General features: G+C 57.2%; 56 protein-coding genes and 1 other RNA gene (2 of these 57 running past the window's edge). 15 read left to right on the forward strand and 42 right to left on the reverse strand.

From position 1 onward, the window contains the following. From ACWKXX_RS18160 to ACWKXX_RS18195, 8 genes are all read right to left on the reverse strand, one after another. Positions 1-229, reverse strand: the 5' end (the start) of a protein-coding gene (locus ACWKXX_RS18160; RefSeq protein ID WP_454540839.1) for an SDR family oxidoreductase. It extends 515 nt beyond the left edge of the window; the window shows 229 of its 744 coding nt (coding positions 1-229); its start codon is at positions 227-229; its stop codon lies beyond the left edge, outside the window. A 70-nt stretch (positions 230-299) separates the two neighbouring features. Beyond that, complete coding sequence (gcvP, locus tag ACWKXX_RS18165; RefSeq protein ID WP_040118069.1) at positions 300-3,173, reverse strand: aminomethyl-transferring glycine dehydrogenase; 2,874 nt, start codon at positions 3,171-3,173, stop codon at positions 300-302. A gap of 124 nt (positions 3,174-3,297) precedes the next feature. Further along, on the reverse strand, positions 3,298-3,687 hold the full coding sequence (gene gcvH / locus ACWKXX_RS18170; protein WP_006811885.1) for a glycine cleavage system protein GcvH: 390 nt from the start codon (positions 3,685-3,687) through the stop codon (positions 3,298-3,300). A gap of 23 nt (positions 3,688-3,710) precedes the next feature. After that, a complete protein-coding gene (gene gcvT, locus ACWKXX_RS18175) occupies positions 3,711-4,805 on the reverse strand; it encodes a glycine cleavage system aminomethyltransferase GcvT (RefSeq protein WP_003860107.1) in 1,095 nt (364 codons plus the stop codon). Between the two features lie 397 nt (positions 4,806-5,202). Further along, positions 5,203-6,405 (reverse strand): FAD-dependent 2-octaprenylphenol hydroxylase, encoded by a 1,203-nt coding sequence (gene ubiI, locus ACWKXX_RS18180; protein WP_023295388.1) that lies wholly within the window; start codon positions 6,403-6,405, stop codon positions 5,203-5,205. A 12-nt stretch (positions 6,406-6,417) separates the two neighbouring features. Next, positions 6,418-7,596, reverse strand: coding sequence for a 2-octaprenyl-6-methoxyphenyl hydroxylase (gene ubiH / locus ACWKXX_RS18185; protein WP_032669263.1), 1,179 nt, complete (start codon positions 7,594-7,596; stop codon positions 6,418-6,420). After that, a complete protein-coding gene (gene pepP, locus ACWKXX_RS18190) occupies positions 7,593-8,906 on the reverse strand; it encodes a Xaa-Pro aminopeptidase (RefSeq protein WP_100245288.1) in 1,314 nt (437 codons plus the stop codon). Before pepP ends, ubiH begins: the two co-directional genes overlap by 4 nt. Before the next feature lie 31 nt (positions 8,907-8,937). After that, positions 8,938-9,516, reverse strand: coding sequence for a YecA/YgfB family protein (locus ACWKXX_RS18195; protein WP_003860099.1), 579 nt, complete (start codon positions 9,514-9,516; stop codon positions 8,938-8,940). A gap of 167 nt (positions 9,517-9,683) precedes the next feature. Here ACWKXX_RS18195 and zapA point away from each other — a divergent pair, with 167 nt between their 5' ends. From zapA to ACWKXX_RS18210, 3 genes are all read left to right on the forward strand, one after another. Next, positions 9,684-10,013, forward strand: a complete 330-nt coding sequence (gene zapA / locus ACWKXX_RS18200) for a cell division protein ZapA (protein ID WP_003860096.1) — start codon at positions 9,684-9,686, stop codon at positions 10,011-10,013. Between the two features lie 41 nt (positions 10,014-10,054). Next, a non-coding RNA gene (gene ssrS, locus ACWKXX_RS18205) (6S RNA) lies at positions 10,055-10,238 on the forward strand. A 24-nt stretch (positions 10,239-10,262) separates the two neighbouring features. Then, positions 10,263-10,859, forward strand: coding sequence for a 5-formyltetrahydrofolate cyclo-ligase (locus tag ACWKXX_RS18210; protein WP_032102944.1), 597 nt, complete (start codon positions 10,263-10,265; stop codon positions 10,857-10,859). A 107-nt stretch (positions 10,860-10,966) separates the two neighbouring features. Here ACWKXX_RS18210 and serA read toward each other — a convergent pair whose 3' ends face one another. Further along, positions 10,967-12,199: a phosphoglycerate dehydrogenase gene (serA, locus tag ACWKXX_RS18215; RefSeq protein WP_015571805.1), complete on the reverse strand. Its 1,233-nt coding sequence runs from the start codon at positions 12,197-12,199 to the stop codon at positions 10,967-10,969. 266 nt (positions 12,200-12,465) lie between these two features. Further along, a complete protein-coding gene (gene rpiA, locus ACWKXX_RS18220; protein WP_003860091.1) occupies positions 12,466-13,125 on the reverse strand; it encodes a ribose-5-phosphate isomerase RpiA in 660 nt (219 codons plus the stop codon). Between the two features lie 127 nt (positions 13,126-13,252). Between rpiA and argP the strand changes: the two genes are divergently transcribed. Then, positions 13,253-14,146, forward strand: a complete 894-nt coding sequence (argP, locus tag ACWKXX_RS18225) for a DNA-binding transcriptional regulator ArgP (RefSeq protein WP_003860089.1) — start codon at positions 13,253-13,255, stop codon at positions 14,144-14,146. A 42-nt stretch (positions 14,147-14,188) separates the two neighbouring features. Here argP and ACWKXX_RS18230 read toward each other — a convergent pair whose 3' ends face one another. From ACWKXX_RS18230 to tkt, 13 genes are all read right to left on the reverse strand, one after another. Then, positions 14,189-14,911 (reverse strand): oxidative stress defense protein, encoded by a 723-nt coding sequence (locus tag ACWKXX_RS18230; protein WP_017382904.1) that lies wholly within the window; start codon positions 14,909-14,911, stop codon positions 14,189-14,191. Between the two features lie 92 nt (positions 14,912-15,003). Further along, positions 15,004-15,639: an arginine exporter ArgO gene (gene argO / locus ACWKXX_RS18235; protein ID WP_003860085.1), complete on the reverse strand. Its 636-nt coding sequence runs from the start codon at positions 15,637-15,639 to the stop codon at positions 15,004-15,006. 145 nt (positions 15,640-15,784) lie between these two features. Further along, positions 15,785-16,639, reverse strand: coding sequence for a small-conductance mechanosensitive channel MscS (gene mscS / locus ACWKXX_RS18240; protein ID WP_032102946.1), 855 nt, complete (start codon positions 16,637-16,639; stop codon positions 15,785-15,787). A gap of 187 nt (positions 16,640-16,826) precedes the next feature. Continuing rightward, on the reverse strand, positions 16,827-17,906 hold the full coding sequence (fbaA, locus tag ACWKXX_RS18245; RefSeq protein WP_261666019.1) for a class II fructose-bisphosphate aldolase: 1,080 nt from the start codon (positions 17,904-17,906) through the stop codon (positions 16,827-16,829). A 92-nt stretch (positions 17,907-17,998) separates the two neighbouring features. Then, on the reverse strand, positions 17,999-19,162 hold the full coding sequence (pgk, locus tag ACWKXX_RS18250) for a phosphoglycerate kinase (protein ID WP_015571809.1): 1,164 nt from the start codon (positions 19,160-19,162) through the stop codon (positions 17,999-18,001). Between the two features lie 49 nt (positions 19,163-19,211). After that, positions 19,212-20,231, reverse strand: a complete 1,020-nt coding sequence (gene epd, locus ACWKXX_RS18255; protein WP_015571810.1) for an erythrose-4-phosphate dehydrogenase — start codon at positions 20,229-20,231, stop codon at positions 19,212-19,214. A 293-nt stretch (positions 20,232-20,524) separates the two neighbouring features. Then, positions 20,525-21,235: a nucleoside/nucleotide kinase family protein gene (locus ACWKXX_RS18260; RefSeq protein ID WP_047733985.1), complete on the reverse strand. Its 711-nt coding sequence runs from the start codon at positions 21,233-21,235 to the stop codon at positions 20,525-20,527. Continuing rightward, positions 21,232-21,741 carry an MltR family transcriptional regulator gene (locus tag ACWKXX_RS18265; RefSeq protein ID WP_015571811.1) on the reverse strand — a complete coding sequence of 170 codons (510 nt, stop codon included), beginning with the start codon at positions 21,739-21,741 and terminating at the stop codon, positions 21,232-21,234. Before ACWKXX_RS18265 ends, ACWKXX_RS18260 begins: the two co-directional genes overlap by 4 nt. A gap of 15 nt (positions 21,742-21,756) precedes the next feature. After that, the gene (gene glpX, locus ACWKXX_RS18270; protein ID WP_096204736.1) at positions 21,757-22,728 is read right to left on the reverse strand and encodes a class II fructose-bisphosphatase; all 972 of its coding nucleotides are present in this window, start codon (positions 22,726-22,728) and stop codon (positions 21,757-21,759) included. Next, entirely contained in the window at positions 22,725-24,002 is a 1,278-nt protein-coding gene (locus ACWKXX_RS18275; RefSeq protein ID WP_047733982.1) for a zinc-binding dehydrogenase, read from the reverse strand. The genes glpX and ACWKXX_RS18275 overlap by 4 nt, the downstream gene beginning before the upstream one ends. Before the next feature lie 23 nt (positions 24,003-24,025). Further along, positions 24,026-25,405 (reverse strand): PTS mannitol transporter subunit IICB, encoded by a 1,380-nt coding sequence (locus ACWKXX_RS18280; RefSeq protein WP_261666018.1) that lies wholly within the window; start codon positions 25,403-25,405, stop codon positions 24,026-24,028. Positions 25,406-25,432: 27 nt separating this feature from the next. Further along, the gene (cmtB, locus tag ACWKXX_RS18285; protein WP_023295399.1) at positions 25,433-25,876 is read right to left on the reverse strand and encodes a PTS mannitol transporter subunit IIA; all 444 of its coding nucleotides are present in this window, start codon (positions 25,874-25,876) and stop codon (positions 25,433-25,435) included. Positions 25,877-26,188: 312 nt separating this feature from the next. Then, entirely contained in the window at positions 26,189-28,180 is a 1,992-nt protein-coding gene (gene tkt, locus ACWKXX_RS18290) for a transketolase (RefSeq protein WP_003860074.1), read from the reverse strand. 272 nt (positions 28,181-28,452) lie between these two features. Here tkt and loiP point away from each other — a divergent pair, with 272 nt between their 5' ends. Both loiP and ACWKXX_RS18300 read left to right on the forward strand, forming a co-directional pair. Next, positions 28,453-29,211 carry a metalloprotease LoiP gene (loiP, locus tag ACWKXX_RS18295; RefSeq protein ID WP_261666017.1) on the forward strand — a complete coding sequence of 253 codons (759 nt, stop codon included), beginning with the start codon at positions 28,453-28,455 and terminating at the stop codon, positions 29,209-29,211. Between the two features lie 210 nt (positions 29,212-29,421). Beyond that, positions 29,422-30,690: an OprD family outer membrane porin gene (locus ACWKXX_RS18300; protein WP_047734786.1), complete on the forward strand. Its 1,269-nt coding sequence runs from the start codon at positions 29,422-29,424 to the stop codon at positions 30,688-30,690. A gap of 82 nt (positions 30,691-30,772) precedes the next feature. On the opposite strand, the gene ACWKXX_RS18305 is transcribed toward ACWKXX_RS18300, so the two are convergent. The 14 genes from ACWKXX_RS18305 to ACWKXX_RS18370 form a co-directional block, all read right to left on the reverse strand. Then, positions 30,773-32,413, reverse strand: a complete 1,641-nt coding sequence (locus ACWKXX_RS18305; protein ID WP_261666016.1) for a thiamine pyrophosphate-binding protein — start codon at positions 32,411-32,413, stop codon at positions 30,773-30,775. Between the two features lie 13 nt (positions 32,414-32,426). After that, a complete protein-coding gene (locus ACWKXX_RS18310; protein ID WP_261666015.1) occupies positions 32,427-33,896 on the reverse strand; it encodes an aldehyde dehydrogenase in 1,470 nt (489 codons plus the stop codon). 9 nt (positions 33,897-33,905) lie between these two features. Further along, positions 33,906-34,676, reverse strand: coding sequence for an aspartate dehydrogenase (locus ACWKXX_RS18315; RefSeq protein WP_015571821.1), 771 nt, complete (start codon positions 34,674-34,676; stop codon positions 33,906-33,908). Between the two features lie 9 nt (positions 34,677-34,685). Then, entirely contained in the window at positions 34,686-35,480 is a 795-nt protein-coding gene (locus tag ACWKXX_RS18320) for an SDR family oxidoreductase (RefSeq protein ID WP_047734789.1), read from the reverse strand. Continuing rightward, a complete protein-coding gene (locus ACWKXX_RS18325) occupies positions 35,464-36,234 on the reverse strand; it encodes an alpha/beta fold hydrolase (protein WP_261666499.1) in 771 nt (256 codons plus the stop codon). Before ACWKXX_RS18325 ends, ACWKXX_RS18320 begins: the two co-directional genes overlap by 17 nt. Before the next feature lie 9 nt (positions 36,235-36,243). After that, a complete protein-coding gene (locus ACWKXX_RS18330; RefSeq protein WP_015571824.1) occupies positions 36,244-36,774 on the reverse strand; it encodes a cupin domain-containing protein in 531 nt (176 codons plus the stop codon). Between the two features lie 10 nt (positions 36,775-36,784). Next, the gene (locus ACWKXX_RS18335; protein WP_015571825.1) at positions 36,785-38,041 is read right to left on the reverse strand and encodes an MFS transporter; all 1,257 of its coding nucleotides are present in this window, start codon (positions 38,039-38,041) and stop codon (positions 36,785-36,787) included. 25 nt (positions 38,042-38,066) lie between these two features. Continuing rightward, complete coding sequence (locus ACWKXX_RS18340; protein ID WP_261666013.1) at positions 38,067-39,254, reverse strand: NAD(P)/FAD-dependent oxidoreductase; 1,188 nt, start codon at positions 39,252-39,254, stop codon at positions 38,067-38,069. Further along, entirely contained in the window at positions 39,251-40,177 is a 927-nt protein-coding gene (locus ACWKXX_RS18345) for a VOC family protein (RefSeq protein WP_015571827.1), read from the reverse strand. Before ACWKXX_RS18345 ends, ACWKXX_RS18340 begins: the two co-directional genes overlap by 4 nt. A gap of 78 nt (positions 40,178-40,255) precedes the next feature. Beyond that, on the reverse strand, positions 40,256-41,044 hold the full coding sequence (locus ACWKXX_RS18350) for an IclR family transcriptional regulator (protein WP_003860053.1): 789 nt from the start codon (positions 41,042-41,044) through the stop codon (positions 40,256-40,258). 12 nt (positions 41,045-41,056) lie between these two features. Further along, a complete protein-coding gene (locus ACWKXX_RS18355; protein ID WP_017382918.1) occupies positions 41,057-41,806 on the reverse strand; it encodes an SDR family oxidoreductase in 750 nt (249 codons plus the stop codon). Continuing rightward, positions 41,806-42,828 carry an aromatic ring-hydroxylating oxygenase subunit alpha gene (locus ACWKXX_RS18360; protein ID WP_006811913.1) on the reverse strand — a complete coding sequence of 341 codons (1,023 nt, stop codon included), beginning with the start codon at positions 42,826-42,828 and terminating at the stop codon, positions 41,806-41,808. The genes ACWKXX_RS18355 and ACWKXX_RS18360 overlap by 1 nt, the downstream gene beginning before the upstream one ends. 10 nt (positions 42,829-42,838) lie before the next feature. Beyond that, on the reverse strand, positions 42,839-43,147 hold the full coding sequence (locus ACWKXX_RS18365) for a recombinase-like helix-turn-helix domain-containing protein (RefSeq protein ID WP_003860045.1): 309 nt from the start codon (positions 43,145-43,147) through the stop codon (positions 42,839-42,841). Next, a complete protein-coding gene (locus ACWKXX_RS18370) occupies positions 43,144-43,467 on the reverse strand; it encodes a Rieske (2Fe-2S) protein (RefSeq protein ID WP_003860044.1) in 324 nt (107 codons plus the stop codon). The genes ACWKXX_RS18365 and ACWKXX_RS18370 overlap by 4 nt, the downstream gene beginning before the upstream one ends. 414 nt (positions 43,468-43,881) lie before the next feature. Here ACWKXX_RS18370 and ACWKXX_RS18375 point away from each other — a divergent pair, with 414 nt between their 5' ends. Beyond that, positions 43,882-45,093, forward strand: coding sequence for an MFS transporter (locus ACWKXX_RS18375; RefSeq protein WP_261666498.1), 1,212 nt, complete (start codon positions 43,882-43,884; stop codon positions 45,091-45,093). A 3-nt stretch (positions 45,094-45,096) separates the two neighbouring features. Here ACWKXX_RS18375 and speB read toward each other — a convergent pair whose 3' ends face one another. The 4 genes from speB to ACWKXX_RS18395 form a co-directional block, all read right to left on the reverse strand. After that, positions 45,097-46,017 carry an agmatinase gene (gene speB / locus ACWKXX_RS18380; RefSeq protein WP_017382921.1) on the reverse strand — a complete coding sequence of 307 codons (921 nt, stop codon included), beginning with the start codon at positions 46,015-46,017 and terminating at the stop codon, positions 45,097-45,099. A 286-nt stretch (positions 46,018-46,303) separates the two neighbouring features. Then, on the reverse strand, positions 46,304-48,280 hold the full coding sequence (gene speA / locus ACWKXX_RS18385; RefSeq protein WP_017382922.1) for a biosynthetic arginine decarboxylase: 1,977 nt from the start codon (positions 48,278-48,280) through the stop codon (positions 46,304-46,306). Positions 48,281-48,288: 8 nt separating this feature from the next. Next, a complete protein-coding gene (gene yqgB, locus ACWKXX_RS18390; RefSeq protein ID WP_057979949.1) occupies positions 48,289-48,420 on the reverse strand; it encodes an acid stress response protein YqgB in 132 nt (43 codons plus the stop codon). A 94-nt stretch (positions 48,421-48,514) separates the two neighbouring features. Then, entirely contained in the window at positions 48,515-48,655 is a 141-nt protein-coding gene (locus tag ACWKXX_RS18395) for a hypothetical protein (protein ID WP_418235904.1), read from the reverse strand. 425 nt (positions 48,656-49,080) lie between these two features. On the opposite strand from ACWKXX_RS18395, the gene metK reads away from it, so the two are divergent. The 8 genes from metK to ruvX all read left to right on the forward strand — a co-directional run bounded on the left by metK (position 49,081) and on the right by ruvX (position 56,220). Next, a complete protein-coding gene (gene metK, locus ACWKXX_RS18400; protein WP_003860037.1) occupies positions 49,081-50,235 on the forward strand; it encodes a methionine adenosyltransferase in 1,155 nt (384 codons plus the stop codon). A gap of 416 nt (positions 50,236-50,651) precedes the next feature. Next, on the forward strand, positions 50,652-52,049 hold the full coding sequence (gene galP / locus ACWKXX_RS18405; RefSeq protein ID WP_015571832.1) for a galactose/proton symporter: 1,398 nt from the start codon (positions 50,652-50,654) through the stop codon (positions 52,047-52,049). Positions 52,050-52,107: 58 nt separating this feature from the next. Beyond that, positions 52,108-52,605 carry a SprT family zinc-dependent metalloprotease gene (locus ACWKXX_RS18410; protein WP_015571833.1) on the forward strand — a complete coding sequence of 166 codons (498 nt, stop codon included), beginning with the start codon at positions 52,108-52,110 and terminating at the stop codon, positions 52,603-52,605. Positions 52,606-52,699: 94 nt separating this feature from the next. After that, positions 52,700-53,407, forward strand: a complete 708-nt coding sequence (gene endA, locus ACWKXX_RS18415; RefSeq protein WP_003860034.1) for a deoxyribonuclease I — start codon at positions 52,700-52,702, stop codon at positions 53,405-53,407. A gap of 51 nt (positions 53,408-53,458) precedes the next feature. Continuing rightward, complete coding sequence (gene rsmE / locus ACWKXX_RS18420) at positions 53,459-54,190, forward strand: 16S rRNA (uracil(1498)-N(3))-methyltransferase (RefSeq protein ID WP_017692692.1); 732 nt, start codon at positions 53,459-53,461, stop codon at positions 54,188-54,190. A 31-nt stretch (positions 54,191-54,221) separates the two neighbouring features. Further along, on the forward strand, positions 54,222-55,169 hold the full coding sequence (gene gshB, locus ACWKXX_RS18425) for a glutathione synthase (RefSeq protein ID WP_015571835.1): 948 nt from the start codon (positions 54,222-54,224) through the stop codon (positions 55,167-55,169). A 74-nt stretch (positions 55,170-55,243) separates the two neighbouring features. Continuing rightward, positions 55,244-55,804: a YqgE/AlgH family protein gene (locus tag ACWKXX_RS18430; protein WP_006811924.1), complete on the forward strand. Its 561-nt coding sequence runs from the start codon at positions 55,244-55,246 to the stop codon at positions 55,802-55,804. Then, complete coding sequence (gene ruvX / locus ACWKXX_RS18435) at positions 55,804-56,220, forward strand: Holliday junction resolvase RuvX (RefSeq protein WP_006811925.1); 417 nt, start codon at positions 55,804-55,806, stop codon at positions 56,218-56,220. Before ACWKXX_RS18430 ends, ruvX begins: the two co-directional genes overlap by 1 nt. A 9-nt stretch (positions 56,221-56,229) precedes the next feature. Here ruvX and ACWKXX_RS18440 read toward each other — a convergent pair whose 3' ends face one another. Beyond that, positions 56,230-56,781 carry the 3' portion of a type IV pilus twitching motility protein PilT gene (locus ACWKXX_RS18440; RefSeq protein ID WP_047738304.1) on the reverse strand. It continues 429 nt past the right edge of the window, so only the last 552 of its 981 coding nucleotides appear in the window; its start codon lies off the right edge, out of view; its stop codon occupies positions 56,230-56,232.

The raw sequence follows: 56,781 nt of genomic DNA on the forward strand, positions 1-56,781 counted from the left end.
CTTCGCGATCGATGCTGTCGAACATCGCCATCACCTGCGCTTCATCGCTGATGTCCGCGCGTACGGCAAAGGCTTTACCGCCCGCGTCCACGATCTGATTAATGACGTCCGTCGCGGCTTTGATGTTGTGATGAAAATTCACCGCAACGGTGTAGCCTTCGCTTGCCAGCTGTAGCGCGGTGGCTTTACCAATACCCCGGCTGGCGCCGGTGACCAGTGCAATTGCCATTCTTTTCTCCCAATAAAAAAGCCGGGTAGCGGCTTCGCCTTACCCGGCCTACGTTACTACAGGAACAACGTTACTGGTATTCGCTCATCGGTACGCAGGAGCAGAACAGGTTACGGTCGCCGTAAACATCATCAAGACGTTTCACGGTTGGCCAGTATTTGTTTGCCACACCTGCCGGGAAGACAGCCAGCTCGCGGGTATAACCGTGGTTCCACTCTGCCACCAGTTCGTTCTGTGTATGCGGCGCGTTCACCAGCGGGTTATCTTCCAGCGTCCACTCCCCGCCTTTCACGCGGTCGATTTCGCTGCGGATAGCCAGCATGGCGTCGATAAAGCGATCCAGCTCCACCTTGCTTTCAGATTCGGTCGGCTCAACCATCAGCGTACCCGCTACCGGGAACGACATGGTTGGCGCGTGGAAGCCGTAGTCGATCAGACGCTTGGCGATATCCAGCTCGCTGATGCCCGTCTCTTCTTTCAGAGGACGAATATCGAGGATGCATTCGTGCGCCACGCGACCGTCGCGACCGGTATAAAGCACCGGATAGGCGTCCTTCAGACGCGTTGCGATGTAGTTGGCGTTGAGGATCGCCACCTGGCTGGCCTGCTTCAGCCCTTCCGCGCCCATCATGCGGATGTACATCCAGCTGATTGGCAGGATAGAGGCGCTGCCGAACGGTGCCGCGGAGACCGCGCCCTGACGGGTCAGCATGCCTTCAATCTGCACCACGCTGTGGCCCGGCACAAACGGTGCCAGGTGCGCTTTCACGCCGATAGGACCCATCCCCGGGCCGCCACCGCCGTGCGGAATGCAGAACGTTTTATGCAGGTTCAGGTGCGACACATCCGCGCCAATAAAGCCCGGAGAGGTGATGCCCACCTGGGCGTTCATGTTTGCGCCGTCGAGGTAAACCTGGCCGCCGAACTTATGCACCACTTCACACACTTCACGGATAGTTTCTTCGTACACGCCGTGGGTGGACGGGTAGGTCACCATGATGCAGGAGAGTTTGTCGCCCGCCTGCTCGGCTTTGGCGCGCAGGTCGGCCAGATCGATGTTGCCGTTTTTGTCGCACGCCACAACCACCACTTCCATTCCTGCCATCTGGGCAGAAGCCGGGTTGGTACCGTGGGCAGAGCTTGGGATCAGGCAGATATCACGGTGGCCTTCGTTGCGGCTTTCGTGATAGTGACGGATCGCCAGCAGACCAGCGTATTCACCCTGCGCACCGGAGTTCGGCTGCATGCAGAGCGCGTCGTACCCGGTCAGCTTCACCAGCCAGTCGGAGAGCTGGTTGATCATCATGTGATACCCTTCCGCCTGCTCAGCCGGGCAGAACGGGTGCAGCTCAGAGAATTCAGGCCAGGTAATTGGGATCATCTCAGCCGCGGCGTTCAGCTTCATGGTGCAGGAGCCCAGCGGGATCATCGCCTGGTTTAGCGCCAGATCTTTACGTTCCAGAGAGTGCATGTAACGCATCATCTCGGTTTCGCTGTGATAGCGGTTGAACACCGGGTGAGTCAGGATCGCGTCGTCGCGCAGCATGCTTTCCTGAATGGAGCGGCTGTCGAGCGCAACCTCTTTGTCGAGCGTATCAACGTCCAGACCGTGTGCGTCACCCAGCAATACGTTGAACAGGGTCAGGATATCGTCACGGGTGGTGCTTTCGTCCAGCGTAATGCCGACCGCATTGTGAATGTCGCTGCGCAGGTTGATTTGCGCTGCCTCGGCGCGCGCCAGCACGGCCGCTTTGTCTGCCACCTCGACGCACAGGGTATCGAAATAGTGTTCATGACGCAGTCTGAGACCTTTCTGTTGCAGACCGCAGGCCAGGATATCGGCCAGACGGTGGATGCGGCTGGCAATACGTTTCAGGCCAGCCGGACCGTGGAACACCGCGTACAGGCTGGCAATGTTAGCCAGCAGCACCTGCGAGGTACAGATGTTGGAGTTCGCTTTCTCGCGGCGGATATGCTGCTCGCGGGTCTGCATCGCCATGCGCAGCGCGGTGTTACCGGCGGCATCTTTCGATACGCCGATAATACGGCCTGGCATGGAACGTTTAAATTCATCTTTCGCGCCAAAGAACGCCGCGTGCGGGCCGCCGTAGCCCATCGGCACGCCGAAACGCTGAGCTGAGCCGAAGACAATATCCGAGCCCTGTTTGCCTGGCGCCGTCAGCAGCACCAGCGCCATAAAATCAGCGGCGACGCTAACAATAACCTTACGGGATTTCAGCTCGGCGATCAGTGCGCCGTAGTCGTGCACTTCCCCGGTGGTGCCCACCTGCTGCAACAGCACGCCGAAGACGTCCTGGTGATCCAGCACTTTTTCAGCGTCGTCGACAATCACCTCAAAGCCGAAGGTTTCCGCACGGGTGCGCACCACGTCCAGCGTCTGGGGATGCACGTCCGCCGCCACGAAGAAGCGGTTGGCGTTTTTCAGCTTGCTCACGCGCTTCGCCATCGCCATCGCTTCGGCGGCGGCGGTCGCTTCATCCAGCAGCGAGGCAGAGGCGATATCCATACCGGTCAGATCCAGCGTCACCTGCTGGAAGTTCAGCAGCGCTTCCAGACGGCCCTGGGAGACTTCTGGCTGATACGGGGTGTAAGCGGTGTACCAGCCCGGGTTTTCCAGCATGTTACGCAGGATCACCGGCGGTAACTGCACGTTGGTGTAGCCCATGCCAATGTAAGACTTATAGCGCTTGTTAAGGCCGGCGATGGCCTTCAGCTCCGCCAGCGCGGCGAACTCCGTCGTGGACTCGCCTACCTGCGGCGGCGTAGCAAGCTGGATGTCTTTTGGCACGATCTGGCCGATCAGTGCGTTTAATGAATCCGCGCCAACTGTCTTCAGCATCTCCTGCTGTTGCTGAGCATCCGGCCCAATGTGACGTTCAATGAAGGCGCCACGGTTTTCAAGCTGGCTTAAAGTCTGTGTCATGAGCGATGGTTCCTGAAACGTGCAGTGAATTTAAGTTCCCTCTCCCTTTGGGAGAGGGTTAGGGTGAGGGGAAGATTGGCACCCTCACCCCTGCCCTCTCCCAAAGGGAGAGGGGGATTACTGATTACTCGTCTTCTAACAGTGCTTCGTACGCGGTCGCATCCAGCAGCGCGGCAACCTGCGCTTCGTCGCTGGCTTTGATCTTGAAGATCCAGCCGCCTTCATACGGTTCGCTGTTGACCAGCTCCGGGGAGTCGCTCAGCGCGTCGTTCACGGCAACAATTTCACCGCTCACCGGGGCGTAGATGTCAGAGGCCGCTTTAACGGATTCCGCCACCGCACAGTCGTCGCCTGCGCTCACGGTTGCGCCCACTTCCGGCAGATCAACAAACACCATGTCGCCCAGCAGCTCCTGCGCGTGCTCGGTGATCCCAACGGTGTAAGTGCCGTCCGCCTCTTTGCGCAGCCACTCGTGTTCTTTGCTGTATTTCAGTTCTGCTGGCACATTGCTCATTGAAGTTCTCCTGATAAAAATAGTTAGGCGACCGGCTTACCGGCGCGAACAAAAATCGGTTTGGTCACGTTGACCGGCATTTCGCGGTTGCGGATCTGCACCACCGCCGTTTCGCCAATCCCCGCCGGCACGCGTGCCAGGGCAATACTGTAGCCGAGCGTCGGGGAGAACGTTCCGCTGGTGATCACGCCTTCGCGATGATTGCCATCGGCATCGGTGAAGCGTACAGGCAGCTCGCCGCGCAGAACGCCTTTTTCTTTCATCACCAGGCCTACCAGCTGTTCAGTGCCCTTCTCGCGCTGCATCTCCAGCGCTTCACGGCCAATAAAATCACGGTCAGCCGGTTCCCACGCAATGGTCCAGCCCATGTTGGCCGCCAGCGGAGAGACGCCTTCGTCCATCTCCTGACCGTAGAGGTTCATCCCTGCTTCCAGACGCAGCGTATCGCGCGCGCCCAGGCCCGCAGGCTTCACGCCCGCCTCCACCAGCGCACGCCAGAAATCAGCGGCCTTCTCGTTTGGCATCGCAATTTCGTAGCCCGCTTCACCGGTGTAGCCGGTGGTGGCGATAAACAGATCGCCCGCCTGCACGCCGAAGAACGGCTTCATGCCTTCGGTGGCTTTGCGCTGCTCGTCGCTGAACAGAGAGGCGGCTTTCGCCTGGGCGTTTGGCCCCTGCACGGCAATCAGCGACAGATCGTCACGGACGGTGATGTCTATGGCGTAAGGTTCAGCGTGTTGGGAAATCCAGGAGAGATCTTTTTCGCGGGTGGCGGAGTTTACAACGAGGCGGAAGAAATCTTCGGTGAAGTAGTAGACGATGAGGTCGTCAATCACGCCGCCAGAGGCATTGAGCATGCCGGTATAGAGCGCTTTGCCCGGCGTTTTCAGTTTGGCGACGTCGTTTGCCAGCAGATAACGCAAAAACTCCCGGGTGCGGCTACCGCGCAGGTCGACAATCGTCATATGAGACACGTCGAACATACCGGCATCGGTGCGCACCGCGTGGTGCTCATCAATCTGCGAGCCGTAGTGCAGCGGCATCATCCAGCCGTGGAAGTCCACCATGCGGGCGCCGCACAACACGTGCTGTTCGTACAAAGGAGTCTGTTGAGCCATCTTTTCCTCGTTGAAAAATTCACCGTGAAACCCGGTGTCGGCCTCGCGATCGGGGGCCGACGCAAACGTTCTCTTTTACCTGAACTTACCACCGAAACCGGCGGTTAACCATAAGGTAAAACGGGTCATCACATTAGCTTATGACCAAAAATCGCTGAAAAGCCTACAGAGTTATTCACTGGGAAAATGCGATTAAACCCGCATAAAATTAACAATGATCTAACAGAATTTAGCAGATGGTGATATTTCGTGCGGAAAAACGGGCCGAATTTCCGTAACATAAAAATAGTAAGATTAGATTTTCTAATGCGAAAAATGACGTGAAATTAGATTATTTCAAACAAGGAAATTTCCCCGGCGCGGAGGCCGGGAAAATAAAGTGTGACGGGGATCGAGATTAACGTAACCAGTCGGGAAGATCGTTGAGGCCCATTGCCTGACGAAGAAGCTGCGGTTTTACGCCGGGAAGAGTGTCGGCCAGCTTGAGGCCAATATCGCGCAGCAGTTTTTTCGCCGGATTCGCTCCGGCAAACAGCTCGCGGAAACCCTGCATCCCCGCCAGCATCATCGCCGCACTGTGTTTGCGGCTGCGCTCGTAGCGACGCAGATACAGATGCTGGCCAATATCTTTGCCTTCCCGATGCAGGCGACGCAGCTCTTCAACCAGCTCAGCCGCGTCCATAAAGCCGAGGTTCACCCCCTGCCCGGCCAGCGGATGAATGGTATGCGCCGCATCCCCCACCAGCGCCAGACGGTGCGCGGCAAACTGACGCGCGTAGCGACCGGTTAACGGAAACGTCTGGCGTTCGCTTTCAAGCATGCACAGGCCCAGACGGTTATCAAACGCCACGCATAGCGCCTGACTGAAGGCATCCGGCGTCGCCTCCTGCATCTGCTGCGCTTTCTCCGGCTCTAAGGACCAGACGATGGAGCAGAGATGCGGATCGGCAAGCGGCAGGAAGGCCAGAATGCCGTCATTATGGAAAATCTGGCGCGCCACGCCGCCGTGCGGCTCTTCGGTGCGGATTGTGGCCACCAACGCGTGATGGCGGTAATCCCAGAAGGTCAGCGGAATATCCGCTTTGTTACGCAGCCAGGAATTGGCGCCGTCGGCACCCACCACCAGACGCGCGGTCAGCATGTCGCCACTTTCAAGAGTGATAAACGCGTCGTTTTCGCCCCACGCCACCTGCTGGAGTTTCGCCGGTGCGATCAGCGTGACGTCGCTGCACTGCTGTGCTTTCTGCCACAGCGCGTGGTGGATCACCGCGTTTTCAACGATGTGTCCAAGGTGGCTATAGCCCATGCTTTCATCGTCAAACGCGATATGGCCGAAGCTGTCTTTGTCCCACACTTCCATGCCATGGTAACAGCTGGCACGCAGCGCCACGATTTCAGACCAGACGCCAAGGTGCGTCAGTAGCTTTTCGCTGGCGGCATTGATCGCCGAGACGCGCAGCTCCGGCGGTGCATCCTGCGCCACAGGCTGCGGCGCTTTTTGCTCAAGCACGGCCACGCGCAGGCCGCTGCCCTGTAAACCACAGGCCAGCGCCAGTCCTACCATTCCGCCACCCACAATGGCGACATCAACATTTTGCACGGTCAATACTCCTTAACGCGCGACCCAACCCAGGGTCCGCTGCGCCAGCACGTCACGTGCCGGAATGAACAGTTCCATCGCCATCAGCCCAAGGTTGCGACCCGCAACCAGCGGTGCCCAGCGATTGGCAAACAGGTGGACTAAACCGTCGGTGACGCCAATGGTCGCCGCTTTGTCCGCCTGGCGTCGTTTCTGGTAATGGCTTAGCACCGAGTATGCGCCACAATCCTGTTGTTCGCTCCACGTCCGGGCCAGTAGCTCTGCCAGGCTTATCACGTCACGGAGGCCAAGGTTGAAGCCTTGCCCGGCGATGGGGTGCAGCGTCTGCGCGGCGTTGCCGACCAGGGCGACGCGATGGGAGACAGTCTGCGATGCGGTCGTCAGCGCGAGCGGATAGGCCACGCGTTTTCCGGCATGGGTGATGCGCCCAAGCCGCCAGCCGAAGGCTTTTTGCAGCTCGGAACAAAAACGTTCGTCGGACCAGGAGAGAACCTCATCGGCCCGATCCTGCGCATGGCACCATACCAGCGAGCAGCGCCCGTTCGACATCGGCAGCATGGCCAGCGGGCCGTGCTCCGTGAAGCGCTCAAATGCCCTGCCGTTATGCGCGCCAGCCGTAGAGACGTTAGCGATGACCGCCGCCTGCCCATAGGGTTCAGAGCGCCATTCGACGCCGCACTGCGTGGCGATCGCGGAGCGTGAACCATCTGCCGCCACCAGCAGTTGCCCCTCCAGCGTGGTGCCGTTGTCCAGCGTCACGCTGACGGCCTCGTCACGACGGCTAAAGCTGGCGACGCGCGCCGGACAGTGCAGCGTGACGCCAGGCGCGTCCTGTAACAGACGGAACAGCCGCAGCCCTACGTTATGCAGCTCGACAACCTGCCCCAGCGCCTCGATCCGGTAATCGTGGGCATCCAGCGTCACAAACCCGGCATGCCCGCGATCGCTGACGTGAACGGTGCCGATCGCCGTTGCGCAATCCGCTATCGCCTGCCAGATCCCAATACGCGCAAGCTGCTGACAGGTTCCCTGCGCCAGCGCGATAGCGCGGGCGTCGAAACCGGGATGATCGGCCGCCTGCGGCGCGACCGCCTCGACGAGATGCACCGGAAGCTGGCCCTGGGTTAACTGCGAAATAGCCAGCGCCAGAGTAGCGCCGGTCATGCCTCCGCCAACGATGATTACGCTCATCCGCGTGCCGCCGCCATCAGCGCCTCGATGTCGTCAGCTTTTTTCACCACGGTCGCGGTCAGGTTTTCGTTACCGGTTTCGGTGATGACGATATCATCTTCAATACGAATGCCGATCCCGCGGTACTGTTCCGGCACGTCGGCATCCGGCGCGATGTACAGCCCCGGCTCAACGGTCAGCACCATGCCAGGCTCCAGCACGCGCGAACGTTCCGGACCGTATGCCCCGACGTCATGCACATCCAGCCCCAGCCAGTGGCTCAGGCCGTGCATAAAGTACGGACGATGGGCGTTTTCGGTTATAAGGGTGTCCACATCGCCTTTCAGAATGCCGAGCTTCACCAGCCCGGTAATCATGATGCGCACCACCTCGCCCGTAACCTCCTGGATGGAGGTGCCAGGACGGAACAGCGTCAGCGCGGTCTCCAGAGACTCAAGCACGATGTCATAGATTTCACGCTGCGCGGTGGTGAATTTACCGTTCACCGGGAAGGTACGGGTGATGTCGCCCGCGTAACCCTGATATTCACAGCCGGCGTCAATCAGCACCAGATCGCCGTCGCGCAGTTCACTTTCGTTTTCGGTGTAGTGCAGAATGCAGCCATTTTCCCCGCCGCCTACGATGGTGTTATAGGACGGGAAGCGCGCGCCGTGACGGTTAAATTCATGGTGAATTTCGCCTTCAAGCTGGTACTCGAACATACCGGGACGGCACTTTTCCATGGCGCGGGTATGCGCCAGGGCGCTGATTTCGCCCGCGCGGCGCATCACGTTCAGCTCTTCGTCAGACTTAAACAGGCGCATCTCATGCACCATCGGTCGCCAGTCCGTCAGGGTGGCGGGTGCAGACAAATTCTGACGTGAGCCTTTACGCAGCTTATCCAGCGCGGTGAAAACAATGTCATCCGCATACGCGTATTCGCCCTGCGCGTGATAGAGCACGTCCAGACCGTTCAGCAGTTGGTAGAGCTGCTGGTTGATTTCGCTGTAGGCCAGCGCGCGGTCCACACCCAGTTTTTCTGGCGCCGCCTCCTGCCCTAAGCGGCGACCAAACCAGATTTCCGCGGTCAGATCGCGCACGCGGTTAAAAATCACGCTGTGGTTGTGGGTGTCATTGCTTTTAATCAGCACCAGTACCGCTTCCGGCTCGTTAAACCCGGTGAAGTACCAGAAATCACTGCTCTGGCGATAGGGGTATTCGCTGTCGGCGCTGCGCGTCACTTCCGGCGCGGCGAAAATCAGGGCAGCGCTTCCCGGCTGCATTTTCGCCAGCAGCGCCTGACGACGGCGAGAATACTCTTGACTGGAGATAACCATGACACCCTCCTGTGCGTTATTTTTCTTAGTGTAATGTTGGCTTGCGAACTTCCGGCGCGGTCGGCTGCGAGCGCGTAAAGTTGTCGTGACACAGCAGAGACGCCACGCGCACGTACTCGATAATCTCTTCGAGAGACATCTCCAGCTCTTCCTGGTCTTCGTCTTCATCGTAGCCGAGCTGGGCGATGTTACGCAGATCGTCGATCGCTTCACCCGCTTCGCCGGTCACTTTATCCAGTTTAGGCTGGGTTACGCCCAGGCCAAGCAGATAGTGGTTTACCCAACCCGCGAGCGCATCAGCGCGATCGAAGACGCTGACATCGTCGCCTTCAGGCAGATAAAGCTGAAAAAGAAAGCCATCGTCTTCCAGGGAATCGCTGGTTGCGGCATGCATTTTACGCAGCGCTTCCGCCAGTTCGTGGCCAAACGCCAGCCCTTCGTTGGTGAGGTCGTGGATCAGCGGCTGCCATGAGCTGTCGCTGTTTCCGCCGCACAGTATGCCGCTGATCAGACCGTGCATTTCGGCAGGGGTCAGACCGACTCCCTGCTGGTTCAGTAACTGGTTTAAATCCTTGTAACCAGGCATTTCGTTCTGTATAGACATACGCATTCGTCATCAAAGGGAGGATATTCATGATATGCTACCACTTTGGACCCTGGTGATACCAGAAAAGGGCTTGTATCTTCACATCAGGGTAGCTATAGTGTCGCCCCTTCGCAGCCCCCGGGGCAGTAAGCGAAGGCAGCGCAGTCAATCAGCAGGAAGGTGGCATGTCTGCACAACCCGTCGATCTCCAGATTTTTGGCCGTTCACTGCGAGTGAATTGTCCGCCTGAACAAAGGGATGCCTTGAATCAGGCTGCGGACGATTTGAATCAGCGGTTGCAAGATCTAAAAGAACGCACTAGAGTCACAAATACTGAGCAGCTGGTTTTCATCGCCGCGTTGAACATCAGCTATGAACTGACTCAGGAAAAAGCGAAGACCCGCGATTACGCGGCAAGCATGGAGCAGCGCATTAAAATGCTCCAGCAGACCATAGAACAGGCATTGCTTGATCAAGGTCGCAGTCCCGAAAGACCGGGACCAAAGTTTGAATAACACTTCTCAGTTGACTATGGTAGAGTAACTGTGAAGACAAAATTTCTCTGAGATGTTCGCAAGCGGGCCAGTCCCCTGAGCCGATATTTCATACCACAAGAATGTGGCGCTCCATGGTTGGTGAGCATGCTCGGTTCGTCCGAGAAGCCTTAAAACTATGACGACACATTCACCTTGAACCAAGGGTTCAAGGGTTACAGCCTGCGGCGGCATCTCGGAGATTCCCTCTCTTTTCTTCTACCGACTACCATGACTCAACTCCCTGAAGTTTCTGCTTCACGCCAGGACATCCGTCAGCTTATTCGCCAGCGTCGTCGCGCCCTAAGCGCCGAGCAACAGGCACAGTTTGCCCAGCAGGCCGCCGCCCGCATGATGGCCTATCCGCCTGTGGTGATGGCAAACACCGTCGCCCTGTTTCTCTCGTTTGATGGTGAGCTGGATACCCAACCGCTTATCGACCAGCTCTGGCGCGCCGGGAAAAAAGTTTACCTGCCGGTTCTGCATCCCTTTAGCCCGGGCAATCTGCTGTTTCTGCACTACCATCCGCACAGCGAGCTGGTGGTAAATCGTCTGAAAATCACCGAACCCAAACTCGACGTGCGCGACGTGCTCCCGCTTTCCGGGCTGGATGTGCTGATTACACCGCTGGTGGCGTTTGACGAGCAGGGCCAGCGATTAGGCATGGGCGGGGGATTCTATGACAGGACGCTACAAAACTGGCAGCAGTACGGATTGCAGCCGGTGGGGTATGCGCATGATTGCCAGGGCGTGGAGGCATTACCCGTGGAGAAATGGGATGTGCCGTTGCCGGCGGTGGTGACGCCATCGAAGTTGTGGGAGTGGTGAACCAAGCGTGCGGCCAGATGCCCTCACCCCAGCCCTCTCCCACAGGGAGAGGGTGAAAACATAAAAAACGGTAACTATCGTTACCGTTTTGCATTTACCTCGCACCATCAGTACAACAGGCGCGCGCGAATCGTCCCCGGAATGGCCTTCATGCTCTGCAATGCTTTCTCGGCGATATCTTCATCCGCTTCAATATCAATCACCACATAACCCATCTGCGAGTTAGTTTGCAGATACTGCGCGGCAATGTTAACGCCCTGCTCGGCAAAGATCTGGTTGATGGCGGTCAGCACGCCAGGACGGTTTTCGTGGATGTGCAACAGACGACGCCCACCGTGCAGCGGCAGAGACACTTCCGGGAAGTTCACCGCAGAGAGCGTTGAACCGTTGTCGGAATATTTGCTCAGTTTACCCGCCACTTCCAGGCCGATATTCTCCTGCGCCTCCTGAGTAGAACCGCCGATGTGCGGCGTCAGGATCACGTTGTCGAACTCGCACAGCGGAGAGGTGAACGGATCGCTGTTGGTGGCTGGTTCCGTCGGGAACACGTCAATCGCCGCACCCGCCAGATGCTTACGCTTCAGCGCGTCGCACAGCGCAGGAATGTCAACCACCGTACCACGCGCGGCGTTGATCAGCAGAGCGCCCGGCTTCATCAACGCCAGCTCTTCCGCCCCCATCATGTTTTTGGTGGACGCATTTTCCGGCACGTGCAGGCTGACCACGTCGCTCATGTTCAGCAGGTCAGAAAGATGCTGCACCTGCGTCGCGTTACCCAGCGGCAGCTTGCTTTCGATATCGTAGAAAAACACGTGCATGCCGAGGGATTCCGCCAGAATACCGAGCTGCGTACCGATGTGGCCGTAACCGATAATCCCGAGCTTTTTACCACGCGCTTCGTAGGAGCCCGCAGCCAGCTTATTCCACACGCCGCGGTGCGCTTTGGCGTTAGCTTCCGGAATGCCGCGAAGGAGCAGCAGCAGCTCGCCAATCACCAGCTCCGCCACGGAACGGGTGTTAGAGAACGGCGCGTTAAAGACCGGGATACCGCGTTTGGCGGCGGCATTCAGATCAACCTGATTGGTGCCGATGCAGAAACAGCCAATCGCCACCAGCTTTTCCGCCGCAGCAATAACGTCTTCAGTCAGTTGGGTACGGGATCGCAGGCCAATGAAATGGGCATCACGGATGGACGCTTTCAGCTCTTCAGTGTCCAGCGCGCCTTTGTGAAATTCGATGTTGGTGTAGCCTGCTGCGCGAAGGCTATCGAGCGCTTTCTGGTGCACGCCTTCAACCAGCAGGAATTTAATCTTGTCTTTCTCCAGTGATACCTTTGCCATTTACCCGACCCTGTTTTTATCTGAACTGATGTTGTGCTGGATATAAATCCCGTGCAGCCAACATATCAAAAAAAACTATTGCAGCAATATGAACGTTTGCGTCGGCACTCTGAAGAAAAGTCATACAGAGCAAAATGGCAGAGGAAAATGCTGCGGAAAATTACGAACGTGGCAGGATCGGCAAAAGAGGCGGAAAAACGTGACACAAGTCACCGAATTTAGCTTTTCAAAAATTTTTTAGCGGGGGGAGCGCTCCCCCCGTCAGATCATTTTACGATGGTTTTTACACCGTCAGCCGTGCCGATCAGCGCCACGTCCGCGCCACGGTTGGCAAATAACCCTACGGTAACGACGCCTGGAATGCCGTTGATCGCATTTTCCAGCGCAATGGCATCGAGGATCTCAAGGCCGTGAACGTCGAGGATCACGTTGCCGTTGTCGGTCACCACACCCTGACGGTATTCCGGACGACCACCCAGCTTCACCAGTTGACGTGCCACGGCGCTGCGCGCCATCGGGATCACTTCGACCGGCAGCGGGAAATTCCCCAGAATGTCGACCTGCTTGGAGGCGTCCGCGATGCAGATGAACTTATCCGCCACGGAAGCGATGATTTTTTCGCGGGTCAGCGCCGCGCCGCCGCCTTTGATCATCTGCATGTGGCCGTTGATTTCATCCGCGCCATCAACGTAAATGCCCAGACGGTCCACTTCGTTGAGGTCGAAAACGGTAATGCCGAGGCTTTTCAGCTTTTCCGTGGAAGCATCGGAGCTGGAAACCGCGCCCTCGATCTGCCCCTTCATCGTGCCCAGCGCATCGATAAAGTGCGCCGCCGTCGACCCCGTACCAACACCGACAATGGTACCCGGCTGTACGTACTGGAGAGCGGCCCATCCTACTGCTTTTTTCAGTTCATCCTGCGTCATGATCGTTTTGCCTGTGGTGTGAAAACTCAGGGCGCATTATAGAACACGTCGAATGGATTTCGTCTGCCACGAAGGGAAAATTGTGTCATAGTGCAGATTAAGCAAAATTAAGGAGTCAGCCAGAGCAATGAAACGTCCGGACTACAGAACACTACAGGCACTTGATGCAGTTATTCGTGAACGCGGTTTTGAGCGCGCGGCGCAAAAGCTGTGCATCACCCAGTCCGCCGTATCACAGCGTATCAAACAGCTTGAAAACATGTTCGGGCAGCCGCTGCTGGTGCGTACCGTGCCGCCGCGTCCGACGGAGCAAGGACAAAAGCTCCTCGCCCTGCTGCGTCAGGTTGAACTGCTGGAAGATGAGTGGCTGGGCGATGAACAGACCGGCTCCACGCCGCTGCTACTGTCGCTGGCGGTGAACGCCGACAGTCTGGCAACCTGGCTGCTGCCGGCCCTTGCGCCGGTGCTGGCCGACTCCCCGATCCGCCTGAACCTCCAGGTTGAAGACGAAACCCGCACCCAGGAGCGCCTGCGCCGTGGCGAAGTGGTTGGGGCGGTCAGTATTCAGCCTCAGGCGCTGCCAAGCTGTCTGGTGGATCAGCTGGGCGCGCTGGATTACCTGTTTGTCGGTTCAAAAGCCTTTGCCGAGCGCTACTTCCCGAACGGCGTGACCCGCGCCGCGCTGCTGAAAGCGCCTGCCGTCGCGTTCGACCATCTGGACGATATGCATCAGGCCTTCCTGCAACAAAACTTCGATCTGCCGCCGGGCAGCGTGCCGTGTCATATCGTTAACTCGTCCGAAGCCTTCGTACAGCTCGCGCGTCAGGGAACCACCTGCTGCATGATCCCGCATTTGCAGATTGAGAAAGAGTTGAAAAGCGGTGAGCTGATTGATTTAACCCCGGGGCTGTATCAGCGCCGGATGCTGTACTGGCACCGTTTTGCCCCGGAAAGCCGCATGATGCGCAACGTCACTGACGCGCTGCTGGCGTTTGGGCATAAGGTGTTAAGACAGGATTGAAAAACTAGCCGGGTGGCGGCTTCGCCTTACCCGGCCTACGGGTTACTGAGCGGGCTTTTCAGTCGGCTCCAGCTGGAACACCACATCAACCTGATCGTCGAACTGAATGGTTGGCTGCTCGTAGGTTTCCTGAGCAGAAACCGGCGCGGCGTCCGCCTTCATCATCCGAACCATCGGGCTTGGCTGGTAGTTTGAAACGTGGTAGCGCACGCTGTAAACCGGACCGAGCTTGGTCTTGAAGCCGGATGCCAGCTGCTGCGCCTGATGAATGGCATCATCAATCGCCGCTTTACGCGCTTCGTCTTTATATTTCTCCGGTTGCGCAACGCCCAGCGAGACGGAACGAATTTCGTTCAGCCCAGCCTTCAGCGCACCATCCAGCAATCCGTTGAGCTTATCAAGCTGGCGTACAGTCACTTCCACAGTACGCACGGCGCGATAGCCTTTCAGGATGCTTTTGCCGTTCTGGTAGTCGTAATCCGGTTGGGTACGCAGGTTCGCAGAGCTGATGTCTTTTTTCGCGACACCGTTCTGTTCCAGGAAAGAGAGGTATTGCGCAACACGATCGTCTGCCTGTTTCTTGGCGGAAGCAGCATCTTTCGCCGCCACGTTCACTTCAATTGCCAGGGTTGCAACATCCGGTACCGCATCCACGCTTGCCGTGCCTGAAGTGACAATGTGCGGGCCGTTTGGCAGTTCATTCGCCTGCACCGACACCGCACCTAAACTTACTAATGCCGCCAGGGCCATCACCTTAAACTTCACTGTCATTCCTCCATGTTGCGAAGAGTGCCCTGTTAACAGGGCTCATGCCAGCAAGCTTAGCGGGTCTTGTTCAGATGTCCATAAGACAACGCTTAGTTGAACAGTCCCTGTACGTGATGAATCCCCTCTTTCGCCAGCTGGAAGGCAATAAACCACATCACCAGCCCAACCAGGGTATTGATAATGCGCTGCGCTTTAGCGGTGCGCAGACGTGGCGCCAGCCATGCCGCCAGGATCGCAAGACCAAAGAACCAGAGGAAGGAGGCGCTGACCGTACCGAGCGCAAACCAGCGCTTGGGCTCAACGTCCAGCTGTCCACCCAGGCTGCCGAGCACCACGAACGTATCAAGATAAACGTGCGGGTTAAGCCACGTCACGGCGAGCATGGTGACGATAATCTTCCAGCGCCCCTGCTTCATCACTTCGGCGCTCGCCAGCTCAAGATTGCTGCTCATGGCCGTTTTCAGGGCGCCAAACCCGTACCACAGCAGAAACGCTACGCCGCCCCAGGTAACCAGCGCCAGCAGCCACGGCGACTGCATCAGCAAGGCGCTGCCGCCAAAAATCCCGGCGCAAATCAGTAGCAAATCGCTCACCGCGCACAGCAGGGCAATCATCAGATGATACTGACGGCGAATGCCCTGGTTCATCACAAACGCATTTTGTGGACCAAGGGGAAGGATCATGGCCGCACCTAATGCAAGCCCTTGAAAATAATAAGATAACATGACGTAATTCTCGCAGAGTTGTCCTGGAGGCAGACTATACTGCGGGAACGGCATTAGAGGAAATTGATAATATTAATTGGGGATTAGCCGGGCTAATAAAAGAAAAGCCCGGTGTCGCTGACGCTTACCGGGCCTACGAGAGACGTTACTCTGCTTCTTTGATTTTTTTGACGTTTACGTCCATCTGCGGGTACGGGAAGCTGATGCCGTTGGCATCGAAATCACGCTTAATGCGCTCCAGCACGTCCCAGTAAACGTTTTGCAGATCGCCGCTTTTACTCCAGATGCGCACCACAAAATTAATGGATGACGCGCCCAGCTCGTTCAGGCGAACGGTCATTTCGCGATCTTTAAGAATGCGGTCATCTGATTCGATGATATCGGTAATCAGCTTTTTCACCAGCTCAGTATCTGAATCATAGCCAACCCCGATAATGAGTTCATTACGGCGAACCGGCTCACGAGAGAAGTTAGTAATGTTGCCATCAATCACTTTCTTGTTTGGCACAATGACGATTTTGCCGTCTGCCGAACGCAGCGTGGTAGAAAAAATCTGCACGTTCAGCACGGTGCCCGCAGTGCCACCGAGATCAACATACTCTCCGGCACGGAAAGGACGGAACGTCACTAATAGTACGCCAGCTGCAAGGTTAGCCAGCGAGCCCTGAAGAGCGAGACCTACGGCCAGACCAGCGGCACCAAGTACGGCAATGACCGAAGCGGTTTGTACACCGACCCGCCCCATTGCCGCAATGAGGGTAAACGCAATAATCCCGTAACGCACCAGCGCAGAAAGGAAATCAGCAACGGTTGCATCGATATGACGGGATAGCATTACGCGATTAACGCCCCGGGAAACCGTGCGGGCAACGATCATCCCCACAATAATAATGGCGATTGCCGCCGCAATATTCACAGCGTAACTAATCAGGAGCGCCTGGTTGCGCACCAGCCAGGAGCCAGCGTTATTGATGCTATCTACAACACCGAGATCTTCCATTTATCTTTCCTTATGCTCATAAAAACCACAAAATCTATCCCACACGGAGACAGGCAGGTCAGTAAAGGGTAAACAAAAAGCCATGATATTGCCAAACAGATCACAAAAACAGAGGCATCAGGCTATTGAAAAGGCATAAAAAAAGGCCCGCATATGCGGACCTTCTTGACGCTATGAACAGCTCAAATTACAGAACGTCAACCGCGTTCAGTTCTTTGAATGCCTGCTCCAGACGAGTAATCATAGAAGTCTGGGCAGCGCGCAGCCATACGCGTGGATCGTAGTATTTCTTGTTCGGCTGGTCTTCGCCTTTCGGGTTGCCCAGCTGACCTTGCAGGTAAGCTTCGTTGGTTTTGTAGTATTGCAGGATACCGTCCCAGGTTGCCCATTGGGTGTCGGTATCGATGTTCATTTTCACTACGCCGTAGCTTACGGAATCTTTGATTTCCTGAGCAGAAGAACCGGAACCGCCGTGGAAGACGAAGTTCAGGCTGTTGTGCGGCAGGTTGTGTTTCTTAGACACGTATTCCTGAGAATCACGCAGGATGGTCGGGGTCAGAACCACGTTACCTGGTTTGTATACGCCGTGTACGTTACCGAAGGACGCTGCGATGGTGAAGCGTGGGCTGATTTTGCTCAGCTCGGTGTAAGCGTAATCAACGTCTTCTGGCTGAGTGTACAGAGCAGAAGCGTCCATGTGGCTGTTGTCCACACCGTCTTCTTCACCGCCGGTGCAACCCAGTTCGATTTCCAGGGTCATGCCCATTCTGGACATACGCGCCAGGTACTTAGAGCAGATCTCGATGTTTTCTTCCAGAGACTCTTCGGACAGGTCGATCATGTGAGAAGAGAACAGTGGCTTACCGGTTGCTGCGAAGTGTTTTTCACCTGCGTCCAGCAGACCGTCGATCCACGGCAGCAGTTTTTTCGCGCAGTGGTCAGTGTGCAGGATAACCGGAACACCGTAGTGCTCAGCCATCTGGTGAACGTGATGTGCGCCAGAGATAGCACCCAGGATAGCAGCGCCCTGAGGAACGTCAGTTTTCACGCCTTTACCTGCGATGAACGCAGCGCCGCCGTTAGAGAACTGAACGATAACCGGTGCTTTAACTTTTGCAGCGGTTTCCAGTACGGCGTTGATGGAGTCGGTACCTACGCAGTTAACTGCTGGCAGAGCGAAGTTGTTTTCTTTAGCTACCTGGAACACTTTCTGTACGTCATCACCAGTGATAACGCCAGGTTTTACGAAATCAAAAATTTTAGACATGTTGCTTAGTCCTGTATCTTCGGCCGTTAGAAAAGGTGCGAGCTCTGATAAGCGCGCTGAAAATTGGGCAGGTTTCCCTGCCCCTGAATGGCTTACTTCTTAGCGCGCTCTTCGAGCATTGCTACTGCTGGCAGGACTTTACCTTCCACGAATTCGAGGAATGCGCCGCCACCAGTGGAGATGTAGGAGATCTTGTCAGCGATACCGAACAGATCGATAGCTGCCAGGGTGTCACCACCGCCTGCGATAGAGAACGCTTCGCTGTCTGCGATAGCGTTAGCCACGATCTCAGTCCCTTTGCGGAAGTTCGGGAATTCGAACACGCCGACAGGACCGTTCCACAGGATAGTTTTTGCGTTTTTCAGGATTTCAGCCAGTTTCTGTGCAGAAACGTCGCCCAGGTCCAGAATCTGCTCTTCATCTTTGATGTCGTTAACAGACTTCAGGGTTGCGGTAGCGGTTTCGGAGAACTCGGTAGCTACACGAACGTCAGTTGGAACCGGGATATCACAGGTGCTCAGCAGACGTTTGGCTTCGTCAACCAGATCCGCTTCGTACAGGGATTTACCCACGTTGTGGCCTTGCGCAGCAACGAAGGTATTCGCGATACCACCACCAACGATCAGCTGGTCAGCGATTTTGGACAGGGAATCCAGTACGGTCAGTTTGGTAGAAACTTTAGAACCACCAACGATAGCGACCATTGGACGAGCAGGTTCTTTCAGAGCTTTACCCAGCGCTTCCAGTTCGTCAGCCAGCAGCGGACCTGCACAGGCGACGTCTGCGAATTTACCGATACCGTGGGTAGATGCCTGCGCACGGTGAGCCGTACCGAATGCATCCATCACGAATACGTCGCACAGCGCAGCGTATTTTTTGGACAGGGTCTCGTCGTCTTTCTTTTCGCCTTTGTTGAAGCGAACGTTTTCCAGAACAACCAGCTCACCTTCGGCAACTTCCACGCCGTCCAGGTAATCTTTCACCAGGCGAACCGGGCTGGACAGTTTGTCTTTCAGGTAATTAACAACCGGCAGCAGAGAGAACTCTTCGTTGTACTCGCCTTCAGTTGGACGGCCCAGGTGGGAGGTGACCATCACTTTAGCGCCCTGCTTCAGAGCCAGTTCAATGGTTGGCAGAGATGCACGGATACGCGCGTCGCTGGTCACTTTGCCATCTTTAACCGGTACGTTCAGATCGGCACGGATGAAAACGCGTTTACCTGCCAGATCCAGATCGGTCATCTTAATTACAGACATGGTGAATCCTCTCGTTGATTCTTAAAGTTTTGCAAGCGCAAGGTGCGCTCTACCTGAAACCTTTTGCGGCCATGGCTAACGTGGTGTCGAGCATTCGGTTAGCAAAGCCCCATTCGTTATCACACCAGACCAGCGTCTTGATAAGGTGCGCACCACTGACTCGCGTCTGCGTGCCATCCACGATGGCGCTGTGCGGGTCGTGGTTAAAATCTACTGAGACCAACGGTAATTCCGTATAGTCAACTATACCATGAAATGCTCCCTGTGCCGCTTTTTGCAGCAACAGGTTGACTTCACAGGCTTTTACCGGTTTTTTCACCGTCACGCTAAGATCGATTGCGGTGACGTTTATCGTCGGCACGCGCACGGCAATCGCTTCGAAACGGTCGTTAAACTGCGGGAAAATACGGGTGATCCCGGCAGCCAGTTTAGTATCCACCGGAATGATGGACTGGCTCGCCGCGCGAGTGCGCCGTAAATCCGGATGGTAGGCGTCGATGACCTGCTGATCGTGCATGGCGGAGTGAATCGTGGTCACGGTGCCGGATTCAATGCCATACGCATCGTCTAACAGTTTAATGACCGGAATAATGCAGTTGGTGGTGCAGGAGGCGTTGGAGACAATGCGGTGTTCAGCTTGCAGCTCGTGCTGGTTGACGCCAAACACGACGGTGGCGTCGAGGTCGTTACTGCCGGGATGGGAGAACAGCACTTTTTTCGCGCCAGCATTCAGATGCGCTTCGCCATGTTCACGGTTACCGTACACGCCGGTACAGTCCAGCACCACATCCACACCCAGTTCGCGCCAGGGCAGCCCTTCAATACTGTTCTCATGCAGCACGCGGATGGCATCGTCACCGACGAACAGCTGTTCCCTTTCCTGGCGAACGTCCCAGGCAAAGCGACCGTGGCTGGTGTCATATTTCAACAAATGCGCCATGCCCGCAGCATCCGCCAGTTCATTGATTGCCACCACGGTGATTTCCGCACGACGCCCGGATTCATATAAAGCACGAACCACGTTGCGTCCGATGCGACCGAAGCCATTAATCGCTACGCGTACGGTCATAGATCTCCTGCAAAGCTATCCCTGAGTTTGAGGTGGCTGAAAGAGTAATCCAGCGACGCCCGAAGGGGAATCCTTGCTGTCACAAACTGCGATTGATTGGTCAATTGTCGAACATTTAATCGACTGAAACGCTTCAGCAAGAATAAGCGAATCGGGGAATAAAAGGAATCTCTGTCCAGATTAAGAGCGATTTTATCTGATCTCCATCACATTTTTCCGGAATAATCCCTTTTCCTCCCGCCACGTAAAAACGCGGCGGGTCGACCGGCGCCCCCACTGAAAGCCGCTGAGGATCAGACGAGTCGGTATTCGCCATTTGCCGACATCATCAGTTCAACATTGGCAGGACGGCTGTGACGCAAAACACGCTCCACGTTTGGCCCGTCGGTGCGCGCATAAAACGCGTCGGCGTCGGCCTGAGAGAGTCCGCCGGCCAGCTTACGTCCAACCAGGCGCGTACGTAAGGCTTCGGCGGGGGCGCGAATAAACAATGAAAAATCACAGTATCCCATCAGCGTTCGCCATCGTTCGTCATCGAGCAGCAGCCAGTTACCCTCAACAATCACGACAGGGGCCGTTACCACGATTGCCTCTTCGACAGGGTCGTGCGTTTGCCGGTCATACTGCGGCCAGGTACCGTCGCCCTCTTTTATCTGCCGCAGATGTTGCGCCAGCCTGTCGACATCAAAGGTCTCCGGGGCGCCTTTGTACGCGCGCAGGTTATGCGCTTCCAGCCAGACGTTGTAGTGATGAAATCCATCCATTGGCAACGTCTGAATCGGAGCGAGCCCCTCCGTCTGACGAGAGAGATATTCCCAGAAGGCGGTCAGCGTGGACTTGCCCGTACCGGGCGGGGCGCTGAGAAAAACAATCGTACGTCTGCTGGCGCTGGCGAAATGCCGTTTCGCCAGTTGCCGCAGCAAAGGCTTATGAACATTTTCAATTTCGTCGTCAGGATAATGTGCTTCTACATATAGCCCATTGACCGTTAGCCCAATTTTCACGGCGTAAGTTCCTTTAAAATTGTTGTTACCGCCAGGGTGAGCGCCGTCTTGATCATTGCGGTAAAGCGCACCTCAGACCATGCGGCAAAGTCAGCAAATTTCATCGACTCCAGCGCGCTGAATAACGTCGCGTTACGGGTGATGCAATTAACGTTGCTGATAAAATCCCAGGTGATGTCATCGGCGAAGCCAGGGATCGTATCCTGCTCGTTAAGATACTGATAAAACTGCGAAAAATGCGTTATATCGGCGTAGAGCCATTTTTCCATTTTCCCCAGCGCATAGATCAGGCGTAACGCCACATCGATGTCATCAAGCGGCCCACTCCGGGCGAGTAACGGCTTCACTGCATATTCCACGATCTCTTCATCGTTATCGACAAACAGCGACGGCAGAAAACATTTAATGCCCTGGAGTAAAAAAGACTGTGCCGTCGTCATAAATGCGAGGAGGTTATTCTGAGCATCCAGTTGCTCAAGCACATCGTCTTCTGTCAGTGTCGTCATTTGTATCTCGATAAATCACCGTGAATGCAGAGAGTCTATTATATTACACGTTCGATCTGCGCCGCCGATCAGTAAAGTTTGCGTGCGCACACCCTTCGCAACCTGTTGAATACCTTTAACCAGTTCGCCGCCCGTCACGCCCGTCGCGCTGAACAGGATGTCATTGCCCTTTACCAGTTCGCTAAGGGTATAGATACGATTGACTTCCACCTTCATCTCCACACAGCGACGGTGCTCCTGCACGGCGACCCTACGGTTCTCAGGACTCTCCCCTTTCGCTTCACAAAAATCGATCAGCTCCGCCTGCATATCGCCACCCAGCGCTTTCACCGCGCAGGCGGAGATCACCCCTTCCGGCGCGCCGCCTGTGGTGTACATCAGATCATAGGGATTATCCTGTAAGCAGGTCAGAACGCTGGCGGCGACGTCGCCATCGGGCAGCGCAAACACTTTCACGCCCAGTTGCGTCGCCTCGGCAATTGCATTTTGCAGGCGCGGTTTGTCCAGCGTCACCATCCGCAGATGCTCCAGCGGCTTGCCCAGCGCCCGGGCAACGTTGCGAAGGTTTTCTGCCAGCGGGAGATCGAGGCTGATTGCCCCAGCTGCCGCTGCGTTAACCACCAGTTTTTTCATGTACATATCAGGGGCATGAAACAGGCGGCCCTCAGGCGCAAACGCCATCACAGCCAGCGCATTGCTTTGCCCCATCGCCACCATGCGGGTGCCCTCGATGGGATCGACGGCAATATCCACCGCCGGGCCGATGCCGCTTCCGACCTCCTCGCCAATCCACAGCATTGGCGCATGGTCGATCTCACCTTCGCCGATAACGATACGCCCGCGCATCGCTATCGCGTTTAGCGCCTCGCGCATGGCGGTTACCGCCAGCCCGTCGATTCGGTTTTTATCGCCGCACCCGGTTTGCGGCCAGGCGGCCAACGCCGCCTGTTCCGTAACGCGAAAGAGCGGCCATGCCAGAGACATCATGCCGCCGCCTCCCCAATATCCACACCAAACTGCGCCAGCAGATAGCGCTCTGCTTTTTCATTCCAGATGCCGTGCGTCTCTTCCACAAGCCTTGCCAGCTCCCGGAAAAGCGGATCGGTTTTGCCCTTTTCGGCAAAATCGGCAATGGCCGTTAACGGCATGGTGACACCGTTATAGATAAGCTTCTTACCTCCAGGAATGTCCGGAAGATTGAGTACCGTATGCGGCACCGCATCAAGGCCGCCGATGTGGGTCACCATAAACGACGGCTGGAGCTGGCCCGTCGCACTCAGCGCAATCGCCTCTTTCATGTCCTCCGTCGAGCCGCCGGAGGTGCCCACCACGTGGGTACTGTTGTAATGGACGTTGTAAAAATTAAACGGCACCTTGAAATTGCTGTCCGTTGGTCCGGCGAAGAAATTCAGGCACCCGTCCTCGGCGAGAAGATCGTCTGCCAGTTCAATGGCCGCCGGAACCGCGGCATAGACAAACACGTCGTCAAAGCCTGCATTGTCAGTTAATGCGCGTAACGTAGCGGCAGGGTTCTCCAGTTCGGAGGTATTGACATAGATAAGCTCAATACCCTTCTGTGCCGCCAGCTCAACCGGCAGGAGTTTTTCCGCCTGCGCAAGGCGAGCCTCATCGATATCCACCACCACAACGCGCGACGGCTGAATCCCGCCGTTAATCGCATAATCAATAGCGCCAATTCCCATCGGCCCGGCGCAGGCCAGAAGCGCAATATTACCTCCCGGTTTCACGCCCATCCGGTGCTCATAGACATATTGCGTCGTATGATAATTGGCGTTATACGCGCCGATAATGCAGCACATGGGTTCCGCCAGCGAAGCCGCCGCAAAATAGGAGCCGTGATAAGGTAAAACGCAGCCCAGATTAATCGCAACTTCTGGAATAATCATATACGTCGCATTGCCGCCAAAATATTCATAGCTGTAGCCAGCAGAATAACCGGTCGGTAATCCCATTGCCGGTTGTAAAACAAAGCGCTGACCTTTTTTATATTTTTCGGTCAGATTTTTCCCGACCTCAACAATCACCCCGGCGCATTCATGTCCGGTGATGACCGGATGATTTTCCAGATCGTCCGGCACACGTTTATGTTCACTGCCTAATTTCGCTGCCTTCCAGGTTGATAAACAAACGCTGTCAGAAATTACGCTCACCAGCAGTTCATTGTCGCTTATTTCGGGCAGTTCAAATTCACGGATACGAACATCCTGCTTGCCATAAATGGCAGCCACTTTCGTTTTCATAATGACTCCAGAAACCAGATAGATTAATTCGCCGTTAAATGCTTAAAGAGATCGTCAAGCTGCGGATCGCCGAGATAGTTTTTTATCAGCACTAACGGTTTGTCACTGACCCGTTTAGCACGCCCCTCCAGGCTGGCATGGGTAACAATAATGTCCGCATCGTCAGGCACATTTTCGATGGCATAATGTTTTACGTCGATATCTCGCCCGGCCTTTTCCAGACGCTTGCGGAATGTCGTCGCGCCCATAGCGCTGGAGCCCATTCCGGCATCGCAGACAAAAGCGATGCGCTTAATATCCCGATAAGAAAACTTGCCTTCCTGCTTCATGGCTTTTACGGCGTTGGCAGAATCATTGAAAGTATCTTCCGTTTCAGCTTCATGGCTTTTATCCATTTTTAAGATCAGGGAGGTGACTGCAAAAGAGACCAGAGTGCCTGCCGTTACGCCAGCAATCGCTGCAAGAAAAGCACCCTTAGGTGTTAACGCGAGATAGGCGAAAATCGAACCCGGACTTGGGCCAGCTACCAGACCACCGCCCAACATATTAAATATCCACGTTCCGCTCATGCCGCCAGCAATCATCGCAATCAGCGTCAGCGGTTTCATCAGTACGTAAGGGAAATAGAGCTCATGAATGCCGCCCAGGAAGTGAATAATCATCGCGCCAGGGGCTGATTTCTTTGCCATCCCTTTGCCAAAAAAAGTAAAAGCCAGCAGCAGACCTAATCCCGGCCCGGGGTTGGAGGCCACCATAAAGAAGATGGATTTACCCGTTTCGGAAGCCTGCTGCATTCCCAGCGGATAATAAACACCCTGATCGATAGCGTTATTTAAAAACAGGATTTTTGCCGGTTCGTTAATCAGCGACAGCAGCGGCAAATAGCCCGCATGCACCAGTGCTTCAATACATTCTTTGATAAAGTTATTGGCAATTAACACCGCAGGGCCGATCACTTCAAATCCCAGCAGGCAGAGGAGCATGCCCGCAATACCCAGCGAGAAGTTGTTGATGACCATCTCAAAACCAGCGGGAATGCGTTTATCCAGCAGCCGATCGATGTGCTTAATCACCAGACCGCCAAGTGGCCCCATGATCATTGAGCCGAGGAACATAGGAATATCCGCGCCGATAATCACGCCGATAGTGCCGATCCCCCCCATCACCGCCCCACGTTTGCCGCCAACCAGGTGTCCACCGGTAGAGCCAATCATCACCGGCAATAAATAGGTGATCATCGGACCGACAATTTTGGCAAAATGCTCATTTGGCATCCAGCCGGTTGGAATAAATAATGCGGTAATAAATCCCCAGGCAATAAAAGCGCCAATATTCGGGATGACCATTGCAGTCAAAAAGCCCCCAAAAGCCTGGACCTTTGCACGAGCAGACTTGTGTTCCATAATAATGTCCTGTAAAGGAGAGAATAATTATGCGCGAGCGATAATATCCGCCAACTGCTTTTCTGACTTAGCGGTTAACAACGCCGACAGTTTATCTTCTTCACATAATAATTCGCTTAATGCCTGGATAGCGCCGATATGTGAATCCGCATCCGCCGCCGATAAACCAATGAGTAATTTCACGGGCTCATCGTCGTCGGCAAACTGCACTTCCTGTTTAAGAAGCGTTAATGACATACCTGTTTTTAAGGCACCGCACTCCGGACGGGCATGAGGCATCGCTACACCCGGAGCGAGAATGTAATAAGGACCATTAGTGAGCGTCGAGGTTTTAATTGCTTCAATATAACCAGCGTTAATATAATGATTTTGCAGCAAAGACGACATGGACAAATCAATGGCTTCCTGCCAGTCCTTTGCTGCGGATTTTATTGATATTGAGGATTCAGGGAAATAATCAATTAACCGCATATATCATCCTTATTTTATTTTTAGGGTACAACGTATCGCTAAAAACAAAATACGCCTGCGGTAAAATGAAATCAAACGGGGAGAAAATGGCGAGCGTGTCAGAACGCATTTTAATAAAACGAATGAAAACATATCTTTAAAAACAATAAATAAAAAAGCAAGTCTATATATGTGATATCCATTGCAAATTACACATATTATGACTTTACGTATTTGTGATGGGAATCACCAAATATATGTTGTTAACACAAAAAAATACCATCGAAATAAAAACGGGCCGCCTTAGCGACCCGTTTTGCCTCACTGGGAGAGTTACAGCAGTTCTTTCGCCTTAGCGACAACGTTCTCAACGGTGAAGCCGAACTCTTCAAACAGCTGTTCAGCCGGCGCAGACTCACCGAACGTGGTCATACCGACGATAGCACCGTTCAGGCCCACGTATTTGAACCAGTAGTCAGCGATACCCGCTTCCACTGCCACGCGAGCGGAGACCGCTTTAGGCAGTACGGATTCGCGGTACGCGGCATCCTGCTTGTCGAACGCATCGGTAGACGGCATGGAGACCACGCGCGCTTTCACGCCTTCGGCAGTCAGTTTTTCCCATGCGGCAACGGCCAGTTCAACTTCAGAACCGGTCGCGATGAAGATCAGCTCAGGCTGGCCTGCGCAATCTTTCAGCACGTAACCACCGCGCGCGATATTTGCCAGCTGCTCTGGGGTACGCTCCTGCTGCGCCAGGTTCTGACGGGAGAGGATCAGCGCGGTCGGGCCATCCTGACGCTCAACGCCGTATTTCCACGCCACCGCAGATTCAACCTGGTCACATGGACGCCATGTGCTCATGTTCGGGGTCACGCGCAGGGAAGCCACCTGCTCTACCGGCTGGTGGGTAGGACCGTCTTCGCCCAGACCGATGGAGTCGTGGGTGTAGACCATCACCTGACGCTGTTTCATCAGCGCAGCCATACGCACGGCGTTACGTGCATATTCCACAAACATCAGGAAGGTAGAGGTGTACGGCAGGAAACCACCGTGCAGAGCGATACCGTTGGCAATCGCGGTCATCCCGAACTCACGTACACCGTAATGGATGTAGTTACCGGCAGTATCTTCGTTGATTGGCTTAGATCCGGACCACAGGGTCAGGTTTGATGGCGCCAGGTCAGCGGAGCCGCCGAGGAATTCTGGAAGCAGAGGACCAAACGCTTCGATCGCATTCTGAGATGCTTTACGGCTGGCGATCTTGGCTGGGTTCGCCTGCAACTTCGCGATGAACTCGTTCGCTTTCGCGTCGAAGTCAGACGGCATGTCGCCTTTCATACGACGGGTGAATTCAGCCGCTTCCTGAGGGAAGGCTTTCGCGTATGCCGCGAACTTCTCGTTCCAGGCCGCTTCTTTCGCCTGGCCCACTTCTTTCGCATCCCACTGAGCGTAGATTTCAGACGGGATTTCGAAGGCAGGGTGTTTCCAGCCAAGCGCTTCACGGGTCAGTGCAATTTCCGCGTCGCCCAGCGGTGCGCCGTGGGAGTCGTGAGTGCCCGCTTTGTTCGGAGAACCGAAGCCGATGATGGTTTTGCACATCAGCAGGGACGGTTTGTCGGTCACGGCGCGCGCTTCTTCTACGGCACGTTTAATCGAGTCAGCATCGTGGCCATCAACGCCGCGCACAACGTGCCAGCCGTAGGCTTCGAAACGTGCGGCGGTGTCGTCAGTGAACCAGCCTTCAACATGACCGTCGATGGAGATGCCGTTGTCGTCGTAGAACGCAACCAGTTTACCCAGCTTCAGGGTGCCTGCCAGGGAGCACACTTCGTGAGAAATGCCTTCCATCATGCAGCCGTCGCCCAGGAAGGCGTAGGTGAAGTGGTCAACGATGTCGTGGCCAGGACGGTTAAACTGCGCCGCCAGGGTCTTCTCTGCAATCGCCATCCCTACGGCGTTAGCGATGCCCTGACCCAGCGGACCGGTAGTGGTTTCAACGCCAGCGGTGTAGCCCACTTCCGGGTGACCTGGAGTTTTGGAGTGCAGCTGACGGAAGTTTTTCAGCTCTTCGATTGGCAGATCGTAGCCAGTGAGGTGCAGCAGGCTGTAGATCAGCATAGAGCCGTGGCCGTTAGACAGCACGAAACGGTCGCGGTCTGCCCATGCCGGGTTCTGCGGGTTGTGGTTAAGGAAATCACGCCACAGGACTTCGGCGATGTCAGCCATGCCCATAGGGGCGCCCGGGTGGCCGGATTTGGCTTTCTGTACTGCGTCCATGCTCAGCGCACGAATAGCATTAGCAAGCTCTTTACGTGAGGACATTTTAACTCCAGATCGGACTGTTAAAGGCCATGCCCTTGACGACAGCGCGTTTTGGGCTACGCCGGAAAAAAGTGCCAACAATGTAACCCAAGCCGCAGGGCATGTACATGGACCATTCTTTTGCAGCTTAAGAAATCTCTGGATCATGCTCGCATGTTGCGCAATCTGCTCGCCCGCCTCTGTCGATATTCCTTATACTTAGCCCGACACCGGCTTCGTTGACGGTGCATTTTTCGGAATTAATTCAGATTAACGAGTACGGAAGCAACATCATGAAAATGCGTGCAATCGGGCTGGCTGTGGGAACAACGCTCCTGCTAAGCGGCTGTCAGAATATGGATTCTAACGGCCTGATGACCTCAGGCGCAGAAGCTTTTCAGGCCTACTCATTGAGCGATGCGCAGGTGAAAGCGTTGAGCGACGAGGCCTGTAAGGATATGGATGGAAAAGCTACGCTTGCCCCGGCAAACATCACCTACACGCAGCGTCTGAACAAGATTGCTTCCGCGCTGGGCGACAACATTAACGGTCAGCCGGTGAACTACAAGGTGTATATGGCGAAAGACGTCAACGCCTTTGCGATGGCGAACGGCTGTATCCGCGTTTACAGCGGCCTGATGGACATGATGACCGACAACGAAGTGGAAGCGGTGATCGGCCATGAAATGGGTCACGTTGCACTGGGTCACGTGAAGAAAGGGATGCAGGTTGCGCTGGGCACCAATGCCGTGCGCGCAGCGGCGGCCTCTGCGGGCGGCATCGTCGGCAGCCTGTCCCAGTCGCAGCTGGGCGACGTGGGCGAAAAACTGGTGAACTCGCAGTTCTCCCAGCGTCAGGAGTCGGAAGCGGATGACTACTCTTACGATCTGTTGCGCAAACGCGGCATCAATCCATCGGGTTTAGCTACCAGCTTCGAAAAACTGGCGAAACTGGAGGAGGGCCGTCAAAGCTCCATGTTTGACGATCACCCGGCTTCGGAAGAGCGTGCACAGCATATTCGCGACCGTATGGCGGCAGACGGAATTAAATAATTTCGGAAGGAGGCAGTTTTGCCTCCTTTTTATTTCGCATGAATTGTTAACTTAAAAGCACGTATCGATAACACCCCTGAAAGCCCCGCCAAATCTACCCTGCCACTCTGAAATGTCTGGTCACATAATTATTGCAAAGGTTACTTTTTCCGGTAATTATCTCTTCCGCAGTTATTCAAATTAATATATCCAGACAGAGACGTTCCCTCCGTGAAAAAAGAATTATCATTAATTGCTTTAAGTTTATTTGCCGCATTACCTGCCGCCGCAAGCCAGCAATCCGACAGCAAGGGTTTTATTGACGACAGCCATCTGGATCTGTTTTTACGCAATGCGTATATCAGCCGCGACTACCATCAGGGCCAGCAGGACAAAGCCGAATGGGGTCAGGGGATCATCGCCACGTTTGCATCCGGCTATACCGAAGGGCTGGTGGGCTTCGGCGTGGACGGTATCGCGCAGTATGGCGTGCGTCTGGACGGTGGCCGCGGCAAGAGCGGCGCGGGCGGCATCGACTTCTTTAAGCAGGAAGACGACGGCCGGGCAAAATCCGATCTGGCAAAGTTTGGCGCAACCGCCAAAATGCGCATCTCCAATACCGTACTGAGCTACGGGAATCAGCGCCCTGAGCTGCCCATCGTGAATGCCGACAGCTCCCGCCTGCTGTTTGAAAGCTACACCGGCACCATGCTGACCTCGAAAGAGATCGACGGTCTGGAAGTCAACGCCGGTTACTTCACCGACGAGCAGCGTAAAAGCGATGACCGCCACGACAGCGGACTGAAGAGCCTCTCCTTCGGCGGTGCGAGCTATCAGTTTAACGACCAGTTCAGCGGCGCGCTGTACGCCTCTCATAACGAAGAGGTGATGAACAAGCAGTACCTGGGCATGAACTTCAAACAGCCGTTCAGTACCGGGCAGCAGCTGGTGCTCGACTTCAACGGCTATAACTCCCGTCTCAACCAGCATTACGCGGACAGCCTCGACACGGGCCGCAGCAACACCATCTGGAGCCTGGCAGCGAGCTATATCTGGGACATTCACACGTTCAAAGTGGCGTACCAGCAGAGCAGCGGCAGTACCGGCTACAACTACGGCGGCTATCGCGACAAAGGCGGCGTGGGTGACGGCGGTAACACCATCTGGCTGGCGAACTCCTACTGGTCTGATTTCAACGGCGAAGATGAACGTTCCTGGCAGGCATCCTACGGTCTGGACTTTGGCGGCCTTGGTTTACCGGGCCTGAGCTGGACCACCGCCTACGTGCGCGGCGATAACATCAAAACCTCTGAAACCAGCAATGGCAAAGAGCACGAGTGGTTTAACCAGATCCAGTACCAGGTGCAGGATGGCCCGGCGAAAGATCTGAAGCTGAAGCTGCGCTACTCCGTACTGCGCGTCTCCAGCAACGCCAGCGAGTACAACGTCGGCGGGGACGAGATCCGCGCTTACGTGGAATACCCGTTTAACGTGTTCTGATGAAAAAAGCCGGGTGGCGGCTTCGCCTTACCCGGCCTACCGTTTTCTCCCTGTGGAAGAGGGTTAGGATGAGGGGAAACAGCTAGTAAAGCGTCTTCTGCGGCGGCCCGGCAAACTTCAGGGCGCCAATCTGCCCCATCCGCACTTCCACTACCGACGGCCCCGGCATCGCCAGCGCCTCCGTCATCACCGCATCAAAATCCTCTGCCCGCTCAACGCTCCACGCCTGAAGGCCAATCGCCTGCGCCAGCAGGGTAAAGTCCGGCGTATGCAGCGCGTTATAATACTGACGCCCGCCGAAATACTTATCCTGAATACCGCGCATCACCCCGTAGCCGCCGTCGTTCATGACCAGCAGCGTCACGTTGGCTTTCTCCTGCGCCAGCGTCGCCAGCTCGCCTAAATTGAGGCTCAGGCCGCCGTCGCCCACCAGCCCCACCACCTTGCGCTGCGGGTTGGCAATCGCGGTGCCGATGGCCATCGGCAGCCCCATACCAATCGCCCCGGCGAGGGAGTGAATGTTCATCAGCGGACCGTTAGCCCTGAACAGGCGGCTACCCCACAGGCTGCCGGACACGGTGATATCGCGCACAAGCAGGCCGTCTTTCGGCAGGGCTTTTGCTATGGCGTCGTTAAGCTTCGCATAGGCGCCGCACTGCTCGCGCAGCCCCTGCTCAGCTTGCCCGACCGCCTGCTGCACCTGCATATCCCACTGGGGACTGCCCCACTCGCGGCCCTGTACTTTTTCAGCCAGCGCGCCAAGCACCGCTGAACAATCGGCTATCAACGTGCTATCCATCAGGTAGTTACGGCTTGCCGCCGCCGGGTCGATATCGATCTGCACCCGCGGGGAAGGCAGCTCAAGCGTCCAGGATCGGGTTTCGTTGCTGCGCAGGCGAGAACCGGCCACCAGCGTAAAATCACACTGCGCAATCAGGGCCTCAACCGACGGCGAGTTGTGGAACGCGCGAAGGCTGGCGCGGTGGCTGTCCGGCAGCACGCCGCGCGCGTGGGTGCTGGAAATCACGGTGATGCCCGCATCCGCCAGCGTTTTCACCGCCTCAGCGCTGCCCAGCGCCCCGCCCCCCAGCCACAGCAGCGGCTGTTTCGCCTGCTTGAGCTGCGCCCACAGCGCGTCAACCATTCCGGTATCCAGGGCTGGAACCGATGCCGGTTTAACCGGTTTAGTCACCAGCGACAGCGGAATTTTGGCGCCCTGAATATCAATCGGGATTTCCACCGAGACCGGTCCGCACGGCGGGGTCTGCGCGTCCTGGATAGCTTTATGCAGAATCGCTATCGCCTGATTCGCATTGCTGATGCGGTACGCCCGTTTTGAGCTGGCCTTCAGGAAGGTCAGCTGGTCACGGGTTTCATGGATAAACCCGGTGTCGGCGTCCAGCCAGGCTTTCTCAACCTGCCCGGTTAAATGCAGCAGCGGCGTGCAGGCATTCATGGCTTCCACCAGCGCGCCTACCGCATTGCCCGCCCCCGCGCCGGTGCTGGTCAGCGCCACGCCGAGGCCGGAAAAGCGCCCGTGGGCGTCGGCCATGGTGACGGAACCGGCTTCACCGCGCGCGGGCACAAAGCGGATATTGCCCCGCTGCCCAACCGCATCCGCGATCGGCAGGTTGTGAATAGAGATGACGCCGTAGATGGCCTCAACCTGATACTGCTCCAGCGTTCTGGCGATGGCGTCGCCGACGGTTATCATTTCGCTCATTGCTCACCCTTTCTCAGTCGCACCAGTGGTTGACGCTGTTACCCGTCGCCAGATAAATGCTCTTTTGTTGCATCCAGGCTTTCAGCCCCTGAATACCCTTCTCGCGGCCCAGACCGCTCTCTTTAAAGCCCCCGAACGGGGTCGAAATCGCAAAAACCTTGTAGGTGTTGATCCACACCGTGCCTGCCTCCAGCTGCTCGCTGAGACGCAGGGCGCGACCGGTATCGCGCGTCCAGATCCCCGCCGCCAGGCCGTAAACCGAGTCGTTCGCCTCGCGGATAAGTGTGGCTTCATCGGCAAACGGCATCGCCACCAGCACCGGGCCGAAGATCTCTTCCTGACAGGCGCGGGCGCTGTTGCTCAGCCCTTCGATAATCGTGGGCTGGAAAAAGCTGCCGTTTGCCAGAGCGGGATCGGCGGGGATCTCGCCGCCGCACAGCACGCGGCCCCCTTCACGCTTCGCCAGTTCGACGTACTCGATCACGCTCTGGCGATGTTTTTCGCCGATCAGCGGTCCGACATGCACGCCGTCGGTAAACGGGTGTCCGACGCGCAGCCCGCGAGTTAATTCCAGCAGCCTCGCCATCAGCGGGGCGTAAATGCTCTCGTGGATAAACAGCCGCGATCCGGCGATACACGCCTGCCCCGCCGAGCTGAAAATGCCATAGCAGATCCCGCGCGCGGCCTGTTCGATATCAGCATCCTCCAGCACGATGGTCGGCGATTTGCCGCCCAGCTCCAGCGAGGCCGGGATCAGTTTTTCCGCCGCCACGTGCGCCAGATGGCGGCCCGTGGTGGTTCCACCGGTAAAGGAGATTTTGCGCACGCGAGGATGGCGCGCCAGCGCATCGCCAATCACCGAGCCTTTGCCCGGCAGCACGCTCAGCAGCCCGGCGGGCAGCCCGGCCTGTTCAAAAATCCGCGCCAGCTTCAGCGCCATCAGCGGCGTGGCTTCGGCCGGCTTGAGGATCACCGCGTTTCCGGCGGCAATCGCCGGTGCGACCTTCTGCATTTCGCTGGCAATCGGCGAGTTCCACGGCGTGATGGCCGCCACCACGCCAAGGGGCTCGTAGCGGCTCAGCGTCAGCAGATCCGGCTGGCGCGGCGTGGGCAGTTCCCCTTCCAGCAGCTCGCAGGCGGCGGCAAAGTAGCGCGCCGTTCCCGCCGCGCTCAACACCAGCCCGCGCGCTTCCGCCAGCGGCTTGCCGTTATCGCGGCTCTGCATCTGCGCCAGCGCGTCGACGCGGGATTCAATGAGATCGGCAACCTTATGCAGGATCTTCGCGCGCATATGCGGCAGGCTGTTACGCCAGGCGGGATCGCGCCAGGCGCGCTCTCCGGCGGCTACCGCCTCCTCCAGGTCATCCAGACTGGCGGCATTCAGCGTCGCGTTGATCGACCTGTCTGCCGGGAAGTGGCTCTGCATCGGGTTGCCGCCGCCGTGTCGCCACTGGCCGCCGATAAAAATCTTCAGATCGTCCATCGTCACTCCTCAGCTCAGGGCCAGCTCGCGGCAGGCGCGCACCGCGCTCAGTGCCGCCAGGGTGGAGGTTTTAGGATTAGAAGCCAGCGGCAGTCCGCTCAGCTCCAGATGAAACTCGCCGAACAATCCTTCCACGTGGAGCGTGTGGGTATTGCGTTTCGTTGCCGGGTCAACCATCAGCTGCACGCGGGTGTCGTCCATCCCGACGCCGCCGAGCGCCACGGTCGCCGCCACGTTGGCGTTCGCCGGGAACAGGCGCGCCGCCTCGCGGGCGCTGCCCTCGAAGAAAACCTTTGCCTCTGACACCGCATTCAGATCGATAAGCTGCTCGGCATAGCTGCCGCGCCAGCTGGCCGGGCTTTTGCGCGACTGATAGGTGACGCGCTCAAGGCCGCCCTCTTTCGCCGCCGCCAGCCCGTCGATACCGGCCACCGCACCGGAAAGCAGGGTCAGTTTTCCGCCCGCAGCGAGCAGACGCTGCTCCAGCGCGCTGTCCGCCAGCGCGCCGGTGGAAATGACGGCCAGATGCCAGCCGCGACGCAGGATCTCTTCCCCGTACTGGGCCACCGCCTGCTGGCTGGCGCATTCCAGCACCAGATCCGGCGTTTGTGCGCACGCCATCGGCGACGTCAGCGCCTCGACCGCATTGCCAAACTGGTCGTGAATGGCGGCATGGTGAGACGCGCGCGCCACGATCCAGCCGATAGCCACGCCGGCGGGCAGGCGCTCAATCACCGCCTGCGCCATGGCGCCAAAACCAATCAACATTACCTTTTTCATGATGTGTCCTTACAGATGGCGGCAGAAGCCGCCGGAAACGTCCAGCGCCGCGCCGGTGGTAAACGAGGCCAGCGGCGAAGCGAGGAACAGCAGCGCCTGCGCGGGCTCCTGCGGCTTGCCGAGGCGCGCCATTGGAATGCCGCGCTTGCGCGCGATATCCGCCGTCCATTCCGGCCAGCTCAGGCTTTTGTCCGCCCGGTTTTCAAAGCGGCGCTGCCACTGGCCGGATTCCACCATGCCGAGCAGAATGGAATTGACGCGAATGCCTTTGCCCACCAGCTCTTTCGACAGCGTCAGCGTCATGTTCAGCAGCGCGGCACGAGCGGCGGAGGTGGCGATCATGTGCTCCTCCGGCTGTAGCGCCAGCAGGGAGTTCACGCAGGTAACAGAGGCAATGTCTGACTGCTCCAGCAGAGGCTGAAACGCCTGCACCGGGTTAATCACCCCGAACAGTTTGAGTTCGGCTTCGTGCAGCCACGCCTCGCGCGGGGTGTCATGGAAGTGCGCCACGTAGCCCTGCCCGGCGTTGTTGATCAGCATATCCGCCGCGCCAAAGCGCGCCTGCACCGCATCCGCGAAGGCCTGAACTTCGTCGGCGTTCAGCACGTCGCAGCGGTAAGCGAAAATCTCCCCGTGAGGAAATTCGTTTTGCAGCGTCGCATGGGCGCTGGCGAGCCGGTCCGGGTCACGGCCGCAGAAGGCGACTTTCGCCCCTTCACCCAGCAGCAGGCGCAGCGTTTCAAAGCCAATGCCGGAAGAACCGCCGGTAACGACCGCTACGCGCCCGTCAATTTGTGCATTCATCGCGCACCTCTTCGTTAATGCGTAAAAGCTGTTGGTTGAAAAACGCGTCGTTATCGAGATAGCTGGCGTGCCCGGCCTGCGGAATGGCGATAAACGGCATGCCGTAGCGCAGCGCCAGACCCTGAACCAGTTCCGGCTGGGTGATGGCATCCTGCTCGCCGCACCAGACTTCAAACGTGCCGGAATAGCGTTTAAGCCAGCCGTGAATGTCGTCATGTGCCAGCATCCACGCGGCAGCGAGATAGCCTTCCGGGCGCAGCGCCCGCATGCCCGACGCGACGGTGGCGATATCTTCCGCGCGCGCGCCGGGGCGCAGCAGCTTCGCGGCGCGGGTCTGGGCGAGGATGTCGCCCCCCAGCGCCATCTGCCGCTCGCGGTTACGCCAGACCTGCTCCCGCTGCTCCGGCGCGGCATTGCCGTACCCCTGCGCGGCGTCGGCCAGCACCAGATGGATGACGCGCTCAGGGAACTTCGCGGCAAAGGCGCTGGCCACCAGCGCCCCCAGGGAATGGCCGACCAGCACTGCCTGCCAGACACCGGCGCGATCCAGCATCGCCGCCAGCGCGTCGGCGTAATCCCCCGCGTTCGCCCGCGCTACGGCCAGCATCGGGCTTTCGCCGTAACCGGGCATGTCCCACGCCAGCACGCGAAAACCGTTCAGCGCCATCTGCTTGTGCCAGGAGGCGGCGCCGGAGCTGATCCCGTGCAGCAGCATCAGCGGAATACCGCTTCCCTGTTCACGAAAACCCGTCATCATGCCCCCTTAGTTCCGCTTCACTTTGGAAAGCGGATGGTCGGACGGATAGGTCGGGATTTCCGGCTTGTTGGTCCCCAGCATGACGCACATCAGCGCTTCTTCTTCGCCGTGGTTAAACAGGCCGCGATAGATGCCCGGCGGAACGGAGATCAGATCACGCTCGCGCAGCACGGTTTCGGTGTAGTTGTCGCCGTCCTGGATCATCAGCGTGATTTGCCCTTTAAGCATGAAGAACACCTCTTCCACGTCGTCGTGCAGGTGCAGCGGCCCTTCGCACTTCGACGGCAGCACCATGGTGGAGAAGGTAAAATGGTCCGCCTGCACGGTGTTGGTGTCGTTCGCGACGCCCGTTGCGCCGGTGCCGATGTAGCGCATCTGCGCCCGGCGGTATTTCGGGTCAAAATCGGCCTGGAACTTCAGCGCGTTCCAGTCGTATTTACGGCCTTCGAAGCGCGCGATGCGCGACTCGACCCACTCTTCCATCGTCAGATGGTCAGGTTTGATGCCTGTTGTGTTGGTTACGGTTGAATCAGTCATGACACTCTCCTCAGTAACGTCTCAGCAGCGGCAGTAACAGGACGCAGCCCACCGCCGCCATCACCGCCAGAAAAATCAGCCCGGAATCCATGCTGTGGGTGAAGGCGATAAGCGCACCCATCACCGCCGGCGACAGCGCGCCCGCAAAGTTTCCCAGCCCGTTGAAGATACCGCCCGCCGTGGCGCTCACCCGGGGATGGGTGGCCTTCGCCAGCAGGGCGAAAATGTTGGGTGCGCCGGTGCCCCACATAAAGGTGCTGAAGCTCATCGCCGCGATGACGGCCAGCGGGGTATCAAGGTGCATCACCGCCGCCAGCCCGACGGCCGCCCCCGCCATGGAGATAAAGCATGCCGCCGCGCGCTTATCGACCCTGTCCGAGAGCCACGCGCCAATCACTTCCCCTGCCAGCATGGCGATGAACGGCATCGACGACAGCCAGCCCGCGTGCTCCAGATGAATGCCTTTGCCTTTGATCAGGTAGCCCGGCAGCCAGCCGTTGATGCCCCACAGATAGGTCAGGAAAGCGATGTTAAAGATGCAGATGATCCAGAAGTGCGGGCTGACGAACAGCTCACGCCGCGCCGCGCGCCGCTCGTCCCGGGACGCCTGCGAGGTGCCGGGTTTTGCCTCCAGGCGGATCCCGCGCAGACCAATGCGCACAAAGATAAGCACCGGCACGGTAAGCATGGCCATCACAAAGAAAGTGCTCTGCCAGCCAAAGGTGTTCAGCAGCCAGAGGGAGAGCGGGAAACCAATCGCCGCGCCCACCGGGGTACCCAGCAGCCACAGCATGGTGGCGCGTGCCTGTAAATGCTGCGGGAAGTTGTGACGTACGATGGCAAAGGCCAGCGGGAACAGCGGTCCTTCCGCCACGCCCAGCAGAATACGCAGGACGATCATCAGCGTGTAGTTATGGGTAAAGCCCATCGCCACCATCAGCACGCACCACACCGCCATCATCCCGGTGAGCAGGCGCAGCGGCGCGATTTTGTCGCCTAAACCGCTTAAAAACACCGATGAGAAGCCATAGCTCAGCAGGAAAGCGCTCATCAAAATGCCGAGACGCGTGGTGTCGAAATCAATGCCCATCGCCTGCTGGAAATGGGTATCCGAAAAGAGCGCCGCGATGCTGATTTTGTCGAAAAACGCCAGCAGCACGCAGGCCAGCAGCGACAGCGGGATGGCCCAGCGCACCGCTTTTTCGGGCGTGCGGGTCCCCTCACCGCTCGCCTCAACCGGTGCGGTGTTAGTCTCTAGTGTGGTCATCTCTCCCCCTACGGGTGCGGGTTAGCTATCGCAGTGACATCAGTGAAAAGGTCGGGTCGGCGAGCGGCACGTCGGACAGATCCCGCCCCGCCGCCATCCAGCGCTTCGCCAGCTTGACGGTACGCGCATCGTCGAACGCCACCAGCTGCGTCAGCCTCCCGTTGTCGTCCAGCGAGAAGTACAGCGCCTCTTCACGCACGACCGTTCTGCTGCCTGGCTGCGGAATACCGAGGATCTGAATATTGTGCTGATATTGATCCGACCACAGCCACGGCGCGTCGTCGTAACCTGGCGCATCGGGGTTGAGCATCGATTTCGCCGTCGCCGCAGCCTGATTCTGGGCGAAGGCCCAGGACTGGATGCACAGCCCGTAGTGATGGTGCTGGGCGACATCTCCTGCGGCAAAGATGAACGGATCCGACGTGCGTCCCTGGGCATCAACCACGATCCCGCGCCCGGTTTTCAGCCCCGCATCGCGCGCCAGCTCCAGATTGAGATCGACGCCGATCCCGACCACGACCGCATCAAAGGTTTCACGCTGGCCGTCGCAGTGGATGACCGGCAGGCCGCCGTCGTCCTCCAGCTCCAGCGCACCGCAGCCGGTACGGATCTCCACCCCCTGCTCGCGGTGAAGGGCCTCTAAGCGCTGCGATACCTCGCCGCTCACCGAGCGCATGCACAGGGCAGGCTGCTGCTCGAACAGGGTGACCGTCACGCCGCTTTTCCGCGCCGAGGCAGCAATCTCCAGTCCGATCCAGCCGCCGCCGACGATCGCCAGTTTTTTACTTTCCGCCAGACGCGCCTTCAGGCGCTGCGCGTCCTGCCAGTAGCGCAGGGTATAGACCTGCGGATGGCTGGCCCACGCCTGCGAAGGCAGGCGCGCCCGACCGCCGGTAGCGATTAAAAGGATGTTGTAACTAAGCTGCTCGCCGTTGCTGAGAACGACTTTTTTCTCATCGCGATCGACAGATTCAGCGCGTAGCGGCCGGTACCAGGCCAGGTTCAGCGCCTGCTGCGTCTCGTCGCTAAACAGCCTTGGAAGCGCTGCGTCCGGCTCCAGCAAAGACGCTTTCGACAGCGGCGGGCGCTCGTAGAAATCCCATTCCTCTTCCGCCACCACGCAAATTTCGCCGTCGAAGCCCTCATCGCGCAGGGTTTTCGCTGCCCAGCCGCCCGCCTGACCGCCGCCGATAATGACAATGCGCGACGTCATACCGCCTCCGGCTTTTTCTGCTGGCGGCGCGTGTCGTGGTCAATCCCGCCTTCCACCGCCCACTCGGTAAAGGAGACCAGCGAATGCTCCAGCTCGCGCGGCTGCCAGTTTTCCGTCAGGTAATCATCGTTGGTGTAATACTCAAACGCCCCGCCGGTCGGGCTGTTGACGTACCAGAAGTACGCCGACGACACCGGATGACGGCCCGGCCCGATAAAGGTGCTCCAGTCATGTTTATTCATCGCGATACCGCCGCCGATCACCTCGTGGATGTCGCGCACGGTGAAGGCCACGTGGTTGAGGCCGCGCTTGCGGTTCGGCAGTTGCAGCAGGAACAGGTTGTGATGGCCGCCGCGCACGCCGCAGCGCAGGAACACGGCGCGGTTGATATAGCGGTCCGAGACCTGGAAGCCGAGCACCTCGCGGTAGAATTTCTCCACTGCCGCCAGCTCTTCCACGAAGAACACCACATGCCCCACGTTGATCGGCTGGGCGCGATCGTAAACCGGGCTGGGGGTGTCGATACGGCGGGCATCGCCCCACTGGTTAATCGGCTCGACGTTCAGCTCCACGTCAGTTTGCTGGGTCACCTGCACGCGCAGCGTCATGCCGTTCGGGTCCAGGCACTCCAGCGCGTCGCCCACTTCACGAAAACCTGGCTGTTGCGCCAGCTTCGGGCGCAGCGCGTCCAGATCAGACTGGCTGGCAACCGCCCAGGTCATGCGGCGCAGGGTGTTGCCCGCTTCAAACGCGGGCGGCAGGTCGGGGCTGTCGATCGGGTTAAGCTCCACGCGCGCGCCGCTCAGGGTGGTGAAACGCTGGCCGCTGGCATCGCCCGTCAGGCCAAAATCACGCATAAATTTGGCGCAGTGCGTCAGGTCTTCCACACCAAATTCCAGCTTTTCAATTCCGGTTACACTCATCGTTCGTTGCCTCATCTGGCCCAGATTGGGCGTAAAACATGCCCGACGCAGTCAAGCGCCTGACGTTAACTCACTGATTTAACTGGCCTGTGACAAATACCCTAAGAAGCCAGAAATTTTATCCGCCGCGAGGCGAACCTCGTTTTGCAGGCGCTCGCGGTCGCTCTGCGGGATCTCCTCCGACGGCACCAGAATGCTGACCACCGCCGCCACGCGGCCGCTTCGGTCATACACCGGGTAGACGATGGAAGAGATGCCGTGGCGGAAGAATGATTCGCCGATGACATACCCGCGGGCTTTGTCCTGCTGCACCATCTGCCACAGGGCTTCGCGGTCGTGAAGCTGCCCCGGCGTGTTGCCCGGCAGACGCTCATGCGGGAACAGCTGTTCGAAATCAGCGCGGGAAATATCGGTCAACAGCATGCGGCCCAGCGAGGTGCAGTGCACCGGCAGGCGGGTACCAATGCTGACCTGGTTGATGCGCGACCCGGCGGCGCTGACGCGGGCGATGTAGATAATGTCGCGCCCGTCGCGGATCGCCAGATGGCTGCTGCACTGGCTCACGTCGCGCAGTTGCTCGATCACCGGCTGGCCGACCTGCGCCACGTCCAGCGAGGCGATGTACTCAAAGCCAAGACGCAGCACGTTCATGCCCAGCGAAAAGGTATTGGTGCGCGTGTTGCGCTCCAGAAATCCCATGTACTCCAGCGTCTGTACCACGCGATAGGCGGTGGCCTTCGGCATATCCACCAGCCGGTGCAGTTCGGCAAAGGTCAGATCGCGATGCTGCTCGCCAAAGGCCAACAGCAGCTGTAAACCGCGCTCCAGCCCCGGCACCAGATACTTCACTTCCTGATCGTTTGCCATCATCGCCCTACCTTAGTTAAAGACAAAACCGCCGTTGACCGGGATCAGCTGTCCGGTGATAAACCTCGACAGATCGCTTAACAGCCAGACCACGCTGCCGGTGACATCTTCCGGCTGCTGCGCGCCGGTTAACGCGCGTCCGTTTTCGTAGAGCTGATGCCGTTCAGCGGGGACATATTCCGTCGCCTCGACGCGGGTTAGCCCCGGTGCGATGGCGTTGATCCGGATACGTTTTTCCCCCAGTTCGCGCGCCATTGAACGGGTCATGGCAATCACGGCCCCCTTGCTGGCAACGTAGGCCATCAGGCGCGGCGCGCCCCACAGCGCGGTGTCGGACGCCACGTTCACAATGCCTGCCCCTTCGCGCAGCAGCGGCACGGCGGCGCGCGTCACCAGCCAGGTGCCTTTCACGTTGACGCTCATCACCCGATCCCAGAGATCCGGATCGTAATCAAGCATGTTTTTGCCGCCCACGCCCGTCGCCATCGCCGCGTTGTTCACCAGGCCGTCAATCTGCCCTTGCTCGCCAATGGCGCTGAACACCTGGTCGATAGAGTGCTGATCGGCCAGATCGATAACGTGCGATTCGATCGCATAGCCCTGCTCGCGCAGCCGGTGGGCACTCTCGGCCAGCTCGCCTTTGAGGATGTCGCACATCACCACCGCCGCGCCCTGCTCCGCGCAGGCCTGGGCAAAGTGGTAGCCCAGCCCGCGCGCGGCGCCGGTCACCACGATGCGCTTGCCGCTCAGCAGCCCATTCATCAGGCGGCTCCCTGCTGTGCTTCACGCATCGCCAGCTGCTCTTTGGCGGCCTTTTGCATCATGCGGCGCAGGCGCGAGAGGCCAACGTCATGCTGATACAGGTACTCATGGTCGCGGGCGTTTGGCGCCAGGCTTTCCAGCACCACACGGTCCTGCTCCAGCACTTCCCAGTGCAGTTTTTCCAGCCGGTTGCGGTACATGAAGCGCCACATATCGCGCTGCCAGCCCTGTACGCGGCGGATGCGCCAGAAGAAGACGCGGCAGTTGTCGTTATCTTCCGGCACCACCATGCCGACGATAAAGAAGTGGCCGCCCGGTCCGAAGCGCTTCTTGTACGGAATGGAGAGGCGCATCCAGCAGGTGCCACTGTTGCCCAGCTCCACCCAGTCAAAATTGACGCCGCTCTGCCCTTTCTTCTCGAAAATAAAACCGGTTTTGGTCGGCTGGAGCACCATGTCGGCCTTGCGGTCCCCTTCCGCCATCGAGTGCGACGAGGAGTGCAGATAGGTGCCGTGCATCGGGTCCATCACGTTTTCCAGCGCGTACTGGTAATTGCATTTCCACGCGGCGGTGCAGAGGAAGTTGCTGAAGTTTTCCGTGTCGGCGAGTTCATCCGGGAAGGTCAGTTCGTCCGGCTGCTGGTCCGCGGTGACGCCAAACCACAGGAAGATGGCGCCGTGCGCCTCCTGCACGTTATAGCTGCGCACGCACTGCTGGCCGACCAGCGGACATTTATCCACGGCGGGCACGTCTTTCACCTCGCCGTTGCCCGCCACCTCTACGCCGTGATACCAGCAGGCAATGCGGTCCCCGAGGTTCCAGCCCATCGACAGGCGCGCACCGCGATGCGGACAGCGGTCCTCCAGCGCCTGAACCTGTCCATCTTTATTGCGCCAGACCACAATCTGCTCGCCCAGGCGGGTGATGCCCACCGGCGCAGACTGCACTTCCCAGCTCGCCAGCACCGGATACCAGAGGCCGCGCAGGCCTTTATCAAGATAGTTTTGTACGGTCGTCGTCATCGCGTTGCCCTCAGTAGCCGTTAACCTGTAAGAATGCCTGGAAGCTGGCGTCGCTCCACGGCTCGCCCTGCTGGTCGTGCATACGCACCGCGTTCAGCCCGCTTACCAGCTCCGGCAAGGTTTCAACGCCCTGCTCGAAGAGATCTTCCAGCGTCGCAATCAGCTTCACTTCCCAGCTTTCCGGCTCGCGGCTGCGGGTCTGCCAGATCAGGTTCTGGTACTCGCCCGGCTTGTGAATGGCGCCATTACCGCCCTCTGCCGGCGGGGTAAACTGGCGGCTTTCCGGCAGCGCCGGGTTGTAGTTCAGCGTGTCACTCATGCCACGGTCTCCTCAACGAAGGTAATCTGAATCTGGTTTTCAAAGACCCGAACCGGGTATCGGTTGAGGTTGCGTCCTCCGGGGCCGTGCAGACACTGGCCGGTTTTGACGTCGAACACCGCCTCATGCAGCGGGCATTCCACCTTGCCGTCTTCCACGAAGCCCTGACTCAGCAGGGCATAGGCGTGCGGGCATACGTCCTCCAGCGCGTAATATTCACCGTCGATCAGGTAAACGCCGATCTCTTTACCGTCGACGTTGCCGCTAAAAGGGAAATCTTCCTGTACTTGCTCTGCGTCACATACGCCTATCCAGCTCATCACGATCCTCCAGGCTTTTGTTTCATATATGAAACTCTGTTTCTTATTTAATACGGTCAATATAAAAGCGATGAATGTTTCGTCAAGCGACAATGTGACGAATTTGTTAATCAAACAGGTATTAATTAACTAAGTGTGCAAAGGATCACGAAAAAATGCAGCGATATGAAATTTTCATTATCGCGGCGTGATAAATACGATTTATTAATGCCCTCGACATTTCAATAAAAGATATTGACTTCTTTTCTTTTTGTTCCTTAAAAATAAAGTAACGTCACATCTTCGGCGTTTCACCTGTGAAACAAAAAATTTATTTACTCTTAATAAACAATGAGTTTCACCAGTGAACCATTTTAGATCCGTGACAATCACTTTGATAAAAATATAAATAGATGAAAACGTAAGGCGGGCATGATGACGGCAAGATGGCAAGGTACAATTGCACTGTTATTACTCATTATTATTTCCTACGTCGATCGGGTAAATATCTCGGTAATGATTTTAAACCCGGAATTTGCCGAACATTTTCAGCTAAATGAAAACAGAATGTTACAGGGAATGCTCATGACCTGCTTTCTGCTGGGTTATGGTTTTTCGGCTTTATTATTAACGCCGGTTATCGAAAGCAAACTCCATTACCGTCAGGGATTATTAAGCAGCATTGCGATTTGGGCCGCGGTCTGCGCAATTTCTCCGCTGCTGGGTTCGCTAATGGGCATGCTTATCGCCCGCGTGATTTTGGGTGTTGCCGAAGGGCCGCTCTTTTCGCTGAAGACGCGCTTTATCAGCGATAACTTTAGTGCGCAAGAGATCGGCAAACCCAACGCCGTCACCGCGCTGGGCGTCTCGCTCGGGCTGGCCGTGGGCTTTCCGCTGGTCACCTGGCTGATGGCGCATCTGGGCTGGGCCGGGTCGTTTTACGCGCTGGCGGTGATGAATCTGGTGTTGGGCGGCGGGCTCATCTGGCGTTTTCTGCCCGCGCCACACAGCCCAGTGAAGATGAAAAAACCGGGGTTTGTTCACACCTTCACGCTGGCCTGGCAGACGCCGCTGCTGGGCTGGATCCTGCTGGTTGAAATCGCCACGCTGAGCTATCTGTGGGGCAGCAGCGCGTGGCTGCCCGCATGGCTGCGTGACGAGCACCACTTCTCGCTGCATGCCACGGGCATGCTTGCGGCGGTCCCCTTCCTGCTGAGCCTGGGGTCAAAGTTTCTGGGCGGCGTGCTGCTCGACAAAATGCGTCCGGAACAGGCACCGGTGCTGTTTGTGGTGGGCGGGGCGATGACGGCGCTGTCCGTGGTCGCGCTGATGCTCAGCCATCAGCCTGCCTGGCTGGCGCTGTTTATGCTTTCGGCTAACGTCTTCTGGGGGCTACAGGGAGCGGCTATTCCGGCGGTGATCCAGCATCACGCCGCGCGGGAAGCGGTGGGCAGCGCTTACGGCATAATCAATGGGATCGGCAATATCTGCGCGGCGTTTATTCCGCTGCTGATGGGGATGGTGATGAGATCGGTGGGGTCGGTCAGTTCAGGCTTTTCGGTGCTGGTCGTCTCGCAGGTTGTCACCCTGCTTGCCGGGGGAATGTTGCTGCTGCGCATGCGGCGCGCAGCAGCAATCAGCGCGTAAGGCTTATTCGCCTTTTTTCGCCGCCTGGATGTAGAGCATTTCCAGCGCCAGGGTCGCCGCGGCCAGCGCGGTGATCTCGGACTGGTCATAGGCCGGAGCTACTTCCACCACGTCCATCCCGACGATGTTCAGATCCTTCAGGCCACGCACCAGCTTGATGGCGCGGTCTGACGTCAGGCCGCCGATCACCGGCGTACCGGTACCCGGTGCGAATGCCGGATCCAGGCAGTCGATGTCGAAGGTCAGGTAGACAGGCATATCGCCGACGATCTGCTTAACCTGAGCCAGAATATCGTCCACGCCGCGATCGTTCACCTGGCCCGCGTCGAGTACGGTGAAGCCGTTGTCTTTGTCGAACTCGGTGCGGATGCCGATCTGCACGGAGTGGTTCGGATCGATCAGGCCTTCTTTCGGCGCGGTATAGAACATGGTGCCATGGTCGAACTCGCAGCCGTTCGCGTAGGTGTCGGTGTGCGCATCGAAGTGCACCAGCGCCATTTTACCGAAGTGCTTCGCGTGGGCGCGCAGCAGCGGCAGGGTCACGAAGTGGTCACCGCCGAAGGAGAGCATACGTTTACCGGCCGCCAGCAGCTTCTCGGCGTGCGCCTGCAATTTTTCGCTCATTTCACGCGCGTCACCGAAGGCGTACACCAGATCGCCGCAGTCCACCACGTTCAGGCGCTCGCGCATGTCGAAGTTCCACGGGAAGCGGTTGTGCTCCCAGGCCAGGTTAGTGGAAACCTGACGGATCGCCGCCGGGCCATGACGTCCACCCGCACGACCGGACGTTGCCATGTCGAACGGTACGCCGGTGATCACCCAGTCAGCATCGCTGTCGTACGGCTGGAAGTTCATCGGAAGGCGTAAAAAACCAAACGCGTTAGATACCAGAGAGTTATCGTACTGATGACCTAAAGTGCTCATGTCCTGACCTCTTATAAAGTCGATACATTAAAAACAGATGAAAAAAAATCCCCTCCGCGTCGTTAAACCCGACGAGGAAGGGATTGATTCGTAAATCGCATATTGGGGCGAATTATCGCCGTTAATTCATACGGGTTCAAGTGAGTATAGCATTCTGCCGGATGACGGCTTCGCCTTCTCCGGCCTACATTCGTAGGCCCGGTAAGCGCAGCGCCACCGGGCATCGGCGGCACAGCGGCCTGATGCCCTCACCCCGCCCCTCTCCCACAGGGAGAGGGAGGTTTTCTTACTCGTCTTCCAGATACGTATACCCGTACAGACCCGCTTCAAACTCTTCCAGGAACTGCTGCTGCAAGGCATCGTCCAGACCGGTGTTTTTCACCTGATCGCGGAACTGGGTGAGCAGTTTTTTCGGATCCAGCTGAACGTATTCGAGCATGTCCGCCACAGTGTCCCCTTCGTCGGACAGCTCAACCTCCACGCTGCCGTCAGGGAAGACAAACACGTCAACCGCTTCGGTATCACCGAACAGGTTGTGCATGTTGCCGAGGATCTCCTGATACGCACCCACCATAAAGAAGCCCAGCATTGGCGGGTTCTCCGGATCGTACTCCGGCATTGGCATAGTGGTCGCGATACCGTCGCCGTCGACGTAGTGGTCAATTGCGCCGTCGGAGTCACAGGTGATGTCCAGCAGCACGGCGCGGCGTTCCGGGGCGTGGTTCAGCCCTTCCAGCGGCAGAACCGGGAACAGCTGGTCGATACCCCAGGCATCCGGCATCGACTGGAACAGGGAGAAGTTGACGTACATTTTGTCCGCCATACGCTCCTGCAACTCGTCGATAATTGGACGGTGCGCGCGGTTGCTCGGGTCGAGCTGTTTCTGCACTTCGTGGCACATATTCAGGTAGAGCTGCTCGGCCCACGCGCGCTCTTGCAGGCTGAAGGTGCCTGACGAGTAGCCGACGTGAATATCGTGCAGGTCCATCTGGCTGTCGTGCAGCCATTCGCGCAGGGAACGACGCGTGCCCGGCTCGTGCATCTCCTGCCAGGTTTCCCACATGCTTTGCAGGGAACGTGGAGCATCGTCTGCCGGAGGCGTGGCTTCGGTGATTTCGCTACGCTCAACGCCGATGATGTTAGAGACCAGCACCGTATGGTGCGCGGTGACCGCGCGGCCGGATTCGGTGATCACCGTCGGGTGCGGCAGGCCGTGCTCTTCGCAGGCATCGCCAATCGCCCAGATGATGTTGTTGGCATATTCGTTCAGGCCATAGTTTACCGAGCAGTCAGACTGCGAGCGGGTCCCTTCGTAGTCCACGCCCAGGCCGCCGCCCACGTCAAAGCACTGAATATTCACGCCGAGCTTATGCAGCTCAACGTAGAAACGCGCGGATTCACGCACCCCAGTGGCGATGTCGCGAATATTGGCCATCTGCGAACCGAGGTGGAAGTGCAGCAGCTGAATGCTGTCCAGACGACCGCGCTCGCGCAGAATTTCCACCAGCTGAAGCACCTGGTTCGCCGCGAGGCCGAACTTGGATTTTTCACCGCCGGAAGACTGCCATTTACCGGAACCCTGCGACGCCAGTCGCGCACGCACGCCAAGGCGTGGGATCACGTTCAGACGCTCGGCCTCTTCCAGCACGATCGCGATTTCGGTCATCTTCTCGATCACCAGATAGACCTTGTGGCCCATCTTCTCGCCAATCAGCGCCAGACGAATGTATTCGCGGTCTTTATAGCCGTTACAGACGATCACCGACCGGGTCATGCCCGCGTGCGCCAGAACCGCCATCAGTTCCGCTTTAGAGCCTGCTTCCAGGCCCAGCGGCTCGCCGGAGTGGATCAGGGACTCAATCACGCGACGGTGCTGATTGACCTTGATCGGGTAAACGAGGAAATAGTCGCCGTTATAACCATACGATTCCCGCGCGCGTTTGAACGCGGCATTAATAGAACGCAGGCGATGTTGCAGGATCTGCGGGAAGCAGAACAGTGCAGGCAAGCGCTGACCCTGCGCTTCACGGGTTTTCACCAGTTTAGCGAGATCCACGCGCGCTTCCGGGACGTCCGGATCCGGGCAGACACTGATGTGGCCCAGCTCGTTAACGTCGTAGTAGTTATTGCCCCACCAGGCAATATTGTAAGTGCGCAGCATCTTGCTGGCTTCCTGGGAGCTCATCGCAACCTCCTGCATAGAACGTAGTACACCCTGTTCGCCTGCTGACGAAGGCGAAAGCGAAGACATGTCGTCAGACATAGCGAACCTCAACTCTTTGTATTAAGTGTAAAACAGTTGACTACTATCGCAGCGTTATACGGCGATAACAACCCATTAACGGCTCCATTTCCCAGCAGAGTATGCTGAAATCCAGACCGTGCGACCGGTTTCTTATTCATATCATTGTAAAACACGTATCCGAACTCTGTATGACAAGGTTCGGCGAAACCACGAGAAAACTCCTGTATTAACAAGAGCGCCCTTGTTCAGTTTTCACAAAGCGTGACCGGCTCTGGAATCCTGAGAAGCACCGAGATGGGTATAACATCGGCAGGTGTTTAGACCAGAAGTGCGGGTGGGAATCAAATGCGCGCCAGAACGGCTGCGCTGAATGAGCGGAAAACGATGGTTCATTATCTCGTATCACCTCCACGGCCGCCTCTGCTGAAACGGACCACAAGCCAAAGCTAAAAGTTCACTGCTTAACCCGGCTGGAAGTGGCGACACGATGTATTCATCGAGCGCTTATTTTATATGAGCCGCGCGCCGCGTTTTATACCGAGAAGGTCGCTAAAAAGCAAAACAAAAATGCGCAGGTTGCCAGCGTCGTCAGGAAAAATTTCCAGCCGTGTTTTCAACGCAGTGAGAGGTGAGTCAAAAAAAACTGGAAATCGGGTGAAGAAGTGACCTAAAATAGACGTCCAGATGTTAATCCATCCATACCGATTAACACTCAGACTGCCAGTGTCAAAATCCTGTAGGCCTTGGTAGAATTATCTCCTATGGCTATTCCACACAGCAGCTTGAGCTAACCAAATTCCTCTTAGGTGAAATAAAACATGGCAAAACACCTGTTTACGTCCGAGTCCGTATCAGAAGGACATCCTGATAAAATTGCTGACCAAATCTCCGATGCGGTGCTGGATGCGATCCTCGCGCAGGATCCAAAGGCGCGCGTAGCGTGTGAAACCTATGTCAAAACCGGCATGGTTCTGGTTGGCGGTGAGATCACCACCAGCGCATGGGTTGATATCGAAGAGATCACCCGTAACACGGTGCGTGAGATTGGCTATGTACATTCTGATATGGGCTTTGATGCCAACTCCTGCGCCGTACTGAGCGCGATTGGCAAACAGTCTCCGGATATCAACCAGGGCGTTGACCGTGCCGATCCGCTGGAACAGGGCGCGGGTGACCAGGGCCTGATGTTCGGCTACGCAACCAACGAAACCGACGTGCTGATGCCAGCGCCGGTAACCTACGCCCATCGTCTGGTGCAGCGTCAGGCTGAAGTGCGTAAAAACGGCACCCTGCCGTGGCTGCGTCCGGATGCGAAAAGCCAGGTGACCTTCCAGTATGACGACGGGAAAATCGTCGGTATCGATGCAGTGGTTCTTTCCACGCAGCATGCTGAAGAGATTGACCAGAAATCCCTGCAAGAAGCGGTGATGGAAGAGATCATCAAGCCGGTTCTGCCAACTGAATGGCTGAGCTCTGCGACCAAATTCTTCATCAACCCAACCGGACGCTTTGTTATCGGCGGCCCAATGGGTGACTGCGGTCTGACCGGTCGTAAAATCATCGTAGATACCTACGGCGGCATGGCACGTCACGGCGGCGGCGCATTCTCCGGTAAAGATCCGTCTAAAGTTGACCGTTCTGCGGCGTACGCTGCACGTTATGTAGCGAAAAACATCGTTGCTGCCGGTCTGGCTGACCGCTGTGAAATTCAGGTTTCCTACGCTATCGGCGTGGCTGAGCCAACCTCCATCATGGTGGAAACCTTCGGTACTGAAAAAGTGCCTTCTGAACAGCTGACCCTGCTGGTGCGTGAGTTCTTCGACCTGCGTCCATACGGTCTGATTCAGATGCTGGATCTGCTGCACCCAATCTACCAGGAAACCGCAGCGTACGGTCACTTTGGCCGCGAACATTTCCCATGGGAAAAAACCGACAAAGCCGCTCTGCTGCGTGATGCTGCCGGTCTGAAATAATCGACTGCCAGTAGCTTAAACAGGCCAGCCTTTGTGCTGGCCTTTTTTATGTCGGGTGGCGGCTATGCCTTACCCGACCTACGGGTAGTGAGTTTTTGTAGGCCGGGTAAGGCGCAGCCGCCACCCGGCAATGTTTGGAACCGTTTACACCTCACTCTCTATACCCCGCTTTCAGAATATTCCCTTTGCATGATCGCATTTCTTCTGCTGTTACATTCCCTTTCAGTTAAGTCTGAAATTTGTGCAAACGCGATGCACATCAATTAATTTACCTCTATATTTTCAAAGCTTTAATTATTTTTACGGTTACAAGCTAGTGTAACCGATTACACCGTTGTGATTTGACTCACATATTTTTATGAGCCGCTCACCTACTCTTAATATCGTAAAAACTGATAACCCAACTGGAGGGCATAATGCCTGACAATAATAAACAGGGGCGTACGTCCAATAAGGCAATGACGTTCTTCGTCTGCTTCCTCGCCGCTCTGGCAGGATTACTCTTTGGCCTGGATATTGGCGTAATTGCCGGTGCATTACCTTTCATCACCGATGAGTTCCAGATTAGCGCACACACTCAGGAATGGGTGGTTAGCTCCATGATGTTCGGTGCCGCCGTCGGCGCGGTCGGTAGCGGCTGGCTCTCCTTTAAGCTCGGGCGTAAAAAGAGCCTGATGATCGGCGCGATCCTGTTCGTTGCCGGCTCACTGTTCTCTGCCGCTGCGCCTAACGTTGAAGTGCTGATCATCTCCCGCGTGCTGCTCGGTCTGGCAGTGGGCGTGGCGTCTTATACTGCCCCGCTGTACCTGTCTGAAATCGCTCCGGAAAAAATCCGCGGCAGCATGATTTCCATGTATCAGCTGATGATCACCATCGGTATTCTGGGGGCTTATCTCTCGGATACCGCATTCAGCTACAGCGGCGCATGGCGCTGGATGCTGGGCGTAATCATCATTCCAGCCATCCTGCTGCTGATTGGCGTCTTCTTCCTGCCGGACAGTCCGCGCTGGTTCGCCGCCAAACGCCGCTTCCATGATGCCGAACGCGTGCTCTTACGCCTGCGTGATACCAGCGCCGAAGCCAAAAACGAGCTGGAAGAGATCCGCGAAAGCCTGAAGGTCAAACAGTCCGGCTGGGCGCTGTTCAAAGAGAACAGCAACTTCCGCCGCGCGGTGTTCCTCGGTGTGCTGTTACAGATCATGCAACAGTTCACCGGGATGAACGTCATCATGTATTACGCGCCGAAAATCTTCGAACTGGCGGGCTACACCAACACCACCGAGCAGATGTGGGGCACCGTGATCGTCGGCCTGACCAACGTGCTGGCGACCTTTATCGCTATCGGTCTGGTGGACCGCTGGGGACGTAAGCCAACCCTGACGCTGGGCTTCCTGGTGATGGCCGTCGGGATGGGCGTGCTGGGTACCATGATGCACATGGGCATTCACTCTCCAACGGCACAGTACTTCGCCGTGGCGATGCTGCTGATGTTTATCATTGGGTTTGCGATGAGCGCCGGTCCGCTGATTTGGGTGCTGTGCTCTGAGATCCAGCCGCTGAAAGGGCGTGATTTTGGTATCACCTGTTCTACCGCAACCAACTGGATTGCCAACATGATCGTCGGCGCAACGTTCCTGACCATGCTCAATACCCTGGGTAACGCCAATACCTTCTGGGTCTACGCCGGTCTGAACCTGTTCTTTATCGTTCTCACTATCTGGCTGGTTCCTGAAACCAAACATGTTTCACTGGAACACATTGAACGTAACCTGATGAAAGGTCGTCCTCTGCGCGAAATCGGCGCACACGACTGATCCTCCTGCGGGAGGCGCCTCTTGCGCCTCCCCGCTTCCCGCTTTATGCTCTGCCCCTATGAAAGCTCCCCGTCTCCCCATCGCCATTCAGCAAGCCGTCATGCGCAGCCTGCGGGAAAAACTCGCCCAGGCCAACCTGAAGCTCGGCCGCAATTATCCTGAACCGAAGCTGGTCTATCAGCAGCGTGGCACCGCGGCAGGCACAGCCTGGCTGGAGTCGTATGAGATCCGCCTGAATCCGGTGCTGATGATGGAAAACCAGCAGGCGTTTATCGACGAAGTGGTGCCGCACGAGCTGGCCCACCTTCTGGTGTGGAAGCACTTTGGCCGCGTCGCACCGCACGGCAAAGAGTGGAAATGGATGATGGAGGCGGTGCTCGGGGTTCCGGCCCGCCGCACCCATCAGTTCGAGCTGGAATCGGTACGCCGCAATACCTTCCCCTACCGCTGCCAGTGTCAGCAGCACCAGCTTACCGTCCGCCGCCATAACCGCGTTGTGCGCGGCGAGGCGACCTATCGCTGCGTTAAATGCGGCGAACCGCTGGTTGCGGAATAATCACTCGAACTTTCAGGAACTTTCCTGATCTGACTGATTGCATACGGGAACAACATTCGTTACGTTGCGGGCTCGTTTTGACACGGAGTGTAAGATGTCCCGTAATGTTTCTCTCGCGGTCGCTTTTCTGGCGACAGCGCTCTCCGGCCATGCTCTGGCCGACGGTATTCACAGTTTCTCTCAGGCAAAAACCGCGGGCGTAAAGATTAACGCCGACGTACCGGGTGATTTCTACTGCGGCTGTAAAATTAACTGGCAGGGTAAGAAAGGGGTCGTGGATCTGGGATCCTGCGGCTATAAGGTGCGCAAGAACGAGAATCGCGCCAGCCGAATCGAATGGGAACACGTTGTTCCGGCCTGGCAGTTTGGCCACCAGCGCCAGTGCTGGCAGGACGGTGGACGTAAAAATTGCGCCAAAGATCCGGTCTACCGCCAGATGGAAAGCGATATGCACAACCTGCAACCCGCCGTGGGTGAGGTCAATGGCGACCGCGGAAACTTCATGTACAGCCAGTGGAACGGTGGCGAAGGCCAGTACGGTCAGTGCGCCATGAAGGTCGATTTCAAAGAGAAAGTCGCCGAACCGCCTGCCCGCGCACGCGGCAGCATCGCCCGCACATACTTCTATATGCGCGACCGCTACGATCTCAACCTTTCCCGCCAGCAGACGCAGCTCTTCAATGCCTGGGACAAGCTCTACCCGGTGACGGACTGGGAATGCCAGCGCGACGAACGTATCGCCAAAGTCCAGGGGAATCACAACCCTTACGTCCAGCGGGCTTGCCAGGCGCAAAAGAGCTAACCTACACTACGGCAATTCGCTTATATCGCATGACACATGGAATTTCTGACTATGCGCATCCCTCGCATCTATCACCCTGAACTGATTACCCCAGGCGGCGAAATCGCCCTGTCTGATGATGCCGCAAACCATGTAGGTCGCGTGCTGCGCATGGGGGCAGGCCAGGCGATTCAGCTCTTTGACGGCTCTAATCAGGTTTTCGACGCTGAAATTACGCGCGCCGACAAAAAAAGCGTGCACGTAAAGGTGCTGCGTGGCGAAGTGGATGACCGGGAATCCCCGCTGCACATTCACCTGGGCCAGGTGATGTCGCGTGGGGAAAAGATGGAGTTCACCATTCAGAAATCCATTGAACTGGGTGTAAGCCTCATTACGCCACTTTTTTCTGAGCGCTGCGGCGTTAAACTGGATGCGGAACGTCTGAACAAAAAGATCCAGCAGTGGCAAAAAATTGCCATTGCGGCCTGCGAACAGAGCGGCCGCAACCGTATCCCGGAGATCCGCCCGGCGATGGATCTGGAGGACTGGTGTGCAGAAGAGGAGAGCGGGCTTAAGCTCAATCTTCATCCGCGCGCCAGCGCCAGCATCAATACGCTGCCGCTGCCCGTTGAGCGTGTACGCCTGCTGATTGGCCCGGAAGGCGGCCTGTCGGCTGACGAAATTGCCATGACGGCGCGTTACCAGTTTACTGATATTCTGTTGGGACCTCGCGTTCTGCGCACTGAGACAACGGCACTCACCGCCATTACCGCGCTACAGGTGCGATTTGGCGATCTGGGTTGAAGCAAAGCCTGACCCATAACCGGAGAAGAAGATGATTAAGCTCGGCATCGTGATGGACCCCATCGCAAACATTAACATCAAGAAAGACTCCAGCTTCGCTATGCTGCTGGAAGCGCAGCGTCGCGGCTATGAACTCCACTATATGGAGATGAACGATCTTTACCTGATCAACGGTGAAGCCCGCGCACGCACCCGCATCGTTAACGTCGAGCAGAACTACGAAAAATGGTACGAATTCGGTACCGAGCAGGATATTGCCCTGGCCGACCTTAACGTGATCCTGATGCGTAAAGATCCGCCGTTCGACACCGAATACATTTACGCCACCTATATCCTTGAGCGTGCCGAAGAGAAAGGAACGCTGATCGTCAACAAGCCGCAGAGCCTGCGCGACTGTAACGAGAAGCTCTATACCGCATGGTTCTCTGACCTGACGCCGGAAACGCTCGTCACCCGCAGCAAAACGCAGCTGAAAGAATTCTGGCAGAAGCACGGCGACATCATCATGAAACCGCTGGACGGCATGGGTGGCGCGTCGATCTTCCGCGTGAAAGAGGGCGATCCGAACATTGGCGTGATTGCCGAAACGCTGACCGAGCTGGGAACCCGCTACTGCATGGCGCAGAACTATCTGCCAGCCATTAAAGACGGCGACAAGCGTGTGCTGGTCGTAGACGGCGAGCCGGTGCCTTACTGCCTGGCGCGTATCCCGCAGGGAGGGGAAACCCGTGGCAACCTGGCGGCTGGCGGCCGTGGCGAACCGCGTCCGTTAAGCGAAAGCGACTGGGAAATTGCCCGCCGCGTCGGCCCTACGCTGAAAGCCAAAGGCCTGATCTTCGTCGGTCTCGATATCATCGGCGATCGTCTGACCGAAGTGAACGTCACCAGCCCGACCTGCATTCGTGAAATCGAAGCGGAATTCCCGATCTCGATCACCGGAATGCTGATGGACGCTATCGAAAAACGTTTACAGAAATAACCTGTGACAGCGCCTGTGTTTATCCCCATACTGGGCGCTGTCGCTTTTTAAACCAGGAAACAGTACCTCTGACAATGAATTTACAGCATCACTTTCTTATTGCCATGCCTGCTCTCCAGGATCCAATTTTCCGCCGCTCCGTGGTCTATATTTGCGAATACAACGAAGACGGCGCGATGGGGATTATCATCAATAAGCCGCTGGAAAACCTCCAGGTGGAAGGCATTCTGGACAAGCTGAAAATCCCTGCTGAAGCGCGGCTGCCGGAAATCCGTCTCGATAAACCGGTGATGCTCGGCGGCCCGCTTGCAGAAGATCGTGGCTTTATCCTGCATACCCCGCCGGTTTTCTCGTCCAGCATTCGTATCTCCGATAACACCGTCGTCACCACCTCTCGCGACGTGCTTGAAACGCTGGGCACTGCCAGTCAGCCTTCTGAGGTGCTGGTTGCGCTCGGCTACGCCTCCTGGGAAAAAGGGCAGCTGGAACAAGAAATTTTGGACAACGCCTGGCTGACAGCCCCTGCGGATATGAATATCCTGTTTAAAACCCCTATCGCCGATCGCTGGCGTGACGCGGCAAAACTGATTGGCATTGATATTCTGACCATGCCTGGCGTTGCGGGGCACGCGTAATGAGCGGCACCCTTCTCGCCTTCGACTTCGGCACCAAAAGCATCGGCGTCGCTGTGGGTCAACGGATCACCGGCACCGCTCGCCCGCTCACGGCGCTGAAAGCTAACGACGGCACGCCGGACTGGAACCTTATTGAGCGCTTGCTCAAAGAGTGGCAGCCGGACGACGTGATTGTCGGCCTGCCGCTGAACATGGACGGCACCGAGCAACCGCTTACCGCCCGCGCGCGCAAGTTCGCGAACAAAATCCATGGCCGCTTTGGCGTCTCCGTTAAGCTGCACGATGAACGTTTGAGCACCGTCGAGGCACGCGCTGGCCTGTTCGAGCACGGTGGTTTCCGGGCGCTGAACAAAGGCAGCGTGGATTCAGCTTCAGCCGTCATTATCCTCGAAAGCTATTTCGAACAGGGTTACTGAGCGCCGGGGCTACAGCCGCCCCTGCGCCCGTCGCTCCGCCAGACTCTGCTCAAAGTTCTGCATTCCCGCCTGCTGCCCCGTTTGAATAATGCCCGGCAGTTGCCAGGTTTTGCCTTCGCGGATCAGGTTTGCCGCCGCCGAGGTATTCACCAGTAGCTCATACAGCGCCACGCGCCCGCCCTGGACATCCTGAAGTAGCTTCTGCGCCAGGACCGCACGCAGGCTTCCCGCCAGCTGATTACGCACCGGATCTTTCTCCTGCGCCGGAAAGGTGTCGACCAGGCGCTCGATCGCCTGCGCCGCGCCGCGCGTATGCAGCGTGGCTAACACCAGATGGCCGGTTTCCGCCGCCGTCAGCGCCAGGCGTATCGTCTCGCTGTCGCGCAGCTCACCAAGCAGAATCACATCCGGATCTTCACGCAGCGCGCTGCGCAGCGCCTCGGCAAAGGACGGGCTGTGCTGGCCTATCTCCCGCTGCTGGATCAGGCAACGTTCGCTCTGGTACATAAACTCCACCGGATCTTCCAGGGTCAGAATATGCCCGTCCGTCTGGTGATTGAG

It is taken from the genome of Enterobacter sp. UPMP2061, assembly GCF_053709615.1.

Bases quoted from the DNA above. Each gene is read 5' to 3' on its own strand.
- ubiH (WP_032669263.1), bottom strand. From the start codon at position 7,596: ATGAGCGTAATCATCGTTGGCGGAGGCATGACCGGCGCTACTCTGGCG.
- ACWKXX_RS18350 (WP_003860053.1), bottom strand. From the start codon at position 41,044: ATGGCAAACGATCAGGAAGTGAAGTATCTGGTGCCGGGGCTGGAGCGC.
- loiP (WP_261666017.1), top strand. From the start codon at position 28,453: ATGAAAATGCGTGCAATCGGGCTGGCTGTGGGAACAACGCTCCTGCTA.
- ACWKXX_RS18355 (WP_017382918.1), bottom strand. From the start codon at position 41,806: ATGAATGGGCTGCTGAGCGGCAAGCGCATCGTGGTGACCGGCGCCGCG.
- ACWKXX_RS18345 (WP_015571827.1), bottom strand. From the start codon at position 40,177: ATGAGTGTAACCGGAATTGAAAAGCTGGAATTTGGTGTGGAAGACCTG.
- ACWKXX_RS18195 (WP_003860099.1), bottom strand. From the start codon at position 9,516: ATGTCTATACAGAACGAAATGCCTGGTTACAAGGATTTAAACCAGTTA.
- rpiA (WP_003860091.1), bottom strand. From the start codon at position 13,125: ATGACGCAGGATGAACTGAAAAAAGCAGTAGGATGGGCCGCTCTCCAG.
- ACWKXX_RS18315 (WP_015571821.1), bottom strand. From the start codon at position 34,676: ATGAAAAAGGTAATGTTGATTGGTTTTGGCGCCATGGCGCAGGCGGTG.
- ACWKXX_RS18325 (WP_261666499.1), bottom strand. From the start codon at position 36,234: ATGACGGGTTTTCGTGAACAGGGAAGCGGTATTCCGCTGATGCTGCTG.
- ACWKXX_RS18365 (WP_003860045.1), bottom strand. From the start codon at position 43,147: ATGAGTGACACGCTGAACTACAACCCGGCGCTGCCGGAAAGCCGCCAG.
- zapA (WP_003860096.1), top strand. From the start codon at position 9,684: ATGTCTGCACAACCCGTCGATCTCCAGATTTTTGGCCGTTCACTGCGA.
- pgk (WP_015571809.1), bottom strand. From the start codon at position 19,162: ATGTCTGTAATTAAGATGACCGATCTGGATCTGGCAGGTAAACGCGTT.
- rsmE (WP_017692692.1), top strand. From the start codon at position 53,459: ATGCGCATCCCTCGCATCTATCACCCTGAACTGATTACCCCAGGCGGC.
- epd (WP_015571810.1), bottom strand. From the start codon at position 20,231: ATGACCGTACGCGTAGCGATTAATGGCTTCGGTCGCATCGGACGCAAC.
- serA (WP_015571805.1), bottom strand. From the start codon at position 12,199: ATGGCAAAGGTATCACTGGAGAAAGACAAGATTAAATTCCTGCTGGTT.
- yqgB (WP_057979949.1), bottom strand. From the start codon at position 48,420: ATGAATAAGAAACCGGTCGCACGGTCTGGATTTCAGCATACTCTGCTG.
- ACWKXX_RS18320 (WP_047734789.1), bottom strand. From the start codon at position 35,480: ATGAATGCACAAATTGACGGGCGCGTAGCGGTCGTTACCGGCGGTTCT.
- ACWKXX_RS18375 (WP_261666498.1), top strand. From the start codon at position 43,882: ATGACGGCAAGATGGCAAGGTACAATTGCACTGTTATTACTCATTATT.
- speA (WP_017382922.1), bottom strand. From the start codon at position 48,280: ATGTCTGACGACATGTCTTCGCTTTCGCCTTCGTCAGCAGGCGAACAG.
- ACWKXX_RS18310 (WP_261666015.1), bottom strand. From the start codon at position 33,896: ATGGACGATCTGAAGATTTTTATCGGCGGCCAGTGGCGACACGGCGGC.
- ACWKXX_RS18305 (WP_261666016.1), bottom strand. From the start codon at position 32,413: ATGAGCGAAATGATAACCGTCGGCGACGCCATCGCCAGAACGCTGGAG.
- cmtB (WP_023295399.1), bottom strand. From the start codon at position 25,876: ATGCGGTTAATTGATTATTTCCCTGAATCCTCAATATCAATAAAATCC.
- ACWKXX_RS18370 (WP_003860044.1), bottom strand. From the start codon at position 43,467: ATGAGCTGGATAGGCGTATGTGACGCAGAGCAAGTACAGGAAGATTTC.
- speB (WP_017382921.1), bottom strand. From the start codon at position 46,017: ATGAGCACTTTAGGTCATCAGTACGATAACTCTCTGGTATCTAACGCG.
- ACWKXX_RS18360 (WP_006811913.1), bottom strand. From the start codon at position 42,828: ATGACGACGACCGTACAAAACTATCTTGATAAAGGCCTGCGCGGCCTC.
- argP (WP_003860089.1), top strand. From the start codon at position 13,253: ATGAAACGTCCGGACTACAGAACACTACAGGCACTTGATGCAGTTATT.
- ACWKXX_RS18210 (WP_032102944.1), top strand. From the start codon at position 10,263: ATGACTCAACTCCCTGAAGTTTCTGCTTCACGCCAGGACATCCGTCAG.
- gcvT (WP_003860107.1), bottom strand. From the start codon at position 4,805: ATGGCTCAACAGACTCCTTTGTACGAACAGCACGTGTTGTGCGGCGCC.
- ACWKXX_RS18275 (WP_047733982.1), bottom strand. From the start codon at position 24,002: ATGAAAACGAAAGTGGCTGCCATTTATGGCAAGCAGGATGTTCGTATC.
- fbaA (WP_261666019.1), bottom strand. From the start codon at position 17,906: ATGTCTAAAATTTTTGATTTCGTAAAACCTGGCGTTATCACTGGTGAT.
- glpX (WP_096204736.1), bottom strand. From the start codon at position 22,728: ATGATGTCTCTGGCATGGCCGCTCTTTCGCGTTACGGAACAGGCGGCG.
- tkt (WP_003860074.1), bottom strand. From the start codon at position 28,180: ATGTCCTCACGTAAAGAGCTTGCTAATGCTATTCGTGCGCTGAGCATG.
- ACWKXX_RS18395 (WP_418235904.1), bottom strand. From the start codon at position 48,655: ATGAACCATCGTTTTCCGCTCATTCAGCGCAGCCGTTCTGGCGCGCAT.
- ACWKXX_RS18430 (WP_006811924.1), top strand. From the start codon at position 55,244: ATGAATTTACAGCATCACTTTCTTATTGCCATGCCTGCTCTCCAGGAT.
- ACWKXX_RS18265 (WP_015571811.1), bottom strand. From the start codon at position 21,741: ATGACGACACTGACAGAAGACGATGTGCTTGAGCAACTGGATGCTCAG.
- galP (WP_015571832.1), top strand. From the start codon at position 50,652: ATGCCTGACAATAATAAACAGGGGCGTACGTCCAATAAGGCAATGACG.
- gshB (WP_015571835.1), top strand. From the start codon at position 54,222: ATGATTAAGCTCGGCATCGTGATGGACCCCATCGCAAACATTAACATC.
- ACWKXX_RS18410 (WP_015571833.1), top strand. From the start codon at position 52,108: ATGAAAGCTCCCCGTCTCCCCATCGCCATTCAGCAAGCCGTCATGCGC.
- ACWKXX_RS18280 (WP_261666018.1), bottom strand. From the start codon at position 25,405: ATGGAACACAAGTCTGCTCGTGCAAAGGTCCAGGCTTTTGGGGGCTTT.
- ruvX (WP_006811925.1), top strand. From the start codon at position 55,804: ATGAGCGGCACCCTTCTCGCCTTCGACTTCGGCACCAAAAGCATCGGC.
- ACWKXX_RS18330 (WP_015571824.1), bottom strand. From the start codon at position 36,774: ATGACTGATTCAACCGTAACCAACACAACAGGCATCAAACCTGACCAT.
- gcvP (WP_040118069.1), bottom strand. From the start codon at position 3,173: ATGACACAGACTTTAAGCCAGCTTGAAAACCGTGGCGCCTTCATTGAA.
- metK (WP_003860037.1), top strand. From the start codon at position 49,081: ATGGCAAAACACCTGTTTACGTCCGAGTCCGTATCAGAAGGACATCCT.
- ACWKXX_RS18335 (WP_015571825.1), bottom strand. From the start codon at position 38,041: ATGACCACACTAGAGACTAACACCGCACCGGTTGAGGCGAGCGGTGAG.
- ACWKXX_RS18340 (WP_261666013.1), bottom strand. From the start codon at position 39,254: ATGACGTCGCGCATTGTCATTATCGGCGGCGGTCAGGCGGGCGGCTGG.
- gcvH (WP_006811885.1), bottom strand. From the start codon at position 3,687: ATGAGCAATGTGCCAGCAGAACTGAAATACAGCAAAGAACACGAGTGG.
- mscS (WP_032102946.1), bottom strand. From the start codon at position 16,639: ATGGAAGATCTCGGTGTTGTAGATAGCATCAATAACGCTGGCTCCTGG.
- argO (WP_003860085.1), bottom strand. From the start codon at position 15,639: ATGTTATCTTATTATTTTCAAGGGCTTGCATTAGGTGCGGCCATGATC.
- endA (WP_003860034.1), top strand. From the start codon at position 52,700: ATGTCCCGTAATGTTTCTCTCGCGGTCGCTTTTCTGGCGACAGCGCTC.